Raw genomic sequence first — 53,768 nt, forward strand, 5'->3', positions numbered from 1 at the left:
AGTACTTCGTGATGATGACGCCCTATGCGGTGACGCTGGGCGTGATGGTGTGGGTCGCGCTCTCGCGGCGCGGCGCCGATGAAGAGCCCGGTGCGCTGGGCCAACCCTATGTGCGGGAAGAACGCCGATGAAGGCCTGGGTCTACAACGAGGAGCGCGAGCTCGACGCGGCGAAGTTCGCCGACTACCTGAACCCGGCGACGACGGCCGTGGTTTCCATCGACATGCACCGGGGCCATCTCGACGACGACCCCGACTGCCCCTGCCCTGCGCCGCGCGCCCGCGACGTGGTGGCGCCCATCGACGGCTTCCATGACGAAGTGCGCGCGCTGGGCGTGCGCATCGTGCATGTGCGGTCGGTGCTGCGGCCCGGCGGCGTGGACGACATCAACGGCATTCCTTCCGCTTGGCGGCGCACCTTTCCGCTGCACGTGGGCGAGATTCCGAATGCCGACGCGCATGCCATCGAGGGCTCGAAGTGGACCGAATGGGTCACGCGCGTGGAGCCCGGCGACATGCGCGTGGACGGCAAGCGCCGGCTCTCGGCCTTCTACCCGACCGACCTGGACTTCCTGCTGCGCAACCAGCGCATCGAGACGGTGGTGCTCGACGGCGGCTTCACCGACTGCTGCGTGCTCAACACCGCCTTCGACGCCAGCAACCGCAACTACCGCGTGATCGTGCTGCGCGACCTGGTGCGCGGCACCGATCCGCACCTGGAAGGCGCGGCGCTCGCGATGGTGTCGCTGCACCTGGGGCTGGTGATGGAGTCGGCCGAGCTGCTGCGCAAATGGCGCGAGTGACGGCGCGAGTGGTGGCGCCAGCCTAGGCCCGCGCCCCCAGCCAGCGCCGCGCCTCGCCTTCCATGTCGCCCTGCGACGCGCGCCACACCAGCTCGGGCGCGGCCACGTGCACGCCCGGCGGCGCGATGCGCAAGGCGATGTCGACCAGCTCCGCCACCTTCGACGCGCGCACCGGCTGCTCGCTGCTGGGCACCATGAAGCGCACCACCGACAGCATCCACGCGGCCACCCGCTCGAAGGGGTTGGTGAGCTTCGCATCGGCCGGCTTGCGCGCCGAGCGCACCAGGATCACGCGCTCGAAGCCGTTGGCCACCACCGCCTGCTCGTCGAGGCTGGCGAGGCCGCGTTTCAGCGCCTCGGGCAGCCGGCCCTGGTCGTGCGGCTGCACGATGGCCAGCGTCTGCACGCCGCAGGCGCGCAGCCAGCGGGACAGCTCGGGCAGGTCGGACGGCTCGGGCACCCACAGCGCGCGCTCGCGGTCGTGATACAGGCGCGGCGGGTCGAACGCGACGATGGCGGTGTGCGCCGAGGTGAGCGGCCATTGCGCGATCGGCTGGCTAGGGCTCAGGCAGGCTTCCACGCCGCGCAGCCCGTCGCGGATCGGCTCGCGCGCCAGCACCCGGGTATGGGCATGGCGGTGGCTGCCCGCCAGCCGCCGCAGCAGCTCCGCGCCCAGCGCGCCGGTCGCGCCCGCGATCAGCAGGGTGCCGAACGCGGCTGAAGCGAAGGGCAATGCCGCGCGGTTCGCGGCCTGGAGGGCGTGAAGCGGGTCGAGGGCCATGGGGCAGCTATGCTACCTTCGGCCCATTCTGCGGAGGTAATGCAAATGATGATGAAGCGCTGGTTCCTGATCCTTGCGGCGGTCGTGTCCCTGAGCGGCTGCGGCTACAACCAGTTCCAGTCCCTCGACGAGGCCAGCAAGTCGGCCTGGAGCGAGGTGCTCAACCAGTACCAGCGCCGTGCCGACCTGGTGCCCAACATCGTCGCCACCGTCAAGGGCGAGGCTTCCTTCGAGCAGGACACGCTCACCAAGGTGGTCGAGGCCCGCGCCAAGGCCACGTCGATCCAGGTCACGCCCGAGACGCTGAACAATCCGGAGGCCTTCGCCAAGTTCCAGCAGGCACAGGGCGAGCTTTCCTCGGCGCTGTCGCGGCTGATGGCGGTGTCGGAGCGCTACCCCGATCTCAAGGCCAACCAGGCATTCCGCGACCTGCGCGTGACGCTCGAGGGCACCGAGAACCGCATCACCGTGGCGCGCAACCGCTACATCGAGACGGTGCAGGAGTACAACGTGCTCGCGCGCAGCTTCCCGACCAACATCACGGCCAAGATCTTCAGCTACGCGCCGAAGCCGACCTTCACGGTGCAGAACGAAGCGCAGATCTCCGTGCCTCCAACGGTCGACTTCAGCACCCCGAAAAAGTAACCTCCCCCAGTCTTCGTGCACTTCGTGTCACTGCGCCTTCCCCCTCACCGGGGGCAACACCAGCGGCCCGGCAAAGCCGGTTCCGCGGTGTTTCTGGAATGGGCCGCACGCCTCCTTGCGGCACTCATGCTGCTGACGATGGGCGGCGCATTCGCGCAAGGCCTGCTGCCGGTCCCTGCGCTCACCGCGCGCGTGATCGACCAGACCGGCACGCTCGACGGCGCGCAGCGCAGCGGCCTCGAGACCAGGCTCGCCGCCTTCGAGCAGCGCAAGGGTTCGCAGATCGTGGTGCTGATGGTGCCGACCACCGCGCCCGAGGACATCGAGAGCTACACCCAGCGCGTGGGCGACGCCTGGAAGATCGGCCGCAAGGGCGTGGGCGACGGCCTGCTGGTGGTCGTGGCCAAGAACGACCGCCGCATGCGCATCGCGCCCGCCAAGACGCTCGAAGGTGCGGTGCCCGATCTCGCGGCCAGCCGCATCATCGACGAGGAGATGAAGCCGCGCTTTCGCAACAACGATTTCTCCGGCGGGCTGAACGCGGCGGTGGACCGCATCATCGGGCTGGTCGACGGCGAGCCGCTGCCGGCCCCCGCGCGCGACACCGGCGACGCCGGCCGGGGCGGCGGCTTCGACTGGGAGAACCTCGCGATCTTCCTGTTCGTGGGCGTGTTCATCGGCGCGCCCATCGCGCGCTCCATCCTCGGCAAGAAGCTGGGCACCGTGGCGGTGGGCGGCGGCGTGGGCGTGATCGTGTTCTTCATCACCACCAGCATCGCCATCGCGGTGATCGCCGGCCTGGTCGCGCTCGTGTTCTCGCTCGTCGCGGGTGCCGGCAGGCCCGGCGGCGGGGGCGGCGGCGGAGGCTGGGGCGGCGGTCTTGGCGGTGGCGGCTTCGGTGGTGGTGGCGGAGGCGGGGGCGGCGGTTTCAGCTCCGGCGGCGGCGGCAACTTCGGCGGCGGCGGCGCCTCGGGCAACTGGTGAGCACGATGACGACCGAAGCAACCCTGTTCACCAAGCTCGGCCGGATCTGGCGCCATCGCTGGATCGACGAAGCCGAGGTTCGCCGCGCGCTGCCCGACGAGGCCATGCAGCGCCTGACGCGCCGCGTGGCCGCGAGCGAGCGCCGCCACAGCGGAGAGATCCGCATCTGCGTGGAGGCCGGCCTGCCGATGTCCTACCTGTGGCGCCATGCCTCGGTGCGCGAGCGCGCCGTCATGCTGTTCGGCAAGCTGCGCGTGTGGGATACCGCGCACAACAACGGCGTGCTCATCTACCTGCTGCTGGCCGAGCATGCGATCGAGATCGTGGCCGACCGGGGCATCCATTCGCGCGTGGACGGAGCGGCGTGGGAGGCGATGATGCAGCGCATGAGCGCGGCCTTCCGCGAGGGGCGCTTCGAGGATGGGCTCACGCAGGCGCTCGAGGAGATTTCGGCGCTGCTGGTGGAGCACTTTCCGCTGGGCGAAGGCGAACTCGATGTGAACGAGTTGCCGGACGAGCCTGTAGTCCTCTGAGTCTTTCTCCCTCCCCTTCCGGGGGAGGGCCGGGGTGGGGGCAAGCAGCCGTCGATGAAGCACTGCGCAAAAACCTGCGCCGCCTGCCCCCATCCCAACCTTCCCCAGAGGGGGAAGGAGCGAATTCACTCCGACGCGGGCAGCGCCCAGACGGCCGATCCGCCCACTGCATGAAAGCGCCGCCCCGGCGCCTGCTCCATCATCCACCCGCCGGTGAATTCGCCGAAGGCGGGCAGCACCGCCTGCCCCGCCTCGCTCACGAAACACGGCAGCCGCACGCTGTCGCGCCCCGGCCCATGCAACCGGCAGACCGGATGCAGATGCCCCGCGAGCACGAAATGCGTGGCATGCGGCTGCGGATGATGGCAACAAGCGAACGGGCCGATCAGGTGCGGCTCGTCGACCACCTCGATGCCCAGCGCCGCGGGCGGGTCTCCCGCGCGGCTGTCGTGGTTGCCGCGCACCAGCGTCATCGCGATGCCGGCGTGGCGCTCGCGCCAGGCCTGAACGCCGGCGAGCACCGTGCGTGCCTGCGCCGCATGCATGAAGTCGCCGAGGAAAACGATGCGCCGCGGGCGCCAGCGCCCGATCAGCGCGTCGAGCCGCGCGAGGTTCTCCTGCGTGGTGCCGCCCGGCACCGGCTGGCCCAGCGCGCGGTAGGTCGCGGCCTTGCCCAGGTGCAGGTCGGCCACGAACAGCAGGCCGCCGGCGGGCCACCACAGCGCCCGTTCGGGCAACAGGTGCAGCACCTCACCCGCCCAGCGGACGGGAAAGGTGGTCGATTCAAAAGAGTCTGCGGACGTCACGGCTGACGAGTTTCGCAAAAGACGCTCCGGCCGGCGCACGCCTTGCAATTGGCCCCGGCGGCCCCCAGTTCTTGCGCATGACCGAATCGACCTCGCTGCACATCGTCTGTCCGCACTGCCACACGACCAACCGCGTGCGCGCGGACCAGCTGGGCAGCGCGCCCGACTGCGGCAGCTGCCACCGACCGCTGTTCACCGGCCATTCGACCGCGCTCGCGGACGAAGCCACCTTCGACAGGCACATCGCGCGCAACGAGATTCCGGTGCTGGTCGATTTCTGGGCGCCTTGGTGCGGTCCGTGTCGCCAGATGGCGCCGGGCTACGAGCAGGCCGCGGCCCAGTTGGAGCCGAAGGTGCGGCTGGCCAAGGTCGACACCGAGGCGGTGCGTTCGCTGGGCGCGCGCTTCAACATCCGCAGCATCCCCACGCTGGCGCTGTTCAAGGGCGGCCGCGAAGTCGCGCGCCAGGCCGGCGCCATGGGCGCGGCGGACATCGTGCGCTGGGTGAAGGCGCACGGCGCCGGCTAGGCAGCGGTCTTTCACCACGCCCTCACAGCGGCGGCAGCGGGCGTGACGGCCGCCTGCGCTCGCGCCGCGGCGCCGGCGGCTTGCCCGCACCTTCCTGGCCGAACGCCATCGTGCTCTTCACGCGCTCGACGCCGCCGGCCGTCACCGCGCCGCCGGCGGCTTTCTCCAGCTGCTCGACCATGCGCGCGATGCGGTCGGCCACGCTCTCGTTCGACAGCTTCTCGCGGAACAGCTCGACCATCAGCGGGAACGAGAACGGCGTCGGCCGCGCGAGCGGCTTCAGCACCAGTTGCTGTCCGGCCATGCGCACGAGGCTGGCGCGCAGCCGGCCGATCTCCAGCTCCTGCGCGAGCAGTTCCTGTTCGGCCTGCTGCAGCAGCCGGTTGTCGGGGTCGTATTTGCGGAACACCTCCCAGAACAGGGAAGACGATGCCTGCAGTTGCCTGCTGCTGCGTTTCTCGCCCGGGTAGCCCTGGAAGACCAGGCCCGACACGCGCGCGATCTCGCGGAAGCGGCGCTGCGCCAGTTCGCCGGCATTGAGCGACGCCAGCACTTCATGCAGCAGCGCCGCGTCCGCGCCGCCCGCTTCGCCGTTGCCCTCGGGCAGGCGCAGCACCTGCGGCAGCAGCGCGGGCCAGTCGACCTCGGTCGCGCTCAGCAGCTCGAAGCCGTAGTCGTTCACGGCGATGGAGAAGGTGCGCGCCTCGTGCTGCGCGACGCGCCAGGCCAGCAGGCTCGCGAGCCCCAGGTGCACATGCCGCCCCGCGAACGGATACAGGAACAGGTGCGAGCCCTCGCGCGTGGCCAGCGTCTCGGCCAGCAGCGTGTGCGGCGTGGGCAGCGCTGACCATTGCTGCTGGATCTCTAGCAGCGGGCGCACGCATTGCAGCTCGGGCGAGTCGTAGGCGCCGTCTCCGGCCAGCGCCAGCTGCCGCACCACCGCGTCGGCCAGCGTGTTCGACAGCGGCATGCGCCCGCCGTTCCAGCGCGGCACGGCGGGCCGCTTGCCGCTGGCGCGCCGCACCCAGGCCGTCATGTCGTGGATACGCACGAGTTCGAGCAGCCGCCCGCCGAACAGGAAGCAGTCGCCGGGCTTCATGCGCGCGACGAAGCTCTCCTCGACGCTGCCGATCTTCGCGCCGCCGACGAACTGCACCGACATGCTCGCGTCGCTCACGATGGTGCCGATGTTCATGCGGTGCCGCCGTGCGAGCCGCGCATCGGGCACGCGCCAAACGCCCTCGGCGTCGGGCACGGCGCGGCGGTAGTCGGGGTAGGCCGAAAGCGAAGGGCCGCCTTGCGAGACGAAGTCCAGGCACCACTGCCAGCTCTCGCGCGAAAGGTTCTCGTAGGCGGCGGTGCCGCGCACCTCGGCGTACAGGTCGTCGGGCAGGAAGCCGCCGCCGAGCGCCACCGTCACCAGGTGCTGCACCAGCACGTCGAGCGGCTGGTCGGGTGAGTGGCGCGCCTCGATGTGGCCCTCGGCAATGGCCGCGCGCGCCGCCGCGCCCTCGACCATCTCGATGCTGTGCGTGGGCACGAGCGTGATGCGCGACGGCCGCCCCGGCGCATGGCCCGAGCGCCCCGCGCGCTGCAGCAGCCGCGCCACGCCCTTGGGCGAGCCGATCTGCAGCACGCGCTCGACCGGCAGGAAGTCCACGCCCAGGTCCAGGCTCGAGGTGCAGACCACCGCCTTCAGCTCGCCGCTCTTGAGGCCCAGCTCGACCCACTCGCGCACCTCGCGGTCGAGCGAGCCGTGGTGCAGCGCAATCGACCCCGCCCACTCGGGCCGGGCCTCCAGCAGGGCCTGATACCAGATCTCCGACTGCGAGCGCGTGTTGGTGAAGACCAGCGTGGTCTTGCTCGCGGCGATTTCCTCGATCACCTGCGGCAGCATCGTGAGGCCCAGGTGGCCGCCCCACGGAAAGCGTTCGGCACGCCCGGGCAGCAGCGAATCGATGACGAGCTTCTTGGGCACCTGGCCCTGCACCAGCACGCCTTCTTCGTGCCCGAGCAGCGCGTGCATCGCTTCTTTCAGATTGCCCAGCGTGGCCGACATGCCCCAGACCGTCATGCCGGGGTTCCAGCGCCGCAGCCGCGCGAGCGCAAGCTGCACCTGCACGCCGCGCTTGTTGCCGAGCAGCTCGTGCCATTCGTCGACCACCGCCAGCCGCACGCTGCCGAGCACCTCATTTGCATCGGCGCGCGCCAGCAGCAGCGAGAGGCTCTCGGGCGTGGTGACGAGCACGCTGGGCAGGCGCTGGTTCTGCGCGCTGCGCTCGGCCGACGAGGTGTCGCCGCTGCGCGCGCCGGTGCTCCAGGGGTGCACCTCGGCGCCCAGTGCTTCGAGCGGCTGCTGCAGCGCCCGCAGCGTGTCGGCCGCGAGCGCGCGCATCGGGGTGAGCCACAGCACCGTGAGCGGCGGCGGCGCGGGGCGGGCCGTTTCCTTGCGGGGCAGAGAGAAGGCCTGCAGCGCGCCGAGCCAGACGGCGTAGGTCTTGCCCGCACCGGTGGTGGCGTGCAGCAGGCCGGATCGGCCCTGGGCGATTGCCTTCCACACGTCGCGCTGGAACTTGAAGGGCTTCCAGCCGCGCTCGGCGAACCACGCATCGAGCGCAGCCTTGACCTTTGTCTTGCTCCTTCCCCCGCTGGGGGAAGGCTGGGATGGGGGCAGGCGGCCTTCGGTAGATAGCGGGTCCTCGATACGCCGCCTGCCCCCACCCCTGCCCTCCCCCGGAAGGGGAGGGAGAAAATCCTCGGGCTCCGGCTTGGTGCTCATGCCGGCAGCAACGCGGCAAGCGTCTGCAAGGTATCGGCCTCCTCCACCGGCTTGTCTTCCCGCCACCGCAGCATGCGCGGAAAGCGCACCGCGATGCCGCTCTTGTGGCGCGTGCTGCGCGCGATGCCCTCGAAGCCCAGCTCGAACACCAGCGTCGGCTTCACGCTCTTCACCGGGCCGAAGCTCTCCACCGTGGTCTTGCGGATGATCGCGTCCACGCGCGCCATCTCCGCATCGGTGAGGCCCGAGTAGGCCTTGGCGAAGGGCACCAGCTTGCGGTCTTCCTGCCCGGGCGGGCTGTCCCACACCGCGAAGGTGTAGTCGCTGAACAGGCTCGCCCTGCGGCCGTGGCCGCGCTGCGCGTAGATGAGCACGGCGTCGATGCTTAGCGGATCGATCTTCCACTTCCACCACACGCCCACATCCTTGGTGCGGCCCACGCCGTATTGCGCGTCGCGGCGCTTGAGCATCATGCCTTCCACGCCCATGGTGCGTGCCGCCTCTCGTTGCGTGGCCAGGTCGGTCCAGTCAGCGCCTTCGAGCATCGGGCTGGGCAGCAGCGAAGGGTGCCGCATGCGAGCCACCAGTTCATCGAGCAGCACGCGGCGCCGCGACTGCGGCAGCGCGCGCAGATCCTGGCCTTCCCATTCGAGCAGGTCGTAGGCCAGCAGCACGACCGGGATGTCGCGCAGCAACTTGGCACCGAGCGTCTTGCGGCCGATGCGCTTCTGCAGCTCGGCAAAAGGCTGCACCTTGCCGTCGCGCCACACGGCGATCTCGCCGTCGAGCACGGTGCCGTCGGGCAGGGCTTCGCCGAGTGCGGCGAGCTCGGGAAATCGCTCCGTCACCAGTTCTTCGCCGCGCGACCAGACCCATGCCACGCCCGCGCGCTTGACCAGCTGTGCGCGGATGCCGTCCCACTTCCACTCCACGATCCAGTCCGAAGGCGGGCCGAGCACGGCGTCGAACTGATCGAGCGGCAGGTTGAACGGATGCGCGAGGAAGAAGGGGTACGGCTGCCCGCTGGTCTTCTGCACCTGCTCCATGCCCGACTCGGGTGCGATGAGCGCGCGGTAGTCGTCCGCCTGCGGCCGCGCGCCGATGTGCGTGTAGCCCATGAGCCGCTGCGCGACGCGCTTGGCGTCGATGCCGCCGACGGCCGCCAGCGCCTGCGTGACCTGCAGCTTCGACACGCCCACGCGGAACGCGCCGGTGATGAGCTTGAAGTACACCAGCCGCTCTTCGGCCGCGAGCTGCCGCCACTGGGCGCGCAGGCGGTCGGCCAGTTGGTCGGGCGAGGCTTTCGCGGCATCGCGCAGCGGAAGCAGGTGCTGCTCGACCCAGCCCGCGAGCCCGAGGTCATGCACTTCGCTGGGCGGCGGCAACAGCAGCGCGATGGTCTCGGCGAGGTCGCCCACGGCGTCGTAGCTTTCGTCGAACAACCACTCCGGCAGGCCCGCGGACTCCTGTGCGAGCAGGCGCAGCAACTTGGTGGGCACGAGCTGGCGCGGCTTGCCGCCGGCCAGGAAGTAGACGGCCCATGCGGCATCGGCCGCGTCCGCCTCGCGCAGGTAGCGTTGCAGCGCGGCCTGCTTGGCGAGGTTCGATGTGCTGGCGTCGAGCTCGCGGTAGAGCGCTGCGAAGGCTTTCATGCGTTGACTCCTTCCCCCTCCGGGGGAAGGCCGGGATGGGGGCTTTCGGCGTTCGCATCGGGCGCCACCTGGTCGTCTTCATCGCCGTACTCGGTCTTGAACCCTTGCGCATCCAGCCCGTTCTCCGAGAGCCAGCGCACCATCACCTGCACGCTGCCGTGCGTCACGAACACGCGCTGCGCCCCCGTGCCGGCAATCGCCTGCTGCAGGCCGGGCCAGTCCGCGTGGTCCGACATCACGAAGCCGCGGTCCACGCCGCGCCGTCTTCGGGTGCCGCGCAACTGCATCCATCCGCTCGCGAACGCATCGGCGTAATTGCCGAAGCGCTTCATCCACGGCGTGCCCTGCGCCGACGGCGGGGCCAGCACCAGCGCGCGCTTGAGCAGCGCGGCGTCGACGCCCGCGTCGCTCACGCGCAGGGTCGGCGGCAGCGCCACGCCCGCCGCGCGGTACACGGCATTGAGCGGCTCCACCGCCCCGTGCACCACGATCGGCCCGATGCCCGCATCCACCCCGTGCAGGATGCGCTGCGCCTTGCCGAAGGCATAGCAGAACAGCACCGACGCGCGCCCCGCCTCGGCATTGGCGCGCCACCATGCGTCGATCTCGGCGAACAGCGCGGCCTGCGTGGGCCAGCGGTTGATCGGCAGGCCGAAGGTCGATTCGGTGATGAAGGTGTCGCAAGGCACCGGCTCGAAAGGCGCGCAGGTGCCGTCGGGCTCGGTCTTGTAGTCGCCCGAGGCCACCCACACGCGCCCGCCGTGTTCGAGCCGCACCTGCGCCGAGCCCAGCACATGGCCGGCCGGGTGCAGGGAGACGCGCACGCCGTGGTGGCTGATGGCCTCGCCATAGGCCAGCGTCTGCAGGTCGATGTCGGCGCCCAGCCGCGTGCGCAGCGTGCCGGCGCTGTCGGTGTGGGCCAGGTAGTGCGCATGCCCCGTGCGTGCGTGGTCCGAGTGGGCGTGGGTGATGACCGCGCGCGCCACCGGCCGCCACGGGTCGATGTAGAAATCGCCGGGTGGGCAATACAGGCCTTCGGGCCGGGCGACGACGAGATCTTCTGGCTGCGTTGCGGGCATGGCATGCCATCGTAGGCGCACCCGGCGCCCCGCGCCGCCGAATGGCAGCCGCGAAGCGCTGTGGGCCGGCGCCTACCCGCGGGCCCGCTCTGCCGTGACCGCTAGGGCCGCTTCGGCCGGTTGTTCATCATGTCGATGACGTTCATCTTCATGCCGTTGGGCATCACCATGTCGCCGGGTTTCTGGTCGGCCTTGCAGGGGCCGACCCACCTGGCTTCCACCACGCTCGTGCCCTCGCTGCGACCCATCAGCGGCGGGTTGTAGCTCGACTTGCTTTCCATGCGGTAGGCCGAATTGAAGTCGCCGCTCATCACCGCGTGCGAGGTGGCGGTGCTGTTGCCGATCTTGCAGACGGAATCCATCACCAGCTTGCCGCCGTCGAGCCGCAACTCTTGCTTCGAGCACAGGTCCTTGCCCATGCCCTGGCCCATTTCGCGCAGCGACTTGTCGCTAGCCGCGTCGATGCACTGCTGCATGGTGTGGCCCTGCCCCTTGCCGCCGTCGCCGGTCTGGATCTCCCAGAGGCCGGGCTTGCGCGCAGGGTAGTCGACCGCGAACGCGGGCATGGCGATGGCAGCCGCGGCAAGGCAGGCCGCGGCGGACGACAGGCGAATCTTCATGGCAAGGCTCCGCATCGGATGGACAACGACGATGCCGGATTTGTACCGCGCGCCCAACGGCGGCGGAATAGCGCGATCGGCCTAAGCCGGACGCGCCAGCACAGCCGTGGCGGCCGCCTCGCGCTGCCGCGTGGCCACGCCCAGCAGCACGCCCAGCGCAAGGCCACCCAGCACGTCGACGAGCACATGCTGGCGCACCGCCATCGTCGAATAGACGATGCCTGCGGCCCACGCCACGTTGACGACGCGCAGCCACGCCGGCGCGCCCACCTCGCGCAACTGCCGCGCGAGCATCACGCAGGCGAACACCGAGAACGAGACGTGCAGCGACGGAAACGCATTGCCGGCCGAATCCACCATCTTCAGGAACTGCAGCGAGGTGCCCGGCGTGGTGGCGACCGTGAAATTGGGAATGGCCGTGGGCATGAACCAGAACACGAGCAGCGCCAGCAAGGTCATCGCCGCGCAGCCGAGCGAAAAGCGAGACAGCTCGCGCATGTCCTTGGCCAGCAGCACCGGCAGCGCGATGTAGCCCCACAGCGAGAGGTACACCGGCAGCAGCGCGGGCAAGAAGGCGATGGCGCGGTCGAAGGCGGTGAGCGGCAGCACCCAGGCCTGGCCCGCGTTCTTCGCGATCCAGAAGTACAGCGGAAAGAAGCCGAGCGTGGCGACGGTGTTGCCCACCAGCTTCAGCGGGAACAGTGTGATGCAGCGCCGCCAGAGCGCCGCGGGCCATGTCCGCCTCGTCGAGCCCGAGGCGCCGGTGTCGTTGTTGCTGGTGGTTGTGGATGTCATGGAAGCCCGCGGCGGCGCGCGTGCGCTACCAGGGCGTCCACTTTAATTCGCTTTGCGCCGAAGCCACCGTGCGTTCGATGAAGCGCACGCCGCGCGCCCCGTCTTCCACGCGCGGATAGTCGGCGGCCAGCGGGTCGGCCTGCCGGCCTTCGAGCCGGGCGTGGATGTCCGCCGCCACGCCCGCGTACACGTTGGCGAAGGCCTCGATGAAACCTTCGGGGTGCCCCGCCGGCAGCCGGCTCGCGCGCTGCGCGGCTTCGCACAGCCAGGGCGCGCCGCGCGTCAGCACGCGCTTGGGTCCGTCGTGCGGCAGGTGCAGCAGCTGGCTCGGCTGCTCCTGGTGCCATTCGAGCGTGCCCAGCGTGCCGGAGACGCGCAGGCGCAGGTCGTTCTCCAGGCCCGTGCTGATCTGCGAGGCGATGAGCACGCCGCGCGCGCCACCCTTGAAGCGCAGCAGCAGGCTGCCGTCGTCGTCGAGCATGCGGCCCGGCACCAGCGCGCTCAGGTCGGCGCACAGGCTTTGTATTTCGAGGCCGGTGACGCTGGCCACGAGGTTCTCCGCATGCGAGCCGATGTCGCCGATGGCCCCGGCAGCGCCGCTGCGCGCGGGGTCGGTGCGCCAGTCGGCCTGCTTGTTGGTGCCGCCTTCGACATGGCTGGCGAGCCAGCCCTGGTTGTATTCAACGACGACCTTGCGAACCTCGCCGATCTGGCCCGAGCGCACCATCTCGCGGGCCTGCCGCACCATGGGGTAGCCGGTGTAGTTGTAGGTGACGCCGAACACCGTGCCGCGCTTGGCCACCGTGGCGACGAGCGCGTCGGCCTGCTCTCGCGTGTGCACCAGCGGCTTGTCGCACACCACGTGGAAGCCCGCGTCGGCAAAAGCCTGCGCCACCGGGAAGTGCACATGGTTGGGCGTGACGACCGAGACGAAGTCGATGCGCTCGTGCGCCGGCCGCTTCAGCTCGTCGGCCAGCAGCGACTGCCAGTCGCCATGGTTGCGCCCGTCGGCCAGGCCGAGGTCGCGGCCCGAGGCGAGCGCCTTGTCGGCGCTCGATGAAAGCGCCCCCGCCACGAGCTCGATCTGGCCGTCGAGCGCCATGGCCTTGCGGTGCACGGCGCCGATGAAGGCGTCGCGGCCGCCGCCGACCATGGCGTAGCGCAGCTTGCGTGGAGCGATCTGGATCACCTCAGAACGGCGAGTTGGGGTGGTAGAACTCTTTGGCGTTTTCCTTGGTGATCAGCACCGAAGGAATGATCGTCGTCGCCGGCAGCTTCTCGCCCTTCAGGCGCGCTTCGGCCGTGAGCTTGATCGCGTCGTAGATGAACTTGGGCGAGTAGCTCACGTCGGCCGTGATGCGCGGGTCCTTGCCGTCCATGATGGTCTTGACCATGTCCTTCGCGCCCGCGCCGCCGAACACGATCTTGATGTCGTCGCGCTTGGCCTGCGAGATGGCCTTGAGCACGCCCACGGCCATGTCGTCGTCGGCGGCCCAGATGGCGTCGATGTTCTTGAAGCGCGTGAGGTAGTCCTGCGTGACCTTGAAGGCGTCGTCGCGGTTCCAGTTGGCGTACTTGGCGTCCAGCAGCTTGATGTCGGGGCTGCCCTTGAGCACGGCGTTGAAGGCATCCATGCGCTCGTTGTCGAGCGTGGTGGCAATGCCGCGCAGCGCGACCACGTTGCCCTTGCCGTTCAGCTGCTTGACGATGTATTCGGCCGGGATCTTGCCGAAGGCGGTGTTGTCGCCGGCCACGTAGGCGTCCTGCGCGCTGGTGTCGGTGAGGCCGCGGTCGACCACGGTCACGTAGGCGCCCTTGGCCTTGACCTGCGCGACCGGCTTGGTCAGCGCGGCGGACTCGAACGGGAACACGACCAGCGCGTTGATCTTGGTCACCGTCGACAGGTCCTGCAGCTGGTTGGCCTGCTCGGGCGCGTTGGCAGCCGTCTTGATGGTGATCTTCAGGTCCTTGTGTTCCTTCTCGAGGTCCTTCTTCGCCTGGTTGGCCCAGTAGTTGATGCCGCCCATGAAGCTGTGCGTGGCCGCGGGAATCGAAACGCCGAGGTTGACCTTCTCCGCGGCGAGCGCGGGCAGGCTGGCGAACGCTGCGGCGGCAACCGCCGTGAGCGCGAGGCGTCTGGTGAAAGTTGTCATGCTGGATGTCTCCTCTTGGTGGGTGGAACGGAACGGGAAAAACGAATCAGCGGCGTCCTCGCTGCAGGAACGCGACGATGATGATCACGAAGCCCTGCACCGCGGCGTTCAGGTACACGCTGATGATGCTGGTGAGGTTCAGGATGTTGCTGATGACCGAGAGCAAGATCGCGCCCACCACGGTGCCGGTGATGCTGCCCGCGCCGCCCTTGAGCGCGGTGCCGCCGACGATCACCGCGGCAATGGCTTCCAGCTCCCACAGCAGGCCGGTGGTCGGCGAGGCCGAGCCCAGGCGCGGCACGTACAGCAGGGTGGCGATGCCCACGCACACGCCCAGCAGCACGTAGGTGAGGATCTTCACGCGGTCGACGTCCACGGCGGCGTAGCGCGCGACCTGCTCGTTCGAGCCGATGGCCTGCACGTAACGCCCGTAGGCGGTACGGTTCAATATGACGCCGCCGATGATCGCGACGATCACGAACACCCACACCGGCACCGGAATGCCCGCGAGGCTTGCGTAGTACACCGGTGCGTAGAGGTCCGACAGGTCGTTGTCGAGGGTGAGCGCGCCGCCGTCGGCAAAGTAGGTGAGGTAGGCGCGGAAGATGCCGAGCGTGCCCAGCGTCACGATGAAGGGCTCGATGCGCCCCTTGGTGATGAGCAGGCCGTGCGCCAGCCCGAACACCGCGCCCAGCACGATGGCCAGCACCGCGCCCATCACCACCGCCAGCAGCGGCGAGCCCGAGGCCGGCCCGGCCCAGTTGATGAACATGATCACACTGCCCGCGATGAGCGCGGCCATCGAGCCCACCGACAGGTCGATGCCGCCCGAGATGATCACGAAGCACATGCCCACCGCGATGATGCCGATGAAGGCGGTGCGCGTGAGCACGTTCATCGCGTTGTCGAGCGTGGCGAAGTCGCCGTTCAGCAGCGTGCCGGCGATGCACAGCAGCACCAGGCCGATGACCGGGCCGAGCCCGTGCAGGCGCTCGGTCCAGCGCGGCTTGGCCTCGCCGCGGTGCTGCTGCTGCGCGGCTTCAGGCGTGCGCGGCGGTGGTGTCTGCTGTTCCGGTGGCATGAGCGATGAGCTCCTCTTCTGTCAAATGGTCCGCGTCGAGCGTGGCGACCAGCCGGCCCGCGCGCATCACCGCGACGCGGTGGCACAGGCCGATCAGCTCCATCAGCTCCGACGAGACGACGATCACCGCGAGCCCTTCGCGGGCCAGTCGCTGGATCAGGAAATAGATGTCGCGCTTGGCGCCCACGTCCACGCCGCGCGTGGGCTCGTCGAGCACCACCACCTTCGGCCGCGGCTGCAGCACCTTGGCGAGCGCGAGCTTCTGCTGGTTGCCGCCCGACAGCGACGAGGCCTTGACCTCGAGCGATCCGGTGCGAATGCCGTATTCCTTCACCGCGCCGGCCAGCGCGCCGCGTTCGGCCTCGGGCCTGAGCCAGGGCTGCGCATAGCGTTCGAGCGCCATCAGCGTGAGGTTCTGGCGCAGGCCGAAGTTGACGTGCAGGCCCTTGCCCTTGCGGTCTTCGCTCAGGTAGGTAAGGCCGTGCTTCGCCGCGTCGCGCGGGTTGCGCCAGCCCTTGCCGCCGGGCACGGGCTTGCCGAGCATCTCGACGTTGCCGCTCGCGGGGCGCAGGCCGAGCAGGCCTTCGAAGAGTTCGGTGCGGCCCGCGCCGACAAGGCCCGCGAAACCGAGGATCTCGCCGGGGCGCACCTCGAAGCTCGCGTCTTGCGCCCAGCCGGGCACATTGAAATCACGAACGCGCATGGCCGGCGCGTCGGCGGCCACCACCACGTCGCGCGGCGGGTACAGGTCGGCCAGCTCGCGGCCCACCATGAGGTTGGCCATCTGCTGGCGCGTGACCTCGGGCGTGGGCGCGCGCGCGACGAAGCGGCCGTCGCGCATGACGATCACCTCGTCGGTCACCTGCTCCACCTCGTCGAGCTTGTGCGAGATGTAGACGATGGTCACGCCGTCCGCGCGCAACTGCGCGATGAGCTTGAACAGCCGTTCGGTCTCGCCCGGCGTGAGCGTGGCGGTGGGCTCGTCCATGACGAGCAGGCGCGCGCGGCGGGCAATGGCCTTCGCGATCTCGACGAGCTGCTTCTCGGCGACGATGAGCTTTCGCACCTTGGTGCGCGGGTCGATGTTCAGGCCGACGGCCGACAGCGCGGCGGCGGCTTCGCGCTCCATGGCCGCGTCGTCGAGCAGCCAGCCCTTCTTCTTTTCATGGCCCAGGAAGATGTTCTGCGCCACGCTCAGGTCTTCGGCGAGGTTGAACTCCTGGTGGATCAGCACGATGCCCAGCGCCTCGGCATCGCGCGAGCTGCCGAACTGCTGCGGCTGGCCGTTGATGCGCAGCGTGCCGCCGGTGAGCTGTTCGTAGCCCGCGAGGATCTTCATCAGCGTCGACTTGCCCGCGCCGTTCTCGCCGAGCAGGCCGTACACGCGTCCGGGCGCGAGCGCGAAGCTCACGCCGTGCAGCACCTGCACCGGGCCGAAGGCCTTGACCACGCCGTCGAACTCGACGGCGACGCTGGCCTTGTTGCCCATTGCGCTGTCGCCGTTCATGGCGCCACTCCGCGGACCTTCAGGGTCTCGTGCATCGCGAGCACGCCGGCGCCGATCAGGCCGCCCTGCATGCCCAGCGGCGTGTACTGGATCTCCAGATGCCGCGTCGACAGCGCGAGCGAGCGCTGGTACACGCTCTGGCGCACCGCCGCGAGAAACAGCGGCCCGATGCGCGTGATGCCGCCGCCGATGAACACATGCGACGGATTGAAGAAGTTGACCACCGACGCGAGCATCTGGCCGATGAGGCTGCCTGCGCGCTGGATGATGCCGTTGGCCGCAACATCGCCGCCGCGGCTGGCCTGGCCGACGTCGATCGCGTCGATGCGTCCGTGCATGCGCAGGCACTCGGCCAGAAGCTCGCTTTCGCCGGCCTCGGCCGCCTGCACGGCCATGCGCGTGATCGCGGGGCCGGCGGCCATGGCTTCGACGCAGCCCAGGTTGCCGCAGTGGCAGCGCGGGCCTTCCTGGTCGACGCAGATGTGGCCCACGTCGCCCGCCGAACCGGCGGCGCCGCGGTACACCTCGCCGTGGCAGACGATGCCGCAGCCGATGCCGGTGCCGATCTTGATGACGAGGAAGTTGGTCAGCGAGCGCTTCAGGCGCCACAGCTCGCCCAGCGCCATGAGGTTCACGTCGTTGTCGACGAAGACGGGGGCGGCGTAGTCCTCGCGCAGGTAGTCGCGGATCGAGAAGCTGTCCCACGCCGGCATCAGCGGCGGATTCACGAGCTGGCCGATCTCGAAGTTGACGGGGCCGGGCACGCCGATGCCGATGCCCAGCACGTCGCGCGCCGTGTGGCCGCCTTGCGCCAGCAGCTCGCGCATCAGTACGCGCACCCGGGCCAACAGCACCGCCGGGCCGTCGCGCACGTCGGCGGGCTCTTCGTGTTGCGTGAGCACGGTGAGGTCGGGGCGCAGCACGGCCACGCCGAGGCTGGTCGCGCCGATGTCGATGCCGACCAGCACGCCGAGCCCGAAATGCAATTGGAGGTTTTCTGCGCGCCGCCCGCCCGAGGAACGCTGCAGGCCCGCTTCGGCCAGCAGCCCCTGCTCGACGAGGCCGGCGATGAGCGCGTTGGCCTTGCTCTTGGAGAAGCCGAGCTGCTCGGCCATGGCATGGCGCGATCCGCCGGCCGACCAGAAGGTCGTTTCCAGCAGCCGCATTTCATCGGCGGTGATGCCGCTCCAGGGTGCCACGCGTTTGTCTCCGGTGTTCTCTTTGAAGTCGCCGCCCGCAACCTTCGGCCGTCGGGCGAAGGCGAATACTAGGCGCGCGTCTTCAGCCGGACAAGGCCGAACTTCGACCAAGTTCAGACCAAAGATGAACTGATGCGAAGAGCCCGGACGCAAGAAAGCCGCCCGGAGGCGGCTTTCTTGGGTCGGAAGGGAGCGGTGAGGCTCTTACTTCTTTTGACGGTACTTGCGCAGCGCCGCGATCTGGGCAGCCATGACGGCCAGCTCCGATTGCGCCATTGCGATATCGATGTCGCTCTTCGCGTTCTTCAGTGCTTCCTCGGCCGCGGCCTTGGCCTGGTTGGCCTTCTCGTCGTCGAGGTCCTTGCCGCGGATCGCGGTGTCGGACAGCACGGTCACGGCGTTGGGCTGCACTTCGAGAATGCCGCCGGCCACGAAGACGAACTCTTCGGCGCCATCGGCCATTTCGATGCGCACGGCGCCGGGGCGGATGCGCGTGATCAGCGGGGTGTGGCGCGGGTAGATGCCGAGCTCACCGGCTTCACCGGGCAGCGCGACGAACTTGGCTTCGCCCGAGAAGATCGACTCTTCCGCGCTGACCACGTCCACATGAATGGTGCCTGCCATGGTGATTCCTTCTTAAGCGACCTTCTTGGCCTTTTCGAACGCTTCGTCGATGCTGCCCACCATGTAGAACGCTTGTTCCGGCAGGTGGTCGGCTTCGCCGTTCACGATCATCTTGAAGCCACGGATGGTTTCGGCCAGCGGCACGTACTTGCCGGGAGCGCCGGTGAACACTTCGGCCACGTGGAACGGCTGCGACAGGAAACGCTGGATCTTGCGGGCGCGGGCCACGGCGAGCTTGTCGTCGGGAGCCAGTTCGTCCATGCCCAGAATCGCGATGATGTCGCGCAGCTCCTTGTAGCGCTGCAGCGTGCCTTGCACGGCGCGGGCCACGTTGTAGTGCTCTTCGCCGACCACGTTCGGGTCGAGCTGACGCGAGGTCGAGTCCAGCGGGTCCACGGCGGGGTAGATACCGAGCGAAGCGATGTCACGCGACAGCACCACGGTCGAATCCAAGTGGGCGAAGGTGGTGGCGGGCGACGGGTCGGTCAAGTCGTCGGCGGGAACGTACACGGCCTGGATCGAGGTGATCGAGCCGACCTTGGTCGACGTGATCCGCTCTTGCAGACGGCCCATTTCCTCGGCCAGCGTCGGCTGATAGCCCACGGCGGAAGGCATGCGGCCCAGCAGAGCCGACACTTCGGTACCGGCCAGCGTGTAGCGGTAGATGTTGTCCACGAAGAACAGAACGTCACGGCCTTCGTCGCGGAACGACTCGGCGATGGTCAGGCCGGTCAGCGCCACGCGCAGACGGTTGCCCGGGGGTTCGTTCATCTGGCCGTAGACCATGGCCACCTTCGAGTCCTCGAGCTTCTCGAGGTTCACGACGCCGGAGTCGGCCATCTCGTGATAGAAGTCGTTGCCTTCGCGGGTACGTTCACCCACACCGGCGAACACCGACAGACCCGAGTGAGCCTTGGCGATGTTGTTGATGAGTTCCATCATGTTCACGGTCTTGCCCACGCCGGCGCCGCCGAACAGGCCCACCTTGCCGCCCTTGGCGAACGGGCACACCAGGTCGATCACCTTGATGCCGGTTTCCAGCAGGTCTTGCGAGGGCGACAGTTCGTCGTATGCGGGAGCCTTGCGGTGGATCGAAGCGGTGAGCTCCTGGCCGACCGGGCCGCGTTCGTCGATGGGCGAACCCAGCACGTCCATGATGCGGCCGAGCGTGGCCTTGCCGACGGGCACGGTGATGGGCGCGCCGGTGTTCGTGACGATCAGACCGCGGCGCAGGCCGTCGGACGAGCCCAGCGCAATCGTGCGCACCACGCCGTCGCCGAGCTGTTGCTGGACTTCGAGAGTCAGCGCGCTGCCTTCGAATTTCAAGGCGTCGTACACCTTGGGCATCTGGTCACGCGGGAACTCCACGTCGACCACGGCGCCGATACATTGGACAATTTTTCCTTCAGCCATGGCGTTTCCTTCTGGATGGATCTCAATAAATTTGCGACAGGTTCTTGCAGAAGCGTCCTGGTGCCAAAACGGGCCGCTTTTGCAAGAATGCCGGACGGGCCGGCACCCTTGATTGGTTCAGATCAGCACTTCATTGCCGTGGCTTGCGCAGCGAAGGCGTCCGAGGCAGCCTTGCAGGCCTGGCCCAGAGCAGCCTTGTCGGCGCCCATCGAAGCCCAGGTAGCCTTGGTCTGGTCGAGGCTGGCCTTCATCGCGTCGGCGGCGGCGCCGCTTTGCGAGGACACGCAGGCCTGGACCTTCGCCAGGTAGTCGTTGCATTCTTGCGGCAGGTCGGCCGAAGCCGTCGATGCCGCGGCGGGGGCTGCGGGCGCAGCAGCAGCAGGCGCTGGTTCGGGAGCCGGCGCGGGCGCAGGCGCCGCGGGTGCAGCAGCCGGAGCCGGAGCAGGCGCTGGCGCCTCTTCCTTTTTGGAGCAGGCGGTCAGAGCGGCAGCCACTGCCACCAGAGCAAGAATTTTCTTCATTTGCGCATAGTCCCCTAGAAAGAAGGCCTTGGATCACCGTGCGCGCGGAGCGCGCACGGCAGGCAATGTGGCCTGTTGCATTGCCTCACCAACCATCAGACGCCCGCGGCAGCCGCGGCGCCGGACACGATCTCCGAGAGTTCCTTGGTGATGCCGGCCTGGCGGGTCTTGTTGTAGACCAGCTTCAGTTCGCTGATCACGTTGCCCGCGTTGTCCGTCGCAGCCTTCATGGCCACCATGCGCGCCGAATGCTCGGACGCCATGTTCTCGGCCACGGCCTGGTACACCAGCGATTCCACGTAGCGCACCAGCAGCTCGTCGATCACGCTTTGCGCGTCGGGTTCGTAGATGTAGTCCCACGAATGATGTCCCGACTCGGTCTGCAGCGTTTCGGCCTTGAGCGGCAGCAACTGCTCCACCATCGGCTCTTGCTTGATGGTGTTGATGAACTTCGTGTAGCACAGGTACACGGCCGACAGCTTGCCTTCCGCATAGGCGTCGAGCAGCGTCTTGACCGGCCCGATGAGCTTGTCCAGATGCGGCGTATCGCCCAGTTGCGTCACATGGGCCACCACGCGGGCGCCGATGCGGTTCAGAAAACCCAGGCCCTTGCTGCCGATGGCCACCGACTCCACCACGTTGCCGGCGGCCTGCGCTTCGCGCAGCCTGGCCGTCACGGCACGCAGCAGGTTGGTGTTCAAGCCGCCGCACAGGCCCTTGTCGCTGGTCACGATGATGAAACCGACGCCCTTGGCCTCGGTCGTCTTCATGAACGCGTGGGTGTACTCCGGATTCGCCTTGCCGAGGTTGGCCGCGATGTTGCGGATCTTTTCGCTGTAGGGGCGAGCGGCGCGCATGCGTTCCTGCGCCTTGCGCATCTTGGAAACCGAGACCATTTCCATGGCCTTGGTGATCTTCTTGGTGTTTTCCACCGATTTGATCTTGCCGCGGATTTCCTTACCAGCTGCCATGAGAGCTCCTTCTTGCGTCGATCAAGGCGTCGATCAGGCGAACGACTTCTTGAACGAAGTGGCGGCGGCCAGCAGTTCGGCTTCGGCGTCCTGGCAGGCCTTCTTGAGCGCCTTCTTGGCGTCGCTGTCGTCGGCCTTGGCGGGCTTGACGTCCCACTTGGCACCGTGCTTTTCCATCGTTTCCAGCAGCGAGGCGTGGCTCGACTTCAGGTACTGGTGGAAGCCGTGTTCGAACGAGAGCACCTTCTTGACGTCGATGTCGTCCATGAAGCCCTTGTTCACCGCGAACAACGTGGCGCTCATCAGCGAGATGGGCAGCGGGTTGTACTGGGTCTGCTTCAGCAGTTCGGTCACGCGGGCGCCGCGGTCGAGCTGCTTGCGGGTGGCTTCGTCCAGGTCCGATGCGAACTGGGCGAAGGCCGCGAGTTCGCGGTACTGCGCCAGGTCGGTACGGATACCGCCGGACTGGTTCTTCACCAGGTTGGTCTGAGCCGACGAGCCCACGCGCGACACCGAGATACCGGCGTTGATGGCGGGACGGATGCCGGCGTTGAACAGGTTGGTTTCCAGGAAGATCTGGCCGTCGGTGATCGAGATCACGTTCGTCGGAACGAAGGCGGACACGTCGCCGGCTTGCGTTTCGATGATCGGCAGAGCAGTCAGCGAACCGGTCTTGCCCTTGACTTCACCCTTGGTGAAGGCTTCGACGTAGTCGGCGTTCACGCGGGCTGCGCGTTCGAGCAGACGGCTGTGGAGATAGAACACGTCGCCGGGGTAGGCTTCGCGGCCTGGCGGGCGGCGCAGCAGCAGCGAGACCTGGCGGTAGGCCACGGCTTGCTTGGACAGGTCGTCATAGACGATCAGGGCGTCCTGGCCGCGGTCGCGGAAGTATTCGCCCATCGTGCAGCCCGAGTAGGCCGACACGTACTGCATGGCAGCCGATTCGGAAGCCGATGCCGCCACCACGATGGTGTAGTCCATCGCGCCGGCTTGTTCGAGAGCGCGAACCACGTTCTTGATCGACGAAGCCTTCTGGCCGATCGCAACGTAGACGCAGGTCATGTTCTGACCCTTCTGGTTGATGATGGCGTCGATGGCCACTGCCGTCTTGCCGGTCTGGCGGTCACCGATGATCAGCTCGCGCTGGCCGCGGCCGACGGGCACCATCGAGTCGACGGACTTCAGGCCGGTCTGCATCGGCTGGTCGACGGACTTCCGTGCGATCACGCCGGGAGCGACCTTTTCGATCACGTCGGTCATCTTGGCGTTGATGGGACCCTTGCCGTCGATCGGCTGGCCCAGTGCGTTCACCACGCGGCCGATGAGTTCGGGGCCGACCGGCACTTCCAGAATGCGGCCCGTGCACTTGACGGTGTCGCCTTCGGAGATGTGCTCGTATTCGCCCAGAATCACGGCGCCGACGGAGTCGCGCTCGAGGTTCAGTGCGAGGCCGAACGACGGCGTGCCGTCTGCGCTCGGCGGGAATTCGAGCATTTCGCCCTGCATCGCGTCCGACAGGCCGTGCACGCGCACGATGCCGTCAGTCACCGAAACCACGGTGCCTTCGTTGCGGATGTTGGCGCTGACCCCGAGGCCCTCGATGCGGCTCTTGATCAGTTCGGAAATTTCTGCGGGATTGAGTTGCATGACTCTTTCCTTCTTTCTTTGTAAGGCGATGGAGACCGTCAGGCCGCCAGCGCAACTTTCATTTGTTCAAGGCGCGCTTTGACGGAGGTGTCGAGCACCTCGTCGCCGACCACCACACGAATGCCACCGATCAGTTCCGGCTCTTGCTGGACCGTGACCTGGAGCTTGCGACCGAAACGCTTTTCGAGCGCGGCCGACACGTTGGCGAGGGCCGCGGCATCGATCGGGAAGGCGCTGTAGACAACGGCGTCGGACGAACCGCTCTTCGCGTTGGCCAGTGCCCGGAACTGCTTCGCAATTTCCGGCAGCACCGAAAAACGCCCGTTCTCGAGGAGCGCACCCAGGAAGTTCTGGGCAGGAGCGGCAAGCGGTGCACCGAATGCACCGGCGACCACGCCGATCACCTGTTCGGCCGTGGCCTTGGGGTTGTCGGCGAACTGCTTGAGCTCCGGGCTGGCCGCGATGACGGCAACCTTTTCAAGCCAGGCGCTGGTGCCGGCGACGTCGGACGACGACGCCTTGAAGAGCGCCTCGGCGTAGGGGCGTGCAATGGTGGCGAGTTCTGCCATGGCTTCTATCAGAGTTCGGTCTGCAGACGGGCGAGCAAATCGGCGTGAACGCCCGCATTCACTTCCTTGCGCAGAATCTGCTCCGCGCCCTTGACGGCCAGCGCGGCAACCTGCTCGCGCAGGGCTTCACGGGCCTTCAGTGCCTGCTGGTCGGCTTCGACGCGTGCGGCTGCAACGATCTTGTTGCCTTCCTCGGTCGCGCGGGCCTTGGCCTCTTCAACGATGGCCTGGGCGCGACGTTCGGCGTCGGCAAGACGCTGTGCGGACTCATTGCGTGCCTGACCCAGTTCGGCTTCCACGCGCTTGTTGGCGGCGGACAGCTCGGACTTGGCCTTGTCGGCGGCAGCGAGGCCTTCGGCGATCTTCGCAGCGCGGTCGTCCAGCGCCTTCGCGATCGGCGGCCACACGTACTTCATCGTGAACCCGACCAGGATCAGGAACACGATCATCTGAACGATCAGGGTACCGGTAATGCTCACTTTTCACCCTCTCTATGGGATTGAATCGAAGCCATTCCGCGAAGGAACGACAACGCTAGGTCCGACGAGAAAGACTTACTTCGGCAGGTTGGCGATCTGAGCCAGGAACGGGTTGGCCGTTGCGAACCACAGTGCGATACCGGTGCCGATAATGAACGCGGCGTCGATCAGACCAGCCAGCAGGAACATCTTGGTTTGGAGTTCACCCATGAGTTCGGGCTGACGTGCGGCCGACTCGAGGTACTTGCTGCCCATGATGCCGATGCCGATACATGCGCCAACAGCGCCCAGACCGATGATCAGGCCGGCGGCCAGTGCAACAAAGCTAATAACTTCCATGATGACTCCTAGAGGACTTTGGTTGAAGAGAAAAACAAAAACAGAAACGAAAACTGATGATCAGTGGTGATCGTGGGCCTGGCCGATGTAGACCAGCGTCAGCATCATGAACACGAAGGCTTGCAGCGTGATGATCAGGATGTGGAAGATGGCCCAGGCCGTGCCCGCGATGATGTGGCCGATGGCCAGGCCGATGCCGGTGGCCGACATGGACCAGGCACCACCCATCAGGGCGATCAGCAGGAAGATCAGTTCACCGGCGTACATGTTGCCGAACAACCGCATGCCGTGCGACACGGTCTTTGCGATGAATTCGATCATCTGCATGGCGAAGTTGAAGGGATACAGCGCCCAGTGGTTGCCGAAGGGCGCGGTGAACAGCTCGTGGATCCAGCCGCCGGCACCCTTGATCTTGATGTTGTAGTAGATGCAGATCAGCAGCACGGCCACCGACATGCCCATCGTCACCGAGAGGTCGGCCGTGGGCACGACGCGCAGGTAGGCGTGGTGCGGGTCTTCGCCGGCAAGGCCGAAGATCTTGGCCCAGATCGCCGGGAACAGGTCGACCGGGAACAAGTCCATTGCATTCAGCAGGAAGATCCACACGAAGATCGTGAGGGCCAGCGGCGCGACGAACTTGCGGCTCGTGGCGTTGTGGACGATGCCCTTGGCTTGCTGATCGACCATTTCGACCAACAGCTCGACAGCCGCTTGAAAACGGCCAGGAACGCCCGAAGTAGCCTTGCGTGCGGCAAGCCACAGCAACCAGCAGCCCAGGATGCCGAGCGCGATCGAGAAAAACAGCGAGTCGAAATTGAAAACCGTAAAGTCGGCCACACCTCCAGGCTTGGAGCTTTGCAGGTGCGTCAAGTGGTGAACGATGTATTCACCCGCGGTCTGACTATGTTCCGCAGCGTTTTCAGCAGCCATTCCGTTACTCGTCTCTCTGTTTCCGGCGCCGGGGCGAGAACATCACCGCCAACCAGGCCGCCTTCATTGTCACCACCAGGCCGACCAGCATTGCTGGCCAGCTCAGCGCCGTAATCAGCCTTGGCGCAGCGATCAGCATCGCCACCGACAAGGCCATCTTGACCATTTCCCACAGGAAGAATCCGAACACCGCAGTGCCCGGATTCAGGGAAGAAAACCGACCGGTCAGCCCCCGTGCGAATACCGCCGATGGAATGACCACCGCGATCGCACCGTAAGCGGCGGACCAACCCAGATTTTGCCTCCCCGTCAGTCCCCAGATGGCCAGAGCCACCAGCAGACCGACAACCAACTGACCCACGACCACCCGCCAAGGGGAGATCGAAGGGTTCTTTGCACGCAGTTCACTCGCCTCCTCGGCGGTCAACGGCTTGAATTCTGCATCGAGGTCTTCAGCGACCTCCGAGTCTTGTCGGGCGATTGTTTTCATTTTGAATGAAGCCCGGATGACGACCCAGAATTTCTACAAAGCCATTGATTATAAGTAAAAACCCAACCCATCCGGCCACCTGACGTGTCGCGCATGCAAATCACTCCTGCATTCCCTGACGCGAGCCCGACCCGGCGCACGCAACCATAATTCCTTCATGCACCCTATCACCGACGCCCTGCCCGCCACGCTTTGTTACCTCGATGGCGAGTACACCGCACTGCGCGACGCGAAGATCAGCGTCCTGGATCGCGGCTTCATTTTCGGCGACGGCATCTACGAATACGTCCCCGTCTACTTCGGCCAGCCCTTCTGTTTCGAGGAGCACATGGCCCGCCTCGACCGCTCGCTCGCCGAGCTGCAGATCGAGAACCCGCTCTCGCTCGCGCAGTGGCGCGAGATCGTGATGCGCCTGGTCGCCCCCGGCGGCGAAGCGCCGCAGTCCGTGTACTTTCAGGTGACACGCGGCGTGGCTCCGCGCGACCACGCGATGGTGCGTGGCATTCGCCCCACGGTGTTCGTGATGGTGAACCCGCTGCCGCCCATCTCCGAGGCCATCCGCGCCAAGGGCGTGGCCTGCGTCACCGCCGACGACTTCCGCTGGCAAAAGGCCCACATCAAGAGCACCAGCCTGCTGGGCGCCGTGCTCGCACGGCAGATCAGCGTGGAGGCCGGCGCGGCCGAGACCGTCATGTTCCGCGGCGAATGGCTCAGCGAAGCCTCGTCGAGCAACGTGTGGATCGTGAAGGACGGCGTCCTCGCCGGTCCGCCCAAGGACAACCTCGTGCTGACCGGCATCCGCTACGGCCTGCTCGAGCGCCTGTGCGAGGAGCGCGGCATTCCGTTCGCGCTGCGCCGCATTTCGCGCGACGAAGTGTTCGCCGCCGACGAGCTGCTGATTTCCTCGGCCAGCAAGGAACTGCTGCCCGTGGTCACGCTCGACGGCAGGGCTATTGGCAACGGCCGCCCCGGCCCCATCTACAAGGGCTTGTACGCGGCCTACCAAGAGGCCAAGCTACGCAACGCACAGAAGCACGGAGTCCCGGCATGACCGACAACACGACCACCACCGAAACCACTTCGATCCCCGACCCGCGCAAGGAGTCGCTGATCGAGTACCCCTCGCAGTTCCCGATCAAGGTGATGGGCGCCAAGACCGACGGCCTCGTGCACGCCATCACGCAGATCGCCGAGCGCTTCGATCCCACCTTCGACGCCAGCACCGTCGAGCTGCGCGACAGCAAGGCCGGCAACTACCTCGGCGTGACCATCACGGTGACCGCCACCAGCCGCGAACAGCTCGACGACCTGTACCGCGCGCTGTCGTCTCACCCGCAGGTCAAGGTCGTGCTTTGACCCGTCTGCGGCACGTCGCGGCGGCGCTGTGCGCGGGCGGCCTGCTGGCCGCCTGCTCCACGCCACCGAACCCGTACTACGACGCCAGCCGCAGGCATCACCGACCCGACGGCTTCCAGGACAACTACGTCGATTTCAAGCCGAAGAATTTCTTCACCGACGTGCTGCTGGGCTGGCAGATTCCTTCGTGGTTCAAGGGCCTGCCGCCCGCGCCTGAAGCACCGCCGCCGGTGGTCGCGCCCGACCTCGCATTCATCGCATCGAACGCCGGCGCGCGGACGCAACCCGCGGCCACATTCATCGGCCATGCCACCGTGCTGGTGCAGGTGCCGACCGCGAACGGCGGCCTCAACGTGCTGACCGACCCGGTGTTCGGCGAGCGCGTCTCGCCCGTCTCCTTCGCGGGACCGAAGCGCTTCCAGCCGCCCGGCGTGGCGCTGAAGGAGCTGCCGCATATCGACCTGGTGCTGATCAGCCACAACCACTACGACCACCTCGACGAAGACAGCGTGAAGGCGCTCGATGCGCAGGCCGGTGGCCCGCCGCTGTTCGTGGTGCCGCTGGGCATCAAGCCGTGGCTCGCGGCGCGCGGCATCACCAATGCCGTCGAGCTCGACTGGTGGGACAGTGTCACGCTGCCGGCCGCGCCTTCCGCGCAGCCGCTCGTCCAGCGCAACGGCGCGGGCATCGCAGCCGGCGCAACCGGCGACGCCGTGCAGGTGTTCCTCACACCCGCGCAGCACTGGAGCGCGCGCGGCCTCGGCGACCGCATGAAGACACTCTGGGGCGGCTTCGCGCTGCTGTCGCCGAAGCTGCACGTCTTCTATTCCGGCGACACCGGCTACTCGAAGGATTTCGCGGACATCCAGGCCCGTCTCGCGCCGCGCCAGGCCAATGCGCAGGGCGGCGGCTTCGACCTGGCATTGCTGCCCGTCGGCGCCTACGAGCCCCGCTGGTTCATGAAGGACCAGCACGTCAACCCCGACGAGAGCGTTCGCATCCACCGCGAGCTGCATGCCAAGCGCAGCCTGGGCGTGCACTGGGGCACCTTTTCGCTCACCGACGAAGCGCTCGACCAGCCGCCGAAGGACCTTGCCGCCGCCCGCAAGGCGCAGGGCGTGGCGGACGACGCCTTCTTCACGCTCGCCATCGGGGAGACCCGCAAGCTGCCCGCACGGCAGGCCACGCCATGACAGACACCGCCATCGCACCCTCCGCCATCGAGCTGCATCCGCTGGGCCGCGTCGATTACGCCGAGACCTTCGCGGCCATGCAGCAGTTCACGCTCGAGCGCACGCCCGAGACGCCTGACGCGCTGTGGATCTGCGAGCACGCGCCGGTCTTCACCCAGGGCATTGCCGGCAAGCAGGACCACATCCTGAACCCCGGCGCCATTCCGGTCGTGCAGACCAACCGCGGCGGCCAGGTCACCTTCCACGGCCCCGGCCAAGTGGTGGCCTATCCGCTGATCGACCTGCGGCGCGCCGGCTACTTCGTCAAGGAATACGTCTACCGCATCGAGGAATCGGTGCTGCGCACCCTCGCCCACTTCGGCGTGACCGGCCACCGCGTGCCGGGCGCGCCGGGCATCTACGTGCGGCTGGACGACCCGTTTTCGCACGCGATGCTGAAAGCATCGCCTTTGCCTGGTTCAGCCCTGACCGGCCCGCTGCCCGCCGCCGACCCGTTCCGCGGCCTCGGCAAGATCGCAGCGCTGGGCATCAAGGTGAGCCGCCATGCCACCTACCACGGCGTGGCGCTCAACGTGGAAATGGACCTCGAACCCTTCTCCCGCATCAACCCTTGCGGCTATGCGGGGCTGCAAACGGTCGACCTTTCTACAATCGGCATCCAAACCACATGGGAAGAAGCCGCCACGGTGCTGAGCCAGAAGCTCCGCGCCTTCCTGGCGCCTTGACATACCAATGAGCACCACAGAAGTCGTCCGCGACGCACAGAGCGCCGAAACCTACAACCCCCTGGCCAAGCAGAAAGCGGCGGCCAAGCTCTCGCGCATCCCCGTCAAGGTGGTGCAGACCGGCGAAGTGCTCAAGAAGCCCGACTGGATCCGCGTCAAGGCCGGCAGCCCGACCACGCGCTTCTACGAGATCAAGCAGATCCTGCGCGAAAGCAACCTCCACACCGTGTGCGAGGAAGCCTCGTGCCCGAACATCGGCGAATGCTTCGGCAACGGCACCGCCACCTTCATGATCATGGGCGACAAGTGCACCCGCCGCTGCCCGTTCTGCGACGTGGGCCACGGCCGCCCCGACCCGCTCGACAAGGACGAGCCGCTCAACCTCGCCAAGACCATCGCCAAGCTGCGCCTGAAGTACGTGGTGATCACCAGCGTCGACCGCGACGACCTGCGCGACGGCGGCAGCCAGCACTTCGTCGACTGCATCTCCAACATCCGCGAGCTTTCGCCGATGACGCAGATCGAGATCCTGGTGCCCGACTTCCGCGGCCGCGACGACCGCGCCCTCGAGATCCTCAAGGCCGCGCCGCCGGACGTGATGAACCACAACCTGGAAACCGCGCCGCGCCTCTACAAGGAAGCGCGCCCCGGCAGCGACTACCAGTTCAGCCTGAACCTGCTCAAGAAGTTCAAGGCGCTGCACCCCAACGTGCCGACCAAGAGCGGCATCATGGTCGGCCTGGGCGAGACCGACGAGGAAATCCTGCAGGTCATGCGCGACATGCGCGCCCACGACATCGACATGCTGACCATCGGCCAGTACCTGTCGCCGTCGGGCTCGCACCTGCCGGTGCGCCGCTACGTGCACCCCGACACCTTCAAGATGTTCGAGGAAGAGGCCTACAAGATGGGCTTCAGCCACGCCGCCGTGGGCGCGATGGTGCGTTCGAGCTACCACGCCGACCAGCAGGCGCATGCGGCCCAGCAGGCCGTGACTCACCAGGAGTGAGCCGGCAACCCGCGCGGCCTCTCAGCCGCGCGTGGCGTTCTCTTTCATCTTCGCCAGCGCGATGGCAATCGCCGCGCCGCCCAGCGTCTTGATCAGCCCCGAGTGCTGCGCATAGAACTGGCTCACTTCATCGATGATGCCCGCGTGCTGCTGCTCGGCATGCGCGGCGATTTCCGTCACCTGCGCGGGTGACAGCTGCGAAGCCTGATCGGGCGTGATCTGCGTCTGGCCCGGCTGCAGCATGCGCCCGAGCACGCCGCCCGCGAGTGCCGACGCGGCCGCCGGGCCGAGCGTGGCCAGGATCTGGTTGAGCACGCCGGCCTGCTGCTGCGGCGACGACTGCCCGAACAGCTGTCCGACCATGTTGCCGAAAGGCGGCGTCTGGTCGGAGCGCATGGCCGCCGCGAGCCCCGCGCCGACTTCGTCGGTGGAGGCATGCTGCGTGACCTGGTCGATGTGGGCCTCGGGGCTGCTGTTGCCGCCGATGGCCTGCTGGAGGATGTCGAGTAGACCCATGAGAAGAACTCCTTGTCAGCGGGTCACGAGATGCCAGACCCCGAGCAGCAGGGCCGCGCCAATCACCGAGGCGATGAAGCCGGCGCCCGCGCCCGCAGCGTACAGCCCCAGGGCCTGTCCTGCATAGGTCGCCACCAGCGACCCGGCAATGCCCAGGATGACGGTGAGGATGAACCCCATCGAGTTGTTGCCCGGCAAGACGGCGCGGGCGATCAGCCCCGCGATGAAACCGATCAGGATCGTCCAGATGATGTGCACGAGAAGCTCCCTGTTTGCTGAAGGTGACGCGGTCATCGTGGACCGCTCATCCTGAGCGCTGGCTGACGGTTTGCGTCCATGGCCGCAAGGTCGCCAAGGCGCTGGCCGAAAGCGTGAACATTTCGCTATCCTGCCCTTTGGTTGGTCAAGAAGAAGGAATGACTTTGCAAACGCACCCTGCCGTTCAAGCCGCGATGGAACGCAACTTCGGCGCCATCGCCGACCTGGTCCGTCTCCATGCGCAACACACGCCCGGCCAAGCCGCGCTGGCTGACGCCCACCAGACGCTGGACTACCGCGCGCTGGACGCGCTGATGGACCGCATCGCGGCCAGCCTGCAGCGCGACGGGCTCAAGCCCGGCGACGCCATCGCGATATGCGCGTCGTCTTCGGTCAACTATGCGGCGGTGTTCCTGGGCGCGCTGCGCGCGGGCGTCGCGGTGGCACCGCTGGCGCCCGGTTCCACGCCCGCCAGCCTGGCACGCATGATCGAGGACGCCGATGCACGCATCCTGTTCAGCGACGCATCGGCCGCCGAGGTGATCGGCCCCGCCAGGGAGGGCGGCATCGCCCGCGTCGCGCTCGACGGCTCGGCCGTGGGCCGCGGCTTCGAAGGCTGGCTCGCGCCGGCCGGCGCGCAGCCCGCGCCGGTGGAAGTGCAGCCTTCGTGGGCCTTCAACATCATCTATTCGTCGGGCACCACCGGCGAGCCCAAGGGCATCGTTCAGGGCCACGGCATGCGCTGGGCCCATGTGCAGCGCGGCGCCAAGTACGAGTACAGCCCCGACACCGTCACCCTGCTGTCGACGCCGCTCTACTCCAACACCACGCTGGTGGTTTTCTTCCCCACCATCGCCTTCGGCGGCTGCGTGGTGCTGATGCCCAAGTTCGACGCGCTCGGCTACCTGCAGCTGGCCGCGCAGCGCCGCGTGACGCACACCATGCTCGTGCCGGTGCAGTACCAGCGGCTGATGGCGCACCCGCGCTTCGGCGAGCACGACCTGTCCTCCTTCCGCCACAAGTTCAGCACCAGCGCGCCCTTCAACGCCGCGCTCAAGGCCGACGTGCTCGCGCGCTGGCCGGGCGGGCTGGTCGAGTTCTACGGCATGACCGAAGGCGGCGGCACCTGCATCCTGGAAGCGCACCTGCACCCGGCCAAGCTGCACACGGTGGGCCAGCCCGCCGAGGGCAGCGACATCCGCCTGATCGACGAAGAAGGCAACGAACTGCCGCGCGGCAACACCGAGGTGGCCGGCGAGGTGGTGGGCCATTCGGCCGGCATGATGACCGGCTACCACCGCCAGCCCGGGAAGACACGCGAGGCCGAGTGGTTCGACGCCACCGGCAAGCGCTTCATCCGCACCGGCGACGTGGGCCGCTTCGACGCCGAGGGCTTCCTCACGCTGTTCGACCGCAAGAAGGACATGATCATCAGCGGCGGCTTCAACATCTACCCGAGCGATCTCGAAGCCGTGCTGCGCGGCCATGCGGCCGTGGCCGACGTGGCGGTGGTCGGCGTGCCGTCGCAGCAGTGGGGCGAGACGCCGGTGGCCTTCGTGGTGCGCCGCGAGGGCGACGCCACCACCGAGGCCGCGCTGCTGCAATGGACCAACGACCAGCTCGGCAAGACCCAGCGGCTGGCGCGGCTGAGCTTCATCGACGAACTGCCGCGCAGCGCGATCGGCAAGGTGCTCAAGCGCGAACTGCGCGAACGCGACGCCCGCTGACGCGCGGCGGCCCGAAGAACGGGCAGGATCGCGGCAAATGAAATCCCTGCGCGGTCAATTGCTCTTCTTCTGGGTGCTGCTCTTCGGCATGTGCGCCGCGCTGGCCGTGGTGATGCTCACGCTGTACCGCAGCAGCGCGGGCGCGCAGGTCGCGGCGGGGCGCACCGCCACCGAACAGTCGTGCCGGGCCATCGCGGCGCGCTACGCCCGCTCGGCCACCGCGCCTGCCGCGGGCCGGCCGCAGGTCGACCTGCTCCAGGTGCTGCTGCAGCTGGTGCTGATCGAGGCGCCCCATGTCGAAGGCGGCGTTTGGCAGGCCGCGGGCGGCCACCTGGCCTACGCCTATCCCACCTACGAAGGCAGCGGCGTCAAGCGCGACGTGCCCGCGGCCGAGCAGCCCCTGATCGCCGAACTGGCCCAGCTCGCGGCGCGCACGCAGCAGCCGCAGACCGACGTGGTGCGCGGCAGCCGCGAGGCGCTGATCGTCTCGGCCTGTCCGCTGGCCGCCCCCGGCAACGACCTGGCCGCCTGGACCATGACGCGCACCAGCGGCGGCGCGCTGGCCGCGCAGGACAGCCTGCGCGCCGGCCTGGGCGTGTTGCTGCTGCTGGTGCTGGCCTCGGGCCTGTGGCTGGGCTTCATCCTGCTGCGCGGGCTGCGCCACGTGCAGCGCCTGGAAAACCTGCTCGTGCAGGCCGATGCCGACGGCGGCGCCGTGCCTGAATTGCCGCGCACCGGCGTGCGCGAGCTCGACCGCATCGTCGACGGCTTCAACCACTACCGGCTGCGCTTCGAGGAAGCCCGCACGCATCTGCGCGCGGCCGCCCAGCAGCGCAGCCGCGACCAGCGCCTGGCCGCGCTGGGCCGCATGACCGGCGGCATCGCGCACGAGATCCGCAACCCCATCGCCACCATGCGGCTGAAAGCCGAGAACGCGCTGGCCGCCGCGCCCGAGCGGCAGGGCGCGGCACTGCAGGCCATCGTCGGGCAGATCGACCGGCTCGACGGCCTGGTGCAGAGCCTGCTGGCGCTGGTGCAGCCGGTGGCGCTGGCGCCGGTGGAAGTGGTGCTGCACCGCTGGCTCGACGAGCGCGTGGCCGCCGTGGCGCCCAAGGCCGATGCCGCCGGCGTGCAGGTCACGCTGCATCACGACATGCCCACCAGCGCCGTGTTCGACCCGGTGCACCTGGCGCGCGCGGTCGACAACCTGCTCGACAACGCGGTGCGCCATGCGCCGCGCGGCGGCCACGTGGTGCTCTCGGCGCTGCAGCCCGAAGCCCGCACGCTGGCCATCCGCGTGGACGACGACGGCCCCGGCGTGCCCGAATCGCTGCAGGCCAGCCTCTTCGAGCCCTTCGCCACCGGGCGCGCCGATGGCACCGGGCTGGGCCTGGCGCTGGCGCGCGAAGTGGCGCTGGCGCACGGCGGCGACCTGCATCACGTGCCGCTGACGCCGGGCGCCCGATTCGAACTGGAGCTTCCATGGCGCATCTCCTGATCGTCGACGACGACGACGCCTTTCGCGACACGCTGGCCGAGACGCTGCAGGGCCTGGGCCACGAGACCGTCGCGGTCGCCAGCGGCGCGGAGGCCGTCGACACGGCTTCGCGCCAGCGCTTCGACGCCGTGTTCCTCGACCACCGCATGCCCGGCATGGACGGCCTGCAGACGCTCGCGGCCCTGCAGGCGCGCATGGCGCGGCTGCCGCCGGTGATCGTGCTCACGGCCTTCTCGAGCGCCGGCAACACCATCGAGGCGATGCGCCTGGGCGCCTTCGACCACCTGGCCAAGCCGATCAGCCGCGAGGCGGTGCGCGAGGTGCTGCAACGCGCGCTGCAGCAGCACACGGCGGCTTCGTCGGCGGCCACCGTCACGCAGGACGACGATGACGGCACCGACCTGATCGGCCCGAGCCAGGCCATGCGCGAGGTGCACAAGCGCATCGGGCTGGCCGCCGCCAACTCGATGCCGGTGCTGGTGCTCGGCGAAACGGGCACCGGCAAGGAAATGGTGGCGCGCGCCCTGCACCGTCATTCGGCGCGCGCCGGCCGGCCATTCGTGGCCGTCAACTGCTCGGCCATTCCGAAGGAGCTGCTCGAAAGCGAACTCTTCGGCCATGTGCGCGGCGCCTTCACCGGCGCCACCGGCGAGCGGCCCGGGTGCTTCCGCGCTGCGGACGGCGGCGTGCTGCTGCTCGACGAGATCGGCGACATGTCGCTGGACGTGCAGGCCAAGATCCTGCGCGCACTGCAGGAGGGCGAGGTCACGCCGCTGGGCAGCCACAGGACGGTGAAGGTCGACGTGCGCGTGGTCGCCGCCACCCACCGCGACCTGGCCGCCGCCGTGCGCGAAGGGCGCTTCCGGGAAGACCTGCTGTACCGGCTCGACGTGCTGTCGATCCGCATGCCGCCGCTGCGCGAACGGCTGGCGGACATCATTCCGCTGGCGGAGCACTTCCTGCGCCGCGCCGCGATGCAAGGCGCGCCCGATGCCGTGCCCAACAAGGCGCTGTCCGCCGAGGCGGCGCAGCGGCTGCTGAGCCACCCGTGGCCGGGCAACGTGCGGGAGCTGCGCAACGTGATGGAGCGCTGCCACGCGCTGGTGCGGCACCGCGTGATCGGCGGCGCGGACCTGGACCTCGCGCTCGGTGCCTCGCCAGCCGGCGAAGCGTCCGCCACCCTGCCCGCCGACTGGCTCGAGGGCGAACTGCCCGCCGCCGTCGAGCGGCTCGAGCGCCTGCTGATCGCCCACGCACTCGCCCAGACGCAGGGCAACCGCGCCGAAACCGCGCGGCGGCTGGGCATTCACCGCCAGCTGCTCTATCGCAAGCTGGCGCAGTACGGGCTCGACTGAGCCGAGGGTGTCCGCAAACCGGACACCCGGTGTCTCCGGATCATGCGGCGGCAAACCGCCGACCGCACGCAAGTCATTGATTTCAAAGGATTCGTGGGCTGGCACGTTGTGTGAGATGTCCTTGGGCATCCATCCACAAGGAGCCACACATGACAACACCGCGCATTGCCTTCATCGCCGCCGCCTGCCTGCTGGCGGGCAGCACCGCCTTCGCCCAGGTGCCACCGCCGCCGCCTGGGGGCCCGGTGCCTCCGCCGCCGCTCGGCGCCACCGCGCCGGAAGCGGGCACCGTCGCCAGCGGCCGCGTGCAGCAATGGCTGATCAACCCGAGCGGCGAGGCCGATGGCCTGCTGCTGAATGACGGCACGCAGGTCGCATTTCCGCCGCACCTCTCGGCCGCGGTGATGCAGATGCTGAAGCCGGGCGACACGGTGCATGTCAGCGGCTGGCGCGCGCCCAACGTGCCGGTGGTGCGCATGCAGTCGCTCGTGGCCAACGGCCGCAGCCTGGTCGACCAGCCGCCGGCGCCCGGCATGGCCCCGCCACCGCCGCGCGAACCGGGCGCGCTCGTCGCGCTGTCGGCGGGCGGACGCATCGAGCGCCTGCTGTACACCGACCGCGGCGACGTGCGCGGCGTGCTGCTCGCGGACAAGACCACCGTGCGCTTCCCGCCGCACATCGGCGCGATGTACGGCGCCCAGTTGCAGCCCGGCGCGCAGCTCCATGCGCGCGGCTGGGGCACGCGCGGCGCGCAGGGCACGGCGCTGGAAGCCACCAGCCTGGGCCCGACCGCGGACACGGTGCGCGAAGTCTTCGGCGGGCCGAGCCTGGAACCCGCTCCCCGTGGCCCCGGCGCACCGCGGGGCCCGAGAGGCGCCGGCCCCACGCCGCCCGCGCCGCTGATGGCGCCTCCGGCCCCGGTGCCGGCCTCCTGATCTTTCGCCCCGGCCCGCCATGACCGCCCCCGCCGCCCCCTCGCGCCGCAGCCTGCGCGCACTCGACGCACTGGCCTTCTTCGCGCCCGACATCCAGGGCGGCGTCGGCCCGTTCCTGATCGTCTTCATGGCCGGCACGCTGGCCTGGGACCCGCAGCGCATCGGCACCGTGATGTTCGTCTCGGCGCTGGTGGGGCTGCTGGTGCAGGCGCCGGCCGGCGCGCTGATCGACAGCGCGCGGCACAAGCCGCGCTGGATCGCGGGCGCCATCGCGCTCATCGCGGTGTGCCTGGTGGTCATGGCGAACTGGCCGGGCTACGCCGTGATCCTGGCCGGCCAGTCGCTCATCGGCGCGGCGGGCACGCTGGTGGCACCCGCCATCGCGGCCGTCAGCCTGGGCATGGTGGGCCGCGCCGGGCTGGATGCGCGCGTCGGCCGCAACGCCGCGATCACCGCCTCGGGCACGGTGCTGTGGGCGCTGGGCACCGGCTGGGTCGGCCACGCGTTCGGCCCGCATGCCATGTTCTTCTACGCGGTGGCGATGGCGCTGCCGACCATCGCGGCAGCCATGCTGATCCGCAAGCGCGACGTCGATCCGAAGCTGGCGCGCGGCGCCGATGCCGATGCCGATCACGAGGAGGCCGATGCGCCGCACTCCAAGGCACGCTGGTACGACCGCCGCTTCATCGTGCTGCTGACCTGCGCCTTCCTGTTCCACCTGGCCAACGCCGCCATGCTCACGCTGGTGGCGCAGAAGGTCGGCGCGCAGGCCGGCACCTCGGCCACGCTGTGGCTGTCGGGCGGCGTCATCGTCACGCAGCTGGTCACCGTTCCGATCGCGCTGGCGGTCGGGCGCTGGGCGCCGCGGCTGGCGCGCAAGCCGATCTTCCTGGCCGGCTTCGCCGTGCTGCCGGTGCGCGGGCTGCTGTACCTGCTGGCCGACAGCCCGGCCGCGCTGCTGTCGCTGCAGGTGCTGGACGGCATCGGCGCCGGCATCTTCGGCGTGATGCTGACCCTGATGATCGGCGACCTCACGCGCGGCAGCGGCCACTTCAACTTCGCGCTGGGCATCGGCGCGGCCTGCGTGGGGCTGGGCGCGGCGCTCAGCAACCTGGTGGCCGGCACGGTCGCGCACCTGGCCGGCTACGGCACCGCCTTCGTGATGCTGGCGGGCATCGCGGCCGGTGCGCTGACGCTGTTCGCGCTCGCGATGCCGGAAACTCGCGACCGGCGCCGTTCCATGGCGAACGCGCCGGCCGCTTCCGCACTGACCACCGCCGCTCCATGACCACCAAAGACACCGTGCCGACCCTGGCATCTTCCCCGCCCGCCGCTCCCGCTGCCGATGCCCCCTCGACCCACGAAGGCGGCGGCAACGGCCTGCTCTGGGTGCTGGTGGCGGTGGCGGTGCTGTTCGCCTTCATCCGCCCGCGTGCGCCGATGGACTGGCTCAAGCTGGTCGACTGGCAGACCGTGGGCGCCCTGGCCGGGCTGCTCGCCATCACGCAGGGCGTGGAGCGAAGCGGCATGCTGCAGTCGGCGGCCCAGCGGCTGCTGGCGCGCACCACCGACCTGCGCCAGCTGGCGCTGCTGCTCACCGCCACGGCCGCGGTGCTGTCGGCGCTGGTCACCAACGACGTGAGCCTGTTCCTGCTGGTGCCGCTCACGCGGGTGCTGGCCACGCAGGCGCACCTGCCGCTGGCGCGGCTGGTGGTGCTGCAGGCGCTGGCGGTGAACGCGGGTTCGGCGCTCACGCCCATCGGCAATCCGCAGAACCTGTACCTGTGGCACCGCACCGGCGAGAGCTTCGGCGGCTTCATGCTGATGATGGCGCCCACCGTGCTGGTGATGCTGTTCTGGCTGTTCGTGGCCGTCTGGCTGCTGGTGCCGCGCACGGCCATCGCGCTCAAGCCGGCGGCCGAGGCCGCGCCGGTGCAGCCGAGGCTGCTGGCGCTGTCGGGCGTGCTGTTCGTGGGCTTCGTCATAGCGCTCGACCGGCACTGGCTGCTGGTGGGCCTGGCGGTGGTGTTCGTCGCCTACCTTCTGTTCCAGCGCCGCGTGCTGCTGGGCGTCGACTGGGCACTGCTGGCGATCATCGCGCTGATGTTCGTCGACCTGCGCCAGCTCGCCGAACTGCCGGCCGTGGCGTCGCTGGTGGGCCAATGGCCGATTGCCGAGGGCTGGCGCGCCTACCTCGCGGCCATCGTCACTTCGCAGTTCATCAGCAACGTGCCGGCCACCATCCTGCTGGACCGCTACGTGCACGACCTGCCCGCGCTGGCGGCGGGCGTGAGCGTGGGCGGCTTCGGCTGCGTGCTGGGCTCGCTGGCCAACCTCATCGCGCTGCGGCTGGCCAAGGTGCCGCACGGGCTGCGCGAGTTCCACCGCATCGGCATTCCCTTCCTGATCGTGTGCGCGGCATCGGCGGTGCTGCTGCGGCTCGGTTGATCGCGTTTTCTGCTCCACAAACACACTGACAAAGGACATCCCATGCCACATCCCCATCATGAATCCCTCGACGTCTGGTCGGTCGAAGGCCGCTTCCAGCATCTGATCTACAGCCCCAAGGGCCGCATCGAAGGCGTGCTGATCGACACCGACAGCGTGCCCACGCAGTTCGTGTTCGAGCGCCACGACGAAGACGCCGCGGCCGCGTTCGCCGGGCTGAAGCCAGGCCAGGCGCTGGTGATCGAAGGCACCGAGGAAGGCCCCTCGCCCAAGGGGGAGCCCGAACACACGGTCTACCGCTTCGAGCGGCTGGCCTCGGTCGACGGCAAGGCGCCGCGCCAGGCGGACATCGCTGGAAGCGTCGACGGCAAGGTGGTGCGCTTCAACTACGCGCGCCACGGAGAGGCCAACGGCGTGGTGCTGGACACCGGCGACTTCGTCCACACCAAGCCCCACGGCCTTGCGCTGCTGGGCCTGAAGCTCGGCGACAAGGTACGGGCCGAAGGCCGCACGCAGCCGCTGGCGACCGGCGAAGGGCGCGTGGTCGAGGCGGTGCGGGTCAACGGGCAGCCGCTGCGGGAGGCCGACGAGGGCTGATCCTGCTTGTGGCGCAGCGGGGGCTGCGCGGACAATCCGCGGCAGCCCATGCCCGCCACCGGTTCTTCCCCGTCGCCCCGCCATGAACTCGCCCTGCGCGACTACGGCCGCTCGCACGGCAGCCACGCGCACGACCACTTCCAGGTGCTGATCGGCCTGCACGGCGTGCTCGAGATCGAAGTGGAAGGCCGGGGCGCCGGCATCGGCGCGGGCGAGGCGCAAGTGATTGCACCGGGCGAGCGCCATGACTTCAACGGGCGCAAGCACGGCAGCCTGTGCCTGGTGCTCGACACCACGCAGCCGGCCTGGGCCCGCTGCGCGGAGCGCGCACCGCCCGCCGCAACGCGGCTGCACACGCTGGCTCACTACCTGGCGCAATGCATGAGGCAGCCGCAGGCTTCGGCACTGGCCCTGCTGCACGGTCCAGCGCTGCTGCTGGAGGCCTGGAGCCCGGAGCCGGCCTCTCCGGATTCGCGCCGTCGCCGCATCGACTGGGCGCTGCTCACCGACTGGGCCCGCGCCCGCTGGCATGAACCGCTGGGCGTGGCCGACCTGGCCGATGTCGCCTGCCTGAGCCCGAGCCAGTTCGCGCAGCGCTGCCGCGAAGAACAGGGCACGAGCCCGATGCACTGGCTGCGCGCGCTGCGGCTGGCGCATGCGCGCGAGCTGCGGCTCGGCGGCCTGGACGTGGCGGAGACGGCGCGCCGCACCGGCTATCGCTCGCCGTCGGCGCTGACCGCCGCGCTGCGCCGCTGATTCGGCACGAACCGTCGTTGCGCGACGACAGTCCGGCATTGCGCGACGGGCGCATCGCGTAGCCTCGCCGGTCATGCCGTCCACTTTCCATGCCCTGCTCGCCATCGCGCTCTGGGCCACGCTCGCCTCGCTGGGCACTTCGCTGTCGCACCTGCCCCCGTTCCTCACGACCGGCATCGCGCTGATCGTCGGCAGCGTGCCGAGCTGGCCGCTCGTGCTGCGCGACCGCGGCGCGTGGAAGGTGCCGCCGCGCACGCTGGCGCTGGGCATCTACGGTCTCTTCGGCTATCACTTCCTGCTGTTCATGGCGCTGCGGATCGCGCCGCCGGTGGAGGCCAACCTCGTCAACTACCTGTGGCCGCTGCTCATGGTGGTGCTGGCACCGGTGCTGCTGACCGGCATGTCGCTGCGGCCGGTCCACGTGGTGGCGGCGCTGCTGGGGTTCGCGGGCGCGGCGGCGGCGATCCTCGGGGCGCAAGGGGCCGCGGCCTCGGGGCCGGCGACGTCGTACTGGGGCTTTTTGCCCGCGCTGGCCTCGGCCGTGATCTGGGCCAGCTACTCGCTGTGGACGAAGCGCGTGCCCGCCTTCCCGACCTCGGCCATCGGCCTGTTCGGACTGGTCTCGGGCCTGCTGGCGCTGGCCTGCCACGCGGTGCTGGAAACACCGGCCGCGTTGTCGGGCCGCGACTGGCTGCTGCTGGTGCTGTGCGGCCTCGGCCCGCTGGGCGCGGCCTTCTTCCTGTGGGACATGGCGCTCAAGCGCGGCGACGCGCGGCAGATCGGCATCCTGAGCTACATCACGCCGCTGGCCTCGACCGCGCTGCTGCTGGCCGTGACGGGCAGGCCGCTGACGTGGAGCATCGCGCTCGCGGCCATCCTGATCATCTCGGCCGCGCTGATGGGCACCCGCGCGCGCTGACCGGATGAATGCGTCCGCGTCCGACGGCGCCGCGCCTGTTTTCTGGCAGAGTGGCGGCTCAGGAACAAAGGAGCCACGCATGAATGAAAAGAACAGGGATTTCGAGATCACGCCCAAGCTCGTGTTCGACATGAACCTTGCGCTGTACCTCGACCTGGTGGCCGCGCTCGAAGGCGCGGGCGCCGTCACCTACCGCCAGATGGCGGCCCGCGTTCTGAACATCAGCATGGATGCCCGCGACGACGGCGAAGCCGGCCTGTCGACGGTGCTCGAAGGCATCGCCAAGGGCTTCGCGGGCCGGGGCGACGGCCTGTCGATCGAGCTGCTGAAGGCCGCGCGCGGCCTGCGCGAGGACGACGCGATGGGCGACATTCCCATGCGCCCCGAGGACGACTGAAGCGTCCCCGGCATCCTTCCATCAGCCAGTCAGTCAGTCTTCGGCGACCTGCAGCACCAGCTTGCCGAAGTTCTCGCCGGCGAAGAGCTTGTTGAGCGACTCGGGGAAGGTGTCCAGCCCCTTGACGATGTCTTCCTTGCTCTTCATGCGGCCGTCCTTCAGGTAGCCGGCCATCTCGGCGATGGCGACGTGATACCGGTCGGCGTAGTCGAACACCACGATGCCTTCCATGCGCGCGCGGTTCACCAGCAGGCTCAGGTAGTTCTTCGGGCCGGCGGCCGGCATGCTGTTGGCGTTGTTGTACTGGCTGATGGCGCCACAGATGATGATGCGCGCCTTGCGCGCGAGCCGCGCCAGCACCATGTCGAGGATCTCGCCGCCGACGTTGTCGAAGTAGATGTCCACGCCCTTCGGGCAGTGCGTCTTGAGGCCTTCGCGCACCGCGCCCGCGCCGGCCTTGTAGTCGATGCAGGCGTCGAAGCCCAGCTCCTTCACCACCCAGTCGCATTTGGCCGCACCGCCGGCGATGCCGACCACGCGGCAGCCCTTGATCTTGGCCAGCTGGCCCACGGTCTGCCCCACCGCCCCGGCCGCGCCGGAGACCACCACGGTCTCGCCGGCCTTGGGCATGCCGACGTCCATCAGGCCGAAGTAGCCGGTCATGCCGGGCATGCCCAGCACGTTGAGCCACTGGGTGATGCTGCCCACGTTCAGGTCGATCTTCACCAGGCCGTTGCGCTTGATGTCTTCCTGCGCGATGAGGATGTATTCCTGCACGCCGAGCGTGCCGTACACCGTGTCGCCGACGGCGAATTTCGGGTTCTTCGAAGCGACCACGCGGCCGACGCCGCCGGCGCGCATCACCTCGTCGATGGCCACGGGCGGGATGTAGCTCTTGGCGTCGTTGAGCCAGCCGCGCATGGCCGGGTCGAGCGACAGCGACAGCGTCTTGACCAGCACGCCGCCCTCGGCCGGCTCGGCTACGGGCTCGGTGGTGAATTTCCAGTTCTCGCGGGTGGCGGCGCCTTCGGGGCGCTTGGCGAGGCGGACCTGGTGATTGGTGAGGGGGCTGCTCATGGTGTCTCCTTGAATGACGGACCGGGCGCCGGCGTGGGCGCGGAGGCGCATCGTAGCCGCGCACCCCGCGCCCTTCGTAGCGCCGCCTGTAGCGCAGGCGACAGCCCGGCGCCGCCCCGGGCTACACCAGCCGGACGACGATCTGCAGCCCCGGCGAGGCGTTGCGCACCATGAGTTCGCCGCCGTGCGCCTCGGCGATCAGCCGGCACAGGTACATGCCCAGGCCGACGCCGCCGGTGGCACGCGCCCGGGCACCGTCGGTGCGGTAAAAGGGCTCGGTGAGCCGGTCCAGCTGCGCTTCGTCGACGCCGGGGCCGTGGTCGCGCACCTCGATCTCGACGCCCTGCCTCTTGCCGTCCAGCGCCGCGCGCAGCGACACACAGGGCGGGCGCGGCGCGCCGTTGCTGTAGCGCAGCGCGTTATCCAGCAGGTTGCGCACCAGGAGGCGGATGCGCATGCGGTCGACGGCGTGCGGCGGCAGGCCGTCGGCCAGGTCCAGGTGCACCTGCTGCGCGCCCGGCATCTCGGCCACGGTCTCGCGGATCAGCGCGGCCAGGTCGACCGGCTCGCGCTGCAGCGCCACGTGCGGGCTCGCCAGCCGTTCGCTTTCGAGCAGGTCGCTGATGAGGTCGCGCATCTCGTTCAGGTCGCGCAGCAGCGCCTCCCGCTCAGCCTGGCCTTCGGGCGTGGCCGGCAGCAGCTCTGCATTGAGGCGGGCACGGGTGAGCGGCGAGCGCAGTTCGTGGCTCAGCGCGAGCAGCAGGCCGCGCTTGGCGTCGAGCATGGCCTGGATGTCGTCGGCCATGGTGTTGACGCGTTGCGCGAGATCGCCGAGGTCGTCGTTGCGGCGGATCGGGATGGGTTGCGAGAACTCGCCGCGCCCGAAGCGCTGCGCACCCTCGCGGATGTCGATCAGCGGCCGCAGCAGCCGGCTCACGTAGGCATAGGCCAGCAGCACGCACGACAGCAGCACGCCGAGCGTGGCCCAGCCGATGACGCGCGGCGCCTGCTCCCAGAGCTTGGGCGACCAGCCGAAGATCACCTGATGGCCGTCTGCCGTGGGGCGGACGAACCACTTCTCGCCACCGAACAGGTCTTCGTGGTCATGCATCCAGTTGCCAGGATGATCGGCGCCGCCGGAGTGATCGTTGTTGCCGGGGTTGGAGTTCCAGTTGACCTTGGGGCCGACGATGCGGATGGTGATGGGCAGCCGGTTCACCAGCGCCTGCGCACGCGCCACATCGGGCGGCGTGCCGAGCTCGGCGACAAGGCGATCGTTGTAGTCGATAAGCAGCGGCCGCGCGGCCTCGGCCCAGCCGGTGGAAAAGGCACGCTTCATGCCGCCCATGAACACCGCCGCCATCACCATCGCCAGCACCACGAACATCAGCACCAGCCGCACGCGCAGCGAACGGCGCCAGCGGCGCTTGCCCTGCACTTTCTCGTTCCAGCGCGCATGCCACTGCTTGTGCCACTCCTGGCGCCATTCTTCGTCGTGGCACTCCATGCGCCGCCGCATCTCGCGCGGGAATCTGCGGTTGAAGCTCATGCAGTCTCGCTGCGTGCCACGGCCAGCGCGTAGCCGGCATTGCGCAGGGTCTTGATGCAGTCCAGCGGCTCCAGCTTCTTGCGCAGGCGGCTCACCACGATGTCGACCGCGCGCGTGTACAGCTCGGCCTCGTGGCCGCGCAGGCGGTTGAGGATGTCGTCGCGGCTGAAGACCTTGCCGGGCTCGCCGGCCAGCAGCGCGAGCAGTTCGAACTCGGTGCCGGTGAGTTCCACGCGCTCGCCCTGGCGCAGCACCTGGCGGCGGTCGAGGTCGATCGACAGGCCGTCGAACACGCGGTGCTGCGCGCTGCTCGCCGCCGGCGGCGCGCTGCGCTGGCGGCGCAGGATGGTCTGCACGCGCGCCACCAACTCGCGCGGCTCGAAGGGCTTGGGCACGTAGTCGTCGGCGCCCAGTTCGAGGCCGACCACGCGGTCCATCACCTCGCCGCGCGCGGTGAGCATCACGATGGGAATGTCGCTTTCCTTGCGGATCTCGCGGCACAGTTCGAAGCCGTCCATCTCGGGCAGCATGACGTCGAGGATCGCCGCGTCGTACTGGCCGGCCCGCAGCTTGGCAAGGCCTTCGCTCGGGCGCACGGCGCTTTCGAGCGTGCAGCCGAAGCGTGCGAAGTAGGTGGTCAGCGGCGCGGCGAGGTGTTCGTCGTCGTCGATCAGCAGGATGCGCGGCATGGCGGGATTGTGCCTCCTGGCAAGCATGTGGCGAATGACTTCGCTGACCATCAGACCGGCCGGCATCGCACCGCCCAGGCCAGGCCCGTCACGAGGAATGAGAGCAGGAGCGCGTGGTAGACCACGTCGCCCACGGAGCCGGGTCCGATGCCGGCGACGATGGTGCCCAGCCCGACCAGCGTGCCCAGCAGCGCGAAGCCCTGGCCGAAGATGGCGGCACGCCGCGCATGCGGGGGGCGCAGCCAGGTCTCGACCGACGCCAGCACCAGCACCGTTGCGATCACCGCCTCGGCGATGCGCGCCTGCGCATGCGCGTGGCCCGGCACGAGGTAACCGGCATGCACCGTCGACGCGACGCCGAGCGTGAACGCCTCGGCCAGCATCCATGCGCGCGCGGTGCGCGGTCGCATGACAGGAGCGGCGACGGTGCTCACCATGGATCGGCCCGGCCGACGCGGCCGAGATGCGTGTTGCCGAAACCGGCGGCGTACTTGAGCCCGTAGCCGAGCGCGCGGTCGAAGCCGATGTGGGCGAACCAGATCAAGCCTCCGGCCACCGCCCACGGCGTTGCCGCGAGCACGCCGAGCGCGAGCAGCAGCGCGGGGCCGACGTACGAGTGCGTCGCGTTGTACAGCGCCGCACCCACGCGCGGCCCGGCGAGGTAGCCGAGCATCGCGACATCGGGCAGCAGCAGCCAGAGCGCGAACACGCCCCAGCCCAGGCCGTACTGGGCGTACGCGGCGAGCGCCACGCCAAGCACCGCCGCGCCTTCGAGGCGCAGCAGCGCGCGCACGCCTCCCCCCGCCGCCGCTGCCGCGGCCATTGCCATTGCCGCTGTCTGTTCGCGGGATACCGCGGAACCGGCTTCGCCGGGCCGCAGGTATCGCCCCCGGAGAGGGGGAAGGCGAAGCGACACGAAGTGCGCGAAGCCTGGGGGTGAGTGAAATCTATCCACGATGGCTCCAGCGGCGGCCGCCGCGCTCCATGAAGTCGCGCACCTTCTGCTGCTGCGCGGCGTTCAGGTTGTCATAGAAGTCGGCGGCGGCCGCGATGATCTCGGGACTGCCCGCGCGCACGGCGGCGGTCTTCTCGTCGACGAGTCGCGCGGCACCGGCCTGGTCGAGCTTGTTGCCCGCGAACAGCGCCTTGAACTGCGAACGCGGGTCGCCCGAGCCGCCTGCACCGCGCATCGCTTCACGCTGCGCCTGCAGCTTCTCGGCCAGCACGGTGAGCTTCTGTTTCTGGTTGGCGTCGAGCTCGAGCTTGCTGCCCACGCGCTCGACCATCCTGGCGCGGAACTCGGCGCTGTCGCCGCTCCAGCCGTGGCGTTGGCCGGCACAGCCGGCGATGCTGCCGGCCACCACCGCGAGGCCCGCAAAACCGAAGAGAGTACGTTTGATCCAGTGCTTCATGGGAGGTCCTTGTGTTGTCTGTGAGGAGGAAGCTCCATGGTGCGATCCGCACCGGGCCAAGTCCTCTCGCCGCGGTATCGGCGTGTTTCGTTTTATTGCCGCACGGTCCGATTACAGGCGGCTGCTCTTGGCGTTGGCCGCCGAGGCGCGCGCGTCCACCGGGTTCTGCAGGGTCGAGATGACCTTGCTGTTCACACGCGAGCCGGACGACACGTTCTGGTCGGGCGCCGCAGCGGTGCGCACGGCTTCGGCGACGATGCGCGCGCGCTCGGTCGACACGGCCATGGTTTCGGCGCCGCGCGAGCCGCGCACCACGTTCTGGTTGGGCGCGGAGGCGGTGCGCACGGCTTCGGCGTTGACTTCCGCGCGGCTCTTGGCCGACACGGCGGGCTGCACGCCCTCGTAGCTTTCAGCCTTGGCGCCGGCCGCCGCGAGCATGGCGAACGAACCGACGGCGATGATCTGGGTCAGGGAGAGAGATTGCTTCATTTGGCAGGCCTTTCTTTCAGGGTTGGAAGAGAAGGCCTGATCGTGCTTGCGGGGGCGCCGCAAGTCCTTTCGCCGCAGTTTCGGCGTGTTTCGTTTTATTGCGACGCTATTGCTTTCGCAGTAACCGCAGCAACACCACGAGCGCAATGCAGGGCGCGAGCAGCGCCCAAAAGCCCGCATGCGCATAGCCCAGCCCACCCGCCAGCGAGCCGGCCGCGAACGCAGCCACCGGCGGCCAGGCCTTGTGCACGCGGGTCGCGGCAGCGGCCATGCCGGGCGCGCGCGTCGCGATGTCGACCAGATCCATCACCAGTTGCGTGACGTTGCCGGTCATCACGGTGCTGGGCGTCAGGCGCGAGAACACGCTGCGCGCGGCGGTGTTCTGAACCGACATCGCCAGCACGCCCATCAGGCCGACGCCGATGGCCTGCATGCCGCCGCCGTGCGCGAAAGGGCCGGCCCACACGCCGGCGAGCATGAAGGCCACGAGGCCCGCGAGCTGGATGACGACCAGCGGCGCGGCGGTGTCCCGCCCCTGCCGCTCGCGCCGCAGCTGGAACAGGCGCGTGGCCGCGACGCCGATGACGAAGGTCGGCAGCGCCAGCAGCTTGCCGACCACGCCCGCATGGCCGTCGCCCGCCATCGCCGCGCCGATCAGCACGAAGTTGCCGGTGACATGCGCGGTGAAGAGGCCGAACAGCGCGACGAAGCCCAGCGTGTCGACGAAGCCGCCGGTGAAGGCCAGCAGCATGCCGTGGCCGGGAGGATCGACAGGCGCCGCGTCGGCGGCGTGCGGGACGAGCGTGGACGAAGGCGAAGTCATGCGAGCGATGTCCCCTTGGCAATGCGCGGCGGCGCATGCGGCGCCGCGCCCCACGAAAAGACTCAGCCCGCGAGCGCGGCGGCCGGGTCGTCGGAATCGAGCACGCCCCTGGCCCACGCCTCGAGCTTGCTGGTGTCGGCGCGCAGCACTTCCTGCTTCACGGCGAGGATGCGCGAGGGGTGCATCGAGAAGCTGCGCAGGCCCAAGCCGAGCAGCAGCCGCGTGAACGCCACGTCGCCCGCCATTTCGCCGCACACCGACACGCCCTTGCCTTGCCTGCGGCACTCGGCGATGGTGTCGGCCACCAGCTTGAGCACCGCCGGGTGCGCGGGGTCGTAGAGGTGCGCCACCGACTCGTCGGCGCGGTCGATGGCCAGCGTGTACTGGATCAGGTCGTTGGTGCCGATCGAGAGGAAGTCGAAGTGCTTCAGGAAGATGCGCAGCGTGAGCGCGGCGGCCGGTATCTCGATCATGGCGCCGAGCTTGACCTGGCCGTACACCGCGCCGCGGTTGTCGAGCTCGGCCCGTGCGAAGTCGATCAGCGACATGGTCTGGCGGATCTCGCTGGCGTGCGCGAGCATCGGAATCAGCAGATGGATCTCGCCGTGCGCGGCGGCCCGCAGGATGGCGCGCAGCTGCGTGAGGAACATCGCCGGATCGGCCAGGCTCCAGCGGATGGCGCGCAGGCCGAGCGCGGGGTTCAGGTGCTCCTGCTTGTTGGCCGACTTGCTGTCCAGCGGCTTGTCGGCACCCACGTCGATGGTGCGGATGGTGACCGGCATGCCCTGCATGCCCTCGACCGCGCGCTTGTAGGCCTGGTATTGCTCTTCCTCGTCGGGCAGGCGCGTCTGGCGCGCCGACGACTCGCGGCCCATGAAGAGGAATTCGCTGCGGAACAGGCCCACGCCCACCGCGCCGGCCTTGACGGCGCCCACGGTGTCCTCGGGCATCTCGATGTTGGCCAGCAGCTCGACGCGCTGGCCGTCGAGCGTGACGGCCGGCTTGTGGCGCAGCCGCGCGAGGCGGCCGCGCTCCAGGTCGCCCTGGCGCTGCTTGAAGCCGTACTCGGCCAGGATGATCGGCGAGGGGTCGATGATCATCACGCCGGCGTCGCCGTCGATGATGACCCAGTCGTCCTGGCGCACCAGCTGGCTCGCGGTGCGCGCGCCGACGATGGCCGGGATGTCCATGCTGCGCGCCACGATGGCGGTGTGCGAGGTGCGCCCGCCCACGTCGGTCACGAAGCCGGCGAACACGCTCTTCTTGAACTGCAGCATGTCGGCCGGCGACAGGTCGTGCGCAATGAGCACCAGCGGCACGTCGATGCCGTCGCCCGCGGTGGGGTCGTCATGGTCGTCGTGGTCGTCGAACGGCGCCGCGGCGCGCTTGCGGCGCGGCGGGCTCGGCGCGAGCACGGCGGCCGTGCCCTTCATGCGGTGCAGCAGGCGCTCGACCACCTGCTCGAGGTCGGCCTTGCGCTCGCGCAGGTAGGCGTCTTCCATCTCGTCGAACTGGCGCGCGATGATCTCCAGCTGCGTGGTCAGCGCCCATTCGGCGTTGTAGAGCCGCTCGCTGATCCAGTGCTTGACGCCGCCGCTCAGGGCCTCGTCCTGCAGCAGCATCTGGTGCACCTCGAGCAACGCAGCCAGTTCGTGCGGCGCGTCGTTCGGGCCCATCTGGGCCACGTTGGCCTGCAGCTTGGTGAGCTCGTCGGCCACCGCGTTGCGCGCGGTGCGCACGCGGTCGATCTCGGTCTCGATTTCTTCGGGCTTGATGAAGTAGTGGGCCACGTCGATGCGGCTCGACACCACCAGCACAGCGCGCCCGATGGCAATGCCACGGGCGACAGGGAGGCCGTGGACTGCGAAGGTCATGGGAGAGTCCTTATTCGCCTTCGCCGAACTTGTCGTCCATGAGGTGGACGATGGCGTTCATCGCTTCTTCTTCCTGGGGGCCGTTGGTTTCGAGCTCGACGGTGGAACCGAGCCCGGCGGCCAGCATCATGACGCCCATGATGCTCTTGGCATTGATGCGGCGGTCGCCGCGCGAGAGCCAGACCTCGCAGGGAAAGCTGCCTGCGAGCTTGGTCAACTTGGCCGATGCGCGTGCATGCAGGCCCAGCTTATTGCTGATGGTCACGGATTTCTTGATCACTGTGCTTTCTCTTCGCCTGGTTCTGGGGAGCGGCCGCCGCCACCTGCATGACACCGGCGGTGCCACCGGCCAGGGCCCGTTGCACCAGTGTCTCGAGCGGTTCGTGCCGGTAGGTGACGGCGCGCAGCAGCATCGGGAGATTGACCCCCGCCACCAGCCGCGACCGGACGCCGTCCACCAGCTTCTGCGCCACGTTGCAGGGCGTGGCGCCGAACACGTCGGCCAGCACCAGCACCTGCGTGCGCGGCGTGTGCAGCTGCTGCGCGAGCGTGATGCGCGCGGCGGCCAGCGTTTCTTCAGGCGACACGTTGGGCAGCACGTCGAGCGCGACGATGGCTTGCTCGCAATCGGGGAACACATGCAGCGCGCACTGCCGCAGCGCATGTGCGAACGGTGAGTGGGCGATGATGAGAATGCTGTTCATGCGAGACGGAGGACGACGCGCCGATTATGCGGGGGCGCCCAGTGGATGTAGATATCTGACACAACGCGGCAGCCCGGCAAACCGGACAGAACCGCACGAGGACAAGCCGCCTGGACGGCTATCAAAACAATAGCAACCCCGCCTTACGGGCTTCACGGGAGACGCAGTCCCTCGAAGAAGGTCTGCGAGGCGTCCGCCGCCGACGGCTTGCCCAGCACGGTGGCCTGGTAGAGCGCGACGCTGCCGTCTTTCTGCGATTGGGCGAACCACAGCACCTGTACCTGGGCGCCGGCTTGTGCCGGCTGGGCGTCGAGCCGCAGCGGCGGGGGCGTGGCGGTCGCGCGCTGCACGCTGGCGCCGGTTTCGGCAACCTGAGCGTCGCCCAGCTGGCCACGGGTGGCGGCGCGCCATGCGTTGAGCCAGGCTTCGGCCTGCGCCGGCCCGTTGGCCGAGGCGTGCGCAATGGCGAAGGTCGCGCCGCCGGCTTCGCAGCCCGTCATGTCGACCTGCACCGATTCGGCGCCGAGCGGCACGGCGCGGTTCGCCTTGTCGGCCTTGCAGGGCAGCATCGCGATCAGCCCGGTGTCGCCGACGGGCACGTCGCGCCAGTTGAAGGTGGGGCTGCAGGCGGCGAGCATGAGGGCCGCCGCCGCGGTCAGCGCAAGCCAGGAAGAAGGAACGGGCGACGACGGCATGGGGGAGCGATTATCGAGCCGCCCGGGGCCGGCGGGGCGTCGCCAGCACGATCCGGCGGGCGGAACTAAAATCGCGCGCCCCTTCTCTCTACGCTGCCATGAAAAAATACATCGCTGCTGCCGCCGTCGTCATCGCATTGGCCACCGGCGTGGGGGTGTACCTCGGCTCCGGCGCCACAGCGGCACCGGCTTCGACCTTCGTGCTGCTCGACGGCACGCAAAAAAGCACGGCCGACCTCAAGGGCAAGGTCACGCTGGTCAACTTCTGGGCCACGAGCTGCGTGACCTGCGTCGGCGAGATGCCCAAGGTCATCGCCACCTACGACAAGTACAAGGCGCAGGGCTACGACACGCTGGCGGTGGCCATGAGCTACGACCCGCCGAGCTACGTCGTCAATTTCGCCGAAACGCGCAAGCTGCCGTTCAAGGTGGCGATCGACAACACCGGCAGCGTGGCGCAGGCCTGGGGCGACGTGAAGCTCACGCCGACCACCTACCTGGTCAACAAGCGCGGCGAGATCGTGAAGCGCTACGTGGGCGAACCCGATTTCGCCGAACTGCACAAGTTGATCGAAAAACTCCTGGCCGAAGCCTGATCCTTCGGCCGGCGGCCAGAAAAAAGGCGCTCCGAGGAGCGCCTTTTGTTTTTACTGGTTGCGGAAGCTGTCGTGACAGGCCTTGCAGCTCGCGGCGGTCGGGCCGAACTGGGCCTTCAGTGCGTCGATGTTGCCGGCCTTGGCAGCGACCAGCAGCTTGCCGGTCTCGTCGATCAGCTTCTGCTGCCGTTCCTTGAACTTGGCGTCTTCCTTCCACACTTCGGGCTTGGCCTTGCCGCCCTCGGTGCCTGGGCCGAAGGCGGCCCAGGGCAACTTCGCCATGTCGGCGACCACTTCGGCGTTGGCGGCGGCAGCGGCGGCGTCGTAGGGCGCGCGGCCGTTGGCCATGGCACCCAGGCGGCCGAAGTGCTGGCTCATCACGAACAGCGCGCTCTGGCGGTACTTGATGGCGTCCTCGGGCTTGGCGAACTGGGCCGCGGCCGGCAGGGACATTGCAGCGCAGGCGGCTGCAAGGGCGAACGAAGCGAATCGGGTCATCGTGGGTCCTCGTGTGGGAAACGCCGTCTGGCGCGGCGCCGGGCGAGTGTAGGACGCGCCGATGTCGGGCGCATAGCAACAACCCGAAGCGAACGAGGGTCCGGACTTTGCTAATCTGCGCCTTCCGCAGCATTGCGCCCTCCGCGCCTTCCTCGATGACCGACTCCTCCGTGGCCGCCCCTCGCGCGGCCTCCGGCAACGGCACACCCACCCGGGTCTGGGACCTGCCGACACGCCTTTTCCACTGGGCGCTGGCCATTGCCGTGATCGGCCTGATCGGCACCGGCCTGAACGGCATCATGGAATGGCACTTCCGCCTGGGCTACTCGGTGTTCGCGCTGCTGCTGTTCCGGCTGGTCTGGGGTTTCGTCGGCGGGCGCTGGTCGCGCTTCGGGGCCTTCATCTACGGGCCGGGTTCCGTGCTGGCTTACCTGCGCGGCAAGGCGCATCCGGACCACCTGATCGGACACAACCCGCTGGGCGCGCTGTCGGTCTTTGCCGTGCTGGCGATCCTCGCGCTGCAGGTGGCGACCGGGCTGACGGCGGACGACGAGATTTCAGCCTCCGGGCCGCTCACTCGCTTTGTCTCGAGCGAGGTGGTGAGCCTTGCCACCGGATGGCACAAGGCGCAGGGCAAGTGGATCGTGATTGCGCTGGTAAGCCTGCACGTGCTGGCCGTGCTGTTCTACGCGCTCGTCAAGCGCCACCGGCTGGTGCGGCCGATGGTGACGGGTGACAAGCTGATATCTGCGGGCACCGAGGGCAGCGTTGCATCGAGCCGTGACGACGCCGCCTCGCGCATGTTCGCTCTCGTCGTCTTCGCGCTGTGCGCGGGCGCCGCTTACTGGATTTCGTCGTTGCGCATATGAGCTTTTCCGTTTCACGCCCCTTGCCGCTGTCGGCGATGCCGGCCGTCGTGCTGCTCTCGCCCGATGAGGCGCACGAGATCGACGCCGTGCGCGCGATCTTCCGCGACTATGCGAACTCGCTGGGCATCGACCTCGACTTCCAGGATTTCGAAGGCGAACTGGCCGGCCTGCCGGGCGAATACGCCGAACCGCGCGGCACGCTGCTGCTGGCGCTGGTCGATCCGGTCAACGTGAAGGAAGAAGCCGGCCGCCAGGCGCCGACCTTGAAGCGCGCCGACGGCACGCTGGCGCATGTGGCGGGCTGCTGCGCGCTGCGCCCGCTGGACAGCGCGGACTACGCCAATGCGGCCGAGATGAAGCGCCTGTACGTGCGCCCCGGTTTCCGCGGGCTGGGCCTGGGCCGGCAGCTGGCCGAGGCGATCCTCGACGCGGCGCGCAGCGCGGGCTACGGCTGCGTGCTGCTCGACACTCTCGACGACATGGAGTCGGCGCGGGCCCTCTACGAAGACCTGGGCTTCGCGGAGGTGCCGCCTTACTATCACAACCCCGTTGCCGGGGCCCACTACCTGAAGGTGGATCTCTAGCCGGATCAGCCGCGGGCTTGCGCCAGCAGCGTCTCGGCGTTGCTCACTTCGAACTTGCCCGGTGCCTCGACGTTCAGCGTCGCGACCTTGCCGTCCTTCACGAGCATCGAGTAGCGATTGCTGCGCAGGCCCATGCCGCGGCCGGTCAGGTCCAGCGTGAGACCGGTGGCCTTGGCGAAATCGGCACTGCCGTCGGCCAGCATGCGCACCTTGGCGCCGGTCTTCTGGTCGCGCGCCCAGGCGCCCATCACGAAGGCGTCATTCACGCTCACGCACCAGATCTCGTCCACGCCG

At 68.7% G+C, this 53,768-nt stretch carries 61 protein-coding genes and 1 pseudogene (2 of these 62 only partly in view); 24 read left to right on the forward strand and 38 right to left on the reverse strand.

The window, feature by feature from the left end:
- Window positions 1–131, forward strand: partial view of an ABC transporter permease gene (locus L3V85_RS30625; protein WP_237676377.1) — the end only. The gene continues 802 nt to the left of window position 1, outside the view; only the last 131 of its 933 coding nucleotides appear in the window; the start codon falls outside the window, past its left edge; its stop codon occupies window positions 129–131.
- Window positions 128–802 (forward strand): cysteine hydrolase family protein, encoded by a 675-nt coding sequence (locus L3V85_RS30630; RefSeq protein WP_237676378.1) that lies wholly within the window; start codon window positions 128–130, stop codon window positions 800–802. Before L3V85_RS30625 ends, L3V85_RS30630 begins: the two co-directional genes overlap by 4 nt.
- A 22-nt stretch (window positions 803–824) precedes the next feature.
- Here L3V85_RS30630 and L3V85_RS30635 read toward each other — a convergent pair whose 3' ends face one another.
- Window positions 825–1,583, reverse strand: a complete 759-nt coding sequence (locus L3V85_RS30635) for a hypothetical protein (protein WP_237676379.1) — start codon at window positions 1,581–1,583, stop codon at window positions 825–827.
- Between the two features lie 45 nt (window positions 1,584–1,628).
- Between L3V85_RS30635 and L3V85_RS30640 the strand changes: the two genes are divergently transcribed.
- The 3 genes from L3V85_RS30640 (at window position 1,629) to L3V85_RS30650 (ending at window position 3,745) form a co-directional block, all read left to right on the forward strand.
- On the forward strand, window positions 1,629–2,228 hold the full coding sequence (locus L3V85_RS30640; protein WP_237676380.1) for a LemA family protein: 600 nt from the start codon (window positions 1,629–1,631) through the stop codon (window positions 2,226–2,228).
- A 126-nt stretch (window positions 2,229–2,354) separates the two neighbouring features.
- A complete protein-coding gene (locus L3V85_RS30645) occupies window positions 2,355–3,212 on the forward strand; it encodes a TPM domain-containing protein (RefSeq protein ID WP_237676381.1) in 858 nt (285 codons plus the stop codon).
- A gap of 5 nt (window positions 3,213–3,217) precedes the next feature.
- Entirely contained in the window at window positions 3,218–3,745 is a 528-nt protein-coding gene (locus L3V85_RS30650) for a TPM domain-containing protein (RefSeq protein ID WP_237676382.1), read from the forward strand.
- Window positions 3,746–3,870: 125 nt separating this feature from the next.
- On the opposite strand, the gene pdeM is transcribed toward L3V85_RS30650, so the two are convergent.
- Complete coding sequence (gene pdeM, locus L3V85_RS30655) at window positions 3,871–4,551, reverse strand: ligase-associated DNA damage response endonuclease PdeM (protein ID WP_237676383.1); 681 nt, start codon at window positions 4,549–4,551, stop codon at window positions 3,871–3,873.
- 77 nt (window positions 4,552–4,628) lie between these two features.
- Between pdeM and trxC the strand changes: the two genes are divergently transcribed.
- Complete coding sequence (trxC, locus tag L3V85_RS30660) at window positions 4,629–5,078, forward strand: thioredoxin TrxC (RefSeq protein ID WP_237676384.1); 450 nt, start codon at window positions 4,629–4,631, stop codon at window positions 5,076–5,078.
- 22 nt (window positions 5,079–5,100) lie between these two features.
- Here the strand turns inward: trxC and L3V85_RS30665 are convergent, their stop codons facing one another.
- The 20 genes from L3V85_RS30665 to L3V85_RS30760 form a co-directional block, all read right to left on the reverse strand.
- On the reverse strand, window positions 5,101–7,857 hold the full coding sequence (locus L3V85_RS30665; protein WP_237676385.1) for a ligase-associated DNA damage response DEXH box helicase: 2,757 nt from the start codon (window positions 7,855–7,857) through the stop codon (window positions 5,101–5,103).
- The gene (locus L3V85_RS30670; RefSeq protein ID WP_237676386.1) at window positions 7,854–9,509 is read right to left on the reverse strand and encodes an ATP-dependent DNA ligase; all 1,656 of its coding nucleotides are present in this window, start codon (window positions 9,507–9,509) and stop codon (window positions 7,854–7,856) included. Before L3V85_RS30670 ends, L3V85_RS30665 begins: the two co-directional genes overlap by 4 nt.
- Complete coding sequence (locus tag L3V85_RS30675; RefSeq protein ID WP_237676387.1) at window positions 9,506–10,588, reverse strand: ligase-associated DNA damage response exonuclease; 1,083 nt, start codon at window positions 10,586–10,588, stop codon at window positions 9,506–9,508. The genes L3V85_RS30670 and L3V85_RS30675 overlap by 4 nt, the downstream gene beginning before the upstream one ends.
- Window positions 10,589–10,689: 101 nt before the next feature.
- Window positions 10,690–11,208, reverse strand: coding sequence for a DUF3617 domain-containing protein (locus L3V85_RS30680; RefSeq protein ID WP_237676388.1), 519 nt, complete (start codon window positions 11,206–11,208; stop codon window positions 10,690–10,692).
- 81 nt (window positions 11,209–11,289) lie between these two features.
- Entirely contained in the window at window positions 11,290–12,003 is a 714-nt protein-coding gene (locus L3V85_RS30685; RefSeq protein ID WP_237676389.1) for a phosphatase PAP2 family protein, read from the reverse strand.
- Window positions 12,004–12,028: 25 nt separating this feature from the next.
- Window positions 12,029–13,156: a Gfo/Idh/MocA family protein gene (locus L3V85_RS30690; RefSeq protein WP_237680687.1), complete on the reverse strand. Its 1,128-nt coding sequence runs from the start codon at window positions 13,154–13,156 to the stop codon at window positions 12,029–12,031.
- 37 nt (window positions 13,157–13,193) lie between these two features.
- Entirely contained in the window at window positions 13,194–14,156 is a 963-nt protein-coding gene (locus tag L3V85_RS30695; protein WP_106936605.1) for a substrate-binding domain-containing protein, read from the reverse strand.
- Between the two features lie 46 nt (window positions 14,157–14,202).
- A complete protein-coding gene (locus L3V85_RS30700; protein ID WP_237676390.1) occupies window positions 14,203–15,237 on the reverse strand; it encodes an ABC transporter permease in 1,035 nt (344 codons plus the stop codon).
- Window positions 15,197–16,744 (reverse strand): sugar ABC transporter ATP-binding protein, encoded by a 1,548-nt coding sequence (locus L3V85_RS30705; RefSeq protein ID WP_237676391.1) that lies wholly within the window; start codon window positions 16,742–16,744, stop codon window positions 15,197–15,199. Before L3V85_RS30705 ends, L3V85_RS30700 begins: the two co-directional genes overlap by 41 nt.
- Complete coding sequence (locus tag L3V85_RS30710; RefSeq protein ID WP_237680688.1) at window positions 16,741–17,910, reverse strand: ROK family protein; 1,170 nt, start codon at window positions 17,908–17,910, stop codon at window positions 16,741–16,743. Before L3V85_RS30710 ends, L3V85_RS30705 begins: the two co-directional genes overlap by 4 nt.
- A 237-nt stretch (window positions 17,911–18,147) precedes the next feature.
- A complete protein-coding gene (locus tag L3V85_RS30715) occupies window positions 18,148–18,567 on the reverse strand; it encodes a F0F1 ATP synthase subunit epsilon (RefSeq protein WP_237676392.1) in 420 nt (139 codons plus the stop codon).
- Between the two features lie 12 nt (window positions 18,568–18,579).
- Window positions 18,580–19,980 (reverse strand): F0F1 ATP synthase subunit beta, encoded by a 1,401-nt coding sequence (gene atpD / locus L3V85_RS30720; protein ID WP_237676393.1) that lies wholly within the window; start codon window positions 19,978–19,980, stop codon window positions 18,580–18,582.
- A gap of 122 nt (window positions 19,981–20,102) precedes the next feature.
- Entirely contained in the window at window positions 20,103–20,501 is a 399-nt protein-coding gene (locus L3V85_RS30725; RefSeq protein ID WP_237676394.1) for a hypothetical protein, read from the reverse strand.
- Between the two features lie 95 nt (window positions 20,502–20,596).
- Window positions 20,597–21,472 (reverse strand): F0F1 ATP synthase subunit gamma, encoded by an 876-nt coding sequence (atpG, locus tag L3V85_RS30730; protein WP_237676395.1) that lies wholly within the window; start codon window positions 21,470–21,472, stop codon window positions 20,597–20,599.
- A gap of 33 nt (window positions 21,473–21,505) precedes the next feature.
- Window positions 21,506–23,119 carry a F0F1 ATP synthase subunit alpha gene (atpA, locus tag L3V85_RS30735; RefSeq protein ID WP_237676396.1) on the reverse strand — a complete coding sequence of 538 codons (1,614 nt, stop codon included), beginning with the start codon at window positions 23,117–23,119 and terminating at the stop codon, window positions 21,506–21,508.
- A 38-nt stretch (window positions 23,120–23,157) separates the two neighbouring features.
- Window positions 23,158–23,688, reverse strand: a complete 531-nt coding sequence (locus L3V85_RS30740) for a F0F1 ATP synthase subunit delta (RefSeq protein ID WP_237676397.1) — start codon at window positions 23,686–23,688, stop codon at window positions 23,158–23,160.
- Between the two features lie 8 nt (window positions 23,689–23,696).
- Entirely contained in the window at window positions 23,697–24,167 is a 471-nt protein-coding gene (locus L3V85_RS30745; RefSeq protein WP_093057736.1) for a F0F1 ATP synthase subunit B, read from the reverse strand.
- Between the two features lie 75 nt (window positions 24,168–24,242).
- On the reverse strand, window positions 24,243–24,506 hold the full coding sequence (gene atpE, locus L3V85_RS30750) for a F0F1 ATP synthase subunit C (RefSeq protein WP_007830191.1): 264 nt from the start codon (window positions 24,504–24,506) through the stop codon (window positions 24,243–24,245).
- Between the two features lie 60 nt (window positions 24,507–24,566).
- Window positions 24,567–25,436, reverse strand: a complete 870-nt coding sequence (gene atpB / locus L3V85_RS30755; protein ID WP_237676398.1) for a F0F1 ATP synthase subunit A — start codon at window positions 25,434–25,436, stop codon at window positions 24,567–24,569.
- Between the two features lie 4 nt (window positions 25,437–25,440).
- Window positions 25,441–25,926: an ATP synthase subunit I gene (locus tag L3V85_RS30760; RefSeq protein ID WP_237676399.1), complete on the reverse strand. Its 486-nt coding sequence runs from the start codon at window positions 25,924–25,926 to the stop codon at window positions 25,441–25,443.
- A 157-nt stretch (window positions 25,927–26,083) separates the two neighbouring features.
- On the opposite strand from L3V85_RS30760, the gene L3V85_RS30765 reads away from it, so the two are divergent.
- From L3V85_RS30765 to lipA, 5 genes are read left to right on the forward strand one after another with little or no spacing between them, the layout of a single operon-like run.
- A complete protein-coding gene (locus tag L3V85_RS30765) occupies window positions 26,084–26,977 on the forward strand; it encodes a D-amino acid aminotransferase (RefSeq protein ID WP_237676400.1) in 894 nt (297 codons plus the stop codon).
- Window positions 26,974–27,282, forward strand: coding sequence for a YbeD family protein (locus L3V85_RS30770; RefSeq protein WP_237676401.1), 309 nt, complete (start codon window positions 26,974–26,976; stop codon window positions 27,280–27,282). Before L3V85_RS30765 ends, L3V85_RS30770 begins: the two co-directional genes overlap by 4 nt.
- Window positions 27,279–28,475 carry an MBL fold metallo-hydrolase gene (locus tag L3V85_RS30775; protein ID WP_237676402.1) on the forward strand — a complete coding sequence of 399 codons (1,197 nt, stop codon included), beginning with the start codon at window positions 27,279–27,281 and terminating at the stop codon, window positions 28,473–28,475. Before L3V85_RS30770 ends, L3V85_RS30775 begins: the two co-directional genes overlap by 4 nt.
- Window positions 28,472–29,200, forward strand: coding sequence for a lipoyl(octanoyl) transferase LipB (lipB, locus tag L3V85_RS30780; RefSeq protein ID WP_237676403.1), 729 nt, complete (start codon window positions 28,472–28,474; stop codon window positions 29,198–29,200). Before L3V85_RS30775 ends, lipB begins: the two co-directional genes overlap by 4 nt.
- A gap of 7 nt (window positions 29,201–29,207) precedes the next feature.
- Entirely contained in the window at window positions 29,208–30,209 is a 1,002-nt protein-coding gene (gene lipA / locus L3V85_RS30785; RefSeq protein ID WP_237676404.1) for a lipoyl synthase, read from the forward strand.
- Between the two features lie 21 nt (window positions 30,210–30,230).
- Here lipA and L3V85_RS30790 read toward each other — a convergent pair whose 3' ends face one another.
- The gene (locus L3V85_RS30790) at window positions 30,231–30,725 is read right to left on the reverse strand and encodes a hypothetical protein (RefSeq protein WP_237676405.1); all 495 of its coding nucleotides are present in this window, start codon (window positions 30,723–30,725) and stop codon (window positions 30,231–30,233) included.
- Window positions 30,726–30,740: 15 nt separating this feature from the next.
- On the reverse strand, window positions 30,741–30,983 hold the full coding sequence (locus L3V85_RS30795) for a GlsB/YeaQ/YmgE family stress response membrane protein (RefSeq protein ID WP_081266107.1): 243 nt from the start codon (window positions 30,981–30,983) through the stop codon (window positions 30,741–30,743).
- A 194-nt stretch (window positions 30,984–31,177) separates the two neighbouring features.
- Between L3V85_RS30795 and L3V85_RS30800 the strand changes: the two genes are divergently transcribed.
- From L3V85_RS30800 to L3V85_RS30845, 10 genes are all read left to right on the forward strand, one after another.
- Complete coding sequence (locus tag L3V85_RS30800) at window positions 31,178–32,710, forward strand: class I adenylate-forming enzyme family protein (protein ID WP_237680689.1); 1,533 nt, start codon at window positions 31,178–31,180, stop codon at window positions 32,708–32,710.
- A 37-nt stretch (window positions 32,711–32,747) separates the two neighbouring features.
- Window positions 32,748–34,208, forward strand: coding sequence for a sensor histidine kinase (locus L3V85_RS30805; RefSeq protein WP_237676406.1), 1,461 nt, complete (start codon window positions 32,748–32,750; stop codon window positions 34,206–34,208).
- The gene (locus L3V85_RS30810; protein WP_237676407.1) at window positions 34,193–35,563 is read left to right on the forward strand and encodes a sigma-54-dependent transcriptional regulator; all 1,371 of its coding nucleotides are present in this window, start codon (window positions 34,193–34,195) and stop codon (window positions 35,561–35,563) included. The genes L3V85_RS30805 and L3V85_RS30810 overlap by 16 nt, the downstream gene beginning before the upstream one ends.
- Window positions 35,564–35,712: 149 nt before the next feature.
- Entirely contained in the window at window positions 35,713–36,498 is a 786-nt protein-coding gene (locus L3V85_RS30815) for a hypothetical protein (RefSeq protein WP_237676408.1), read from the forward strand.
- Between the two features lie 19 nt (window positions 36,499–36,517).
- Window positions 36,518–37,786, forward strand: coding sequence for an MFS transporter (locus L3V85_RS30820; RefSeq protein WP_237676409.1), 1,269 nt, complete (start codon window positions 36,518–36,520; stop codon window positions 37,784–37,786).
- A complete protein-coding gene (locus L3V85_RS30825; RefSeq protein ID WP_237676410.1) occupies window positions 37,783–38,946 on the forward strand; it encodes an SLC13 family permease in 1,164 nt (387 codons plus the stop codon). Before L3V85_RS30820 ends, L3V85_RS30825 begins: the two co-directional genes overlap by 4 nt.
- Before the next feature lie 42 nt (window positions 38,947–38,988).
- Window positions 38,989–39,543, forward strand: coding sequence for a hypothetical protein (locus L3V85_RS30830; protein WP_237676411.1), 555 nt, complete (start codon window positions 38,989–38,991; stop codon window positions 39,541–39,543).
- Between the two features lie 48 nt (window positions 39,544–39,591).
- Window positions 39,592–40,299, forward strand: coding sequence for an AraC family transcriptional regulator (locus L3V85_RS30835; RefSeq protein WP_237676412.1), 708 nt, complete (start codon window positions 39,592–39,594; stop codon window positions 40,297–40,299).
- Between the two features lie 73 nt (window positions 40,300–40,372).
- Window positions 40,373–41,218 (forward strand): DMT family transporter, encoded by an 846-nt coding sequence (locus tag L3V85_RS30840; RefSeq protein WP_237676413.1) that lies wholly within the window; start codon window positions 40,373–40,375, stop codon window positions 41,216–41,218.
- Between the two features lie 79 nt (window positions 41,219–41,297).
- Window positions 41,298–41,615, forward strand: a complete 318-nt coding sequence (locus L3V85_RS30845) for a hypothetical protein (protein WP_237676414.1) — start codon at window positions 41,298–41,300, stop codon at window positions 41,613–41,615.
- A gap of 33 nt (window positions 41,616–41,648) precedes the next feature.
- On the opposite strand, the gene L3V85_RS30850 is transcribed toward L3V85_RS30845, so the two are convergent.
- The 12 genes from L3V85_RS30850 to L3V85_RS30905 all read right to left on the reverse strand — a co-directional run bounded on the left by L3V85_RS30850 (window position 41,649) and on the right by L3V85_RS30905 (window position 50,927).
- On the reverse strand, window positions 41,649–42,692 hold the full coding sequence (locus tag L3V85_RS30850) for an NADP-dependent oxidoreductase (protein WP_237676415.1): 1,044 nt from the start codon (window positions 42,690–42,692) through the stop codon (window positions 41,649–41,651).
- Window positions 42,693–42,813: 121 nt separating this feature from the next.
- Window positions 42,814–44,211, reverse strand: a complete 1,398-nt coding sequence (locus tag L3V85_RS30855) for a HAMP domain-containing sensor histidine kinase (RefSeq protein WP_414080251.1) — start codon at window positions 44,209–44,211, stop codon at window positions 42,814–42,816.
- Between the two features lie 26 nt (window positions 44,212–44,237).
- Entirely contained in the window at window positions 44,238–44,930 is a 693-nt protein-coding gene (locus L3V85_RS30860) for a response regulator transcription factor (RefSeq protein ID WP_237676417.1), read from the reverse strand.
- A gap of 50 nt (window positions 44,931–44,980) precedes the next feature.
- On the reverse strand, window positions 44,981–45,367 hold the full coding sequence (locus L3V85_RS30865; RefSeq protein ID WP_237676418.1) for a hypothetical protein: 387 nt from the start codon (window positions 45,365–45,367) through the stop codon (window positions 44,981–44,983).
- Entirely contained in the window at window positions 45,361–45,885 is a 525-nt protein-coding gene (locus L3V85_RS30870; RefSeq protein ID WP_237676419.1) for a DUF4260 domain-containing protein, read from the reverse strand. The genes L3V85_RS30865 and L3V85_RS30870 overlap by 7 nt, the downstream gene beginning before the upstream one ends.
- Window positions 45,878–46,342 carry a Spy/CpxP family protein refolding chaperone gene (locus L3V85_RS30875; protein WP_237676420.1) on the reverse strand — a complete coding sequence of 155 codons (465 nt, stop codon included), beginning with the start codon at window positions 46,340–46,342 and terminating at the stop codon, window positions 45,878–45,880. Before L3V85_RS30875 ends, L3V85_RS30870 begins: the two co-directional genes overlap by 8 nt.
- A 111-nt stretch (window positions 46,343–46,453) precedes the next feature.
- Window positions 46,454–46,831, reverse strand: coding sequence for a DUF4148 domain-containing protein (locus L3V85_RS30880; protein WP_237676421.1), 378 nt, complete (start codon window positions 46,829–46,831; stop codon window positions 46,454–46,456).
- 106 nt (window positions 46,832–46,937) lie between these two features.
- Window positions 46,938–47,654: a YoaK family protein gene (locus tag L3V85_RS30885; RefSeq protein WP_237676422.1), complete on the reverse strand. Its 717-nt coding sequence runs from the start codon at window positions 47,652–47,654 to the stop codon at window positions 46,938–46,940.
- A gap of 62 nt (window positions 47,655–47,716) precedes the next feature.
- Window positions 47,717–49,528: a phosphoenolpyruvate--protein phosphotransferase gene (gene ptsP, locus L3V85_RS30890; protein ID WP_237676423.1), complete on the reverse strand. Its 1,812-nt coding sequence runs from the start codon at window positions 49,526–49,528 to the stop codon at window positions 47,717–47,719.
- 10 nt (window positions 49,529–49,538) lie between these two features.
- Window positions 49,539–49,808: an HPr family phosphocarrier protein gene (locus tag L3V85_RS30895; protein WP_081266134.1), complete on the reverse strand. Its 270-nt coding sequence runs from the start codon at window positions 49,806–49,808 to the stop codon at window positions 49,539–49,541.
- Window positions 49,777–50,232 (reverse strand): PTS sugar transporter subunit IIA, encoded by a 456-nt coding sequence (locus tag L3V85_RS30900; RefSeq protein WP_237676424.1) that lies wholly within the window; start codon window positions 50,230–50,232, stop codon window positions 49,777–49,779. Before L3V85_RS30900 ends, L3V85_RS30895 begins: the two co-directional genes overlap by 32 nt.
- A 152-nt stretch (window positions 50,233–50,384) precedes the next feature.
- A complete protein-coding gene (locus tag L3V85_RS30905; protein ID WP_237676425.1) occupies window positions 50,385–50,927 on the reverse strand; it encodes a hypothetical protein in 543 nt (180 codons plus the stop codon).
- A gap of 98 nt (window positions 50,928–51,025) precedes the next feature.
- Here L3V85_RS30905 and L3V85_RS30910 point away from each other — a divergent pair, with 98 nt between their 5' ends.
- Entirely contained in the window at window positions 51,026–51,523 is a 498-nt protein-coding gene (locus tag L3V85_RS30910) for a TlpA disulfide reductase family protein (RefSeq protein WP_198087966.1), read from the forward strand.
- A gap of 51 nt (window positions 51,524–51,574) precedes the next feature.
- Here L3V85_RS30910 and L3V85_RS30915 read toward each other — a convergent pair whose 3' ends face one another.
- Window positions 51,575–52,021, reverse strand: a complete 447-nt coding sequence (locus L3V85_RS30915; RefSeq protein ID WP_237676426.1) for a c-type cytochrome — start codon at window positions 52,019–52,021, stop codon at window positions 51,575–51,577.
- A 155-nt stretch (window positions 52,022–52,176) separates the two neighbouring features.
- Here L3V85_RS30915 and L3V85_RS30920 point away from each other — a divergent pair, with 155 nt between their 5' ends.
- Window positions 52,177–52,890 carry a cytochrome b/b6 domain-containing protein gene (locus L3V85_RS30920; RefSeq protein WP_237676427.1) on the forward strand — a complete coding sequence of 238 codons (714 nt, stop codon included), beginning with the start codon at window positions 52,177–52,179 and terminating at the stop codon, window positions 52,888–52,890.
- Window positions 52,887–53,474 carry a GNAT family N-acetyltransferase gene (locus L3V85_RS30925; protein WP_237676428.1) on the forward strand — a complete coding sequence of 196 codons (588 nt, stop codon included), beginning with the start codon at window positions 52,887–52,889 and terminating at the stop codon, window positions 53,472–53,474. The genes L3V85_RS30920 and L3V85_RS30925 overlap by 4 nt, the downstream gene beginning before the upstream one ends.
- Window positions 53,475–53,479: 5 nt before the next feature.
- Here L3V85_RS30925 and L3V85_RS30930 read toward each other — a convergent pair.
- Window positions 53,480–53,768 (reverse strand): annotated as a pseudogene (locus tag L3V85_RS30930) (peroxiredoxin); its annotated part runs 122 nt beyond the window's last position; the annotation flags it as partial.

Origin of the sequence: Variovorax paradoxus, from assembly GCF_022009635.1 — a bacterium.
Lineage (GTDB): Bacteria > Pseudomonadota > Gammaproteobacteria > Burkholderiales > Burkholderiaceae_C > Variovorax.

Excerpts from the sequence above, each read along its gene's own strand:
- L3V85_RS30630 (WP_237676378.1), top strand. The coding sequence starts at position 128 with ATGAAGGCCTGGGTCTACAACGAGGAGCGCGAGCTCGACGCGGCGAAG.
- L3V85_RS30635 (WP_237676379.1), bottom strand. The coding sequence starts at position 1,583 with ATGGCCCTCGACCCGCTTCACGCCCTCCAGGCCGCGAACCGCGCGGCA.
- L3V85_RS30640 (WP_237676380.1), top strand. The coding sequence starts at position 1,629 with ATGATGATGAAGCGCTGGTTCCTGATCCTTGCGGCGGTCGTGTCCCTG.
- L3V85_RS30645 (WP_237676381.1), top strand. The coding sequence starts at position 2,355 with ATGCTGCTGACGATGGGCGGCGCATTCGCGCAAGGCCTGCTGCCGGTC.
- L3V85_RS30650 (WP_237676382.1), top strand. The coding sequence starts at position 3,218 with ATGACGACCGAAGCAACCCTGTTCACCAAGCTCGGCCGGATCTGGCGC.
- trxC (WP_237676384.1), top strand. The coding sequence starts at position 4,629 with ATGACCGAATCGACCTCGCTGCACATCGTCTGTCCGCACTGCCACACG.
- L3V85_RS30665 (WP_237676385.1), bottom strand. The coding sequence starts at position 7,857 with ATGAGCACCAAGCCGGAGCCCGAGGATTTTCTCCCTCCCCTTCCGGGG.
- L3V85_RS30670 (WP_237676386.1), bottom strand. The coding sequence starts at position 9,509 with ATGAAAGCCTTCGCAGCGCTCTACCGCGAGCTCGACGCCAGCACATCG.
- L3V85_RS30675 (WP_237676387.1), bottom strand. The coding sequence starts at position 10,588 with ATGCCCGCAACGCAGCCAGAAGATCTCGTCGTCGCCCGGCCCGAAGGC.
- L3V85_RS30680 (WP_237676388.1), bottom strand. The coding sequence starts at position 11,208 with ATGAAGATTCGCCTGTCGTCCGCCGCGGCCTGCCTTGCCGCGGCTGCC.
- L3V85_RS30685 (WP_237676389.1), bottom strand. The coding sequence starts at position 12,003 with ATGACATCCACAACCACCAGCAACAACGACACCGGCGCCTCGGGCTCG.
- L3V85_RS30690 (WP_237680687.1), bottom strand. The coding sequence starts at position 13,156 with ATGGTCGGCGGCGGCCGCGACGCCTTCATCGGCGCCGTGCACCGCAAG.
- L3V85_RS30695 (WP_106936605.1), bottom strand. The coding sequence starts at position 14,156 with ATGACAACTTTCACCAGACGCCTCGCGCTCACGGCGGTTGCCGCCGCA.
- L3V85_RS30700 (WP_237676390.1), bottom strand. The coding sequence starts at position 15,237 with ATGCCACCGGAACAGCAGACACCACCGCCGCGCACGCCTGAAGCCGCG.
- L3V85_RS30705 (WP_237676391.1), bottom strand. The coding sequence starts at position 16,744 with ATGAACGGCGACAGCGCAATGGGCAACAAGGCCAGCGTCGCCGTCGAG.
- L3V85_RS30710 (WP_237680688.1), bottom strand. The coding sequence starts at position 17,910 with ATGCGGCTGCTGGAAACGACCTTCTGGTCGGCCGGCGGATCGCGCCAT.
- L3V85_RS30715 (WP_237676392.1), bottom strand. The coding sequence starts at position 18,567 with ATGGCAGGCACCATTCATGTGGACGTGGTCAGCGCGGAAGAGTCGATC.
- atpD (WP_237676393.1), bottom strand. The coding sequence starts at position 19,980 with ATGGCTGAAGGAAAAATTGTCCAATGTATCGGCGCCGTGGTCGACGTG.
- L3V85_RS30725 (WP_237676394.1), bottom strand. The coding sequence starts at position 20,501 with ATGAAGAAAATTCTTGCTCTGGTGGCAGTGGCTGCCGCTCTGACCGCC.
- atpG (WP_237676395.1), bottom strand. The coding sequence starts at position 21,472 with ATGGCAGCTGGTAAGGAAATCCGCGGCAAGATCAAATCGGTGGAAAAC.
- atpA (WP_237676396.1), bottom strand. The coding sequence starts at position 23,119 with ATGCAACTCAATCCCGCAGAAATTTCCGAACTGATCAAGAGCCGCATC.
- L3V85_RS30740 (WP_237676397.1), bottom strand. The coding sequence starts at position 23,688 with ATGGCAGAACTCGCCACCATTGCACGCCCCTACGCCGAGGCGCTCTTC.
- atpE (WP_007830191.1), bottom strand. The coding sequence starts at position 24,506 with ATGGAAGTTATTAGCTTTGTTGCACTGGCCGCCGGCCTGATCATCGGT.
- atpB (WP_237676398.1), bottom strand. The coding sequence starts at position 25,436 with ATGGCTGCTGAAAACGCTGCGGAACATAGTCAGACCGCGGGTGAATAC.
- L3V85_RS30760 (WP_237676399.1), bottom strand. The coding sequence starts at position 25,926 with ATGAAAACAATCGCCCGACAAGACTCGGAGGTCGCTGAAGACCTCGAT.
- L3V85_RS30765 (WP_237676400.1), top strand. The coding sequence starts at position 26,084 with ATGCACCCTATCACCGACGCCCTGCCCGCCACGCTTTGTTACCTCGAT.
- L3V85_RS30770 (WP_237676401.1), top strand. The coding sequence starts at position 26,974 with ATGACCGACAACACGACCACCACCGAAACCACTTCGATCCCCGACCCG.
- lipB (WP_237676403.1), top strand. The coding sequence starts at position 28,472 with ATGACAGACACCGCCATCGCACCCTCCGCCATCGAGCTGCATCCGCTG.
- lipA (WP_237676404.1), top strand. The coding sequence starts at position 29,208 with ATGAGCACCACAGAAGTCGTCCGCGACGCACAGAGCGCCGAAACCTAC.
- L3V85_RS30790 (WP_237676405.1), bottom strand. The coding sequence starts at position 30,725 with ATGGGTCTACTCGACATCCTCCAGCAGGCCATCGGCGGCAACAGCAGC.
- L3V85_RS30800 (WP_237680689.1), top strand. The coding sequence starts at position 31,178 with ATGGAACGCAACTTCGGCGCCATCGCCGACCTGGTCCGTCTCCATGCG.
- L3V85_RS30805 (WP_237676406.1), top strand. The coding sequence starts at position 32,748 with ATGAAATCCCTGCGCGGTCAATTGCTCTTCTTCTGGGTGCTGCTCTTC.
- L3V85_RS30810 (WP_237676407.1), top strand. The coding sequence starts at position 34,193 with ATGGCGCATCTCCTGATCGTCGACGACGACGACGCCTTTCGCGACACG.
- L3V85_RS30815 (WP_237676408.1), top strand. The coding sequence starts at position 35,713 with ATGACAACACCGCGCATTGCCTTCATCGCCGCCGCCTGCCTGCTGGCG.
- L3V85_RS30820 (WP_237676409.1), top strand. The coding sequence starts at position 36,518 with ATGACCGCCCCCGCCGCCCCCTCGCGCCGCAGCCTGCGCGCACTCGAC.
- L3V85_RS30825 (WP_237676410.1), top strand. The coding sequence starts at position 37,783 with ATGACCACCAAAGACACCGTGCCGACCCTGGCATCTTCCCCGCCCGCC.
- L3V85_RS30830 (WP_237676411.1), top strand. The coding sequence starts at position 38,989 with ATGCCACATCCCCATCATGAATCCCTCGACGTCTGGTCGGTCGAAGGC.
- L3V85_RS30835 (WP_237676412.1), top strand. The coding sequence starts at position 39,592 with ATGCCCGCCACCGGTTCTTCCCCGTCGCCCCGCCATGAACTCGCCCTG.
- L3V85_RS30840 (WP_237676413.1), top strand. The coding sequence starts at position 40,373 with ATGCCGTCCACTTTCCATGCCCTGCTCGCCATCGCGCTCTGGGCCACG.
- L3V85_RS30845 (WP_237676414.1), top strand. The coding sequence starts at position 41,298 with ATGAATGAAAAGAACAGGGATTTCGAGATCACGCCCAAGCTCGTGTTC.
- L3V85_RS30850 (WP_237676415.1), bottom strand. The coding sequence starts at position 42,692 with ATGAGCAGCCCCCTCACCAATCACCAGGTCCGCCTCGCCAAGCGCCCC.
- L3V85_RS30855 (WP_414080251.1), bottom strand. The coding sequence starts at position 44,211 with ATGCGGCGGCGCATGGAGTGCCACGACGAAGAATGGCGCCAGGAGTGG.
- L3V85_RS30860 (WP_237676417.1), bottom strand. The coding sequence starts at position 44,930 with ATGCCGCGCATCCTGCTGATCGACGACGACGAACACCTCGCCGCGCCG.
- L3V85_RS30865 (WP_237676418.1), bottom strand. The coding sequence starts at position 45,367 with ATGGTGAGCACCGTCGCCGCTCCTGTCATGCGACCGCGCACCGCGCGC.
- L3V85_RS30875 (WP_237676420.1), bottom strand. The coding sequence starts at position 46,342 with ATGAAGCACTGGATCAAACGTACTCTCTTCGGTTTTGCGGGCCTCGCG.
- L3V85_RS30880 (WP_237676421.1), bottom strand. The coding sequence starts at position 46,831 with ATGAAGCAATCTCTCTCCCTGACCCAGATCATCGCCGTCGGTTCGTTC.
- L3V85_RS30885 (WP_237676422.1), bottom strand. The coding sequence starts at position 47,654 with ATGACTTCGCCTTCGTCCACGCTCGTCCCGCACGCCGCCGACGCGGCG.
- ptsP (WP_237676423.1), bottom strand. The coding sequence starts at position 49,528 with ATGACCTTCGCAGTCCACGGCCTCCCTGTCGCCCGTGGCATTGCCATC.
- L3V85_RS30900 (WP_237676424.1), bottom strand. The coding sequence starts at position 50,232 with ATGAACAGCATTCTCATCATCGCCCACTCACCGTTCGCACATGCGCTG.
- L3V85_RS30905 (WP_237676425.1), bottom strand. The coding sequence starts at position 50,927 with ATGCCGTCGTCGCCCGTTCCTTCTTCCTGGCTTGCGCTGACCGCGGCG.
- L3V85_RS30910 (WP_198087966.1), top strand. The coding sequence starts at position 51,026 with ATGAAAAAATACATCGCTGCTGCCGCCGTCGTCATCGCATTGGCCACC.
- L3V85_RS30915 (WP_237676426.1), bottom strand. The coding sequence starts at position 52,021 with ATGACCCGATTCGCTTCGTTCGCCCTTGCAGCCGCCTGCGCTGCAATG.
- L3V85_RS30920 (WP_237676427.1), top strand. The coding sequence starts at position 52,177 with ATGACCGACTCCTCCGTGGCCGCCCCTCGCGCGGCCTCCGGCAACGGC.
- L3V85_RS30925 (WP_237676428.1), top strand. The coding sequence starts at position 52,887 with ATGAGCTTTTCCGTTTCACGCCCCTTGCCGCTGTCGGCGATGCCGGCC.